Source organism: Nonomuraea composti, from assembly GCF_012034275.1.
Classification (GTDB): domain Bacteria; phylum Actinomycetota; class Actinomycetes; order Streptosporangiales; family Streptosporangiaceae; genus Nonomuraea; species Nonomuraea composti.
Window position 1 is genome coordinate 341284 of sequence record NZ_JAATEP010000003.1, and the last position, 55500, is coordinate 396783.

Annotated in this window: 60 protein-coding genes and 1 pseudogene (2 of these 61 cut by a window edge); 24 read left to right on the plus strand and 37 right to left on the minus strand. The window is 71.9% G+C overall.

The features are described 5' to 3' along the window. Positions 1-635: the 3' end of an ABC transporter ATP-binding protein gene (locus tag HCN51_RS06885; RefSeq protein WP_168007884.1), read on the plus strand. 1090 nt of this gene lie to the left of the window's left edge; 635 of the gene's 1725 nt are visible here — the last part of the coding sequence; its start codon lies off the left edge, out of view; it ends in the stop codon at positions 633-635. Then, a complete protein-coding gene (locus HCN51_RS06890; protein ID WP_168007886.1) occupies positions 632-2476 on the plus strand; it encodes an ABC transporter ATP-binding protein in 1845 nt (614 codons plus the stop codon). Before HCN51_RS06885 ends, HCN51_RS06890 begins: the two co-directional genes overlap by 4 nt. On the opposite strand, the gene HCN51_RS06895 is transcribed toward HCN51_RS06890, so the two are convergent. From HCN51_RS06895 to HCN51_RS06920, 6 genes are all read right to left on the minus strand, one after another. Then, complete coding sequence (locus HCN51_RS06895; protein WP_168007888.1) at positions 2473-2901, minus strand: hypothetical protein; 429 nt, start codon at positions 2899-2901, stop codon at positions 2473-2475. The genes HCN51_RS06890 and HCN51_RS06895 overlap by 4 nt on opposite strands. 126 nt (positions 2902-3027) lie before the next feature. Further along, positions 3028-3309: a hypothetical protein gene (locus tag HCN51_RS06900; protein WP_155126384.1), complete on the minus strand. Its 282-nt coding sequence runs from the start codon at positions 3307-3309 to the stop codon at positions 3028-3030. A gap of 80 nt (positions 3310-3389) precedes the next feature. Then, positions 3390-3725, minus strand: coding sequence for a DUF202 domain-containing protein (locus HCN51_RS06905; protein ID WP_168007890.1), 336 nt, complete (start codon positions 3723-3725; stop codon positions 3390-3392). Between the two features lie 4 nt (positions 3726-3729). Beyond that, on the minus strand, positions 3730-4056 hold the full coding sequence (locus tag HCN51_RS06910) for a YidH family protein (protein WP_080036488.1): 327 nt from the start codon (positions 4054-4056) through the stop codon (positions 3730-3732). 56 nt (positions 4057-4112) lie between these two features. Further along, positions 4113-4499 (minus strand): hypothetical protein, encoded by a 387-nt coding sequence (locus HCN51_RS06915; protein ID WP_168007892.1) that lies wholly within the window; start codon positions 4497-4499, stop codon positions 4113-4115. Between the two features lie 21 nt (positions 4500-4520). Further along, positions 4521-5474 (minus strand): alpha/beta fold hydrolase, encoded by a 954-nt coding sequence (locus tag HCN51_RS06920; RefSeq protein WP_168007894.1) that lies wholly within the window; start codon positions 5472-5474, stop codon positions 4521-4523. 245 nt (positions 5475-5719) lie between these two features. Between HCN51_RS06920 and bla the strand changes: the two genes are divergently transcribed. Both bla and HCN51_RS06930 read left to right on the plus strand, forming a co-directional pair. Next, entirely contained in the window at positions 5720-6652 is a 933-nt protein-coding gene (bla, locus tag HCN51_RS06925; protein WP_168007896.1) for a class A beta-lactamase, read from the plus strand. Continuing rightward, positions 6652-8841, plus strand: a complete 2190-nt coding sequence (locus HCN51_RS06930) for a transglycosylase domain-containing protein (RefSeq protein WP_168007898.1) — start codon at positions 6652-6654, stop codon at positions 8839-8841. Before bla ends, HCN51_RS06930 begins: the two co-directional genes overlap by 1 nt. A gap of 191 nt (positions 8842-9032) precedes the next feature. Here HCN51_RS06930 and HCN51_RS06935 read toward each other — a convergent pair whose 3' ends face one another. Beyond that, on the minus strand, positions 9033-9287 hold the full coding sequence (locus HCN51_RS06935) for a hypothetical protein (protein WP_168007425.1): 255 nt from the start codon (positions 9285-9287) through the stop codon (positions 9033-9035). A gap of 19 nt (positions 9288-9306) precedes the next feature. Between HCN51_RS06935 and HCN51_RS06940 the strand changes: the two genes are divergently transcribed. Continuing rightward, on the plus strand, positions 9307-9696 hold the full coding sequence (locus tag HCN51_RS06940) for a hypothetical protein (RefSeq protein ID WP_168007900.1): 390 nt from the start codon (positions 9307-9309) through the stop codon (positions 9694-9696). Between the two features lie 49 nt (positions 9697-9745). Continuing rightward, positions 9746-10561 (plus strand): endonuclease/exonuclease/phosphatase family protein, encoded by an 816-nt coding sequence (locus HCN51_RS06945; RefSeq protein WP_168007902.1) that lies wholly within the window; start codon positions 9746-9748, stop codon positions 10559-10561. 67 nt (positions 10562-10628) lie between these two features. Here the strand turns inward: HCN51_RS06945 and HCN51_RS06950 are convergent, their stop codons facing one another. The 3 genes from HCN51_RS06950 to HCN51_RS06960 all read right to left on the minus strand — a co-directional run bounded on the left by HCN51_RS06950 (position 10629) and on the right by HCN51_RS06960 (position 12507). Then, complete coding sequence (locus HCN51_RS06950) at positions 10629-11156, minus strand: DinB family protein (protein ID WP_168007904.1); 528 nt, start codon at positions 11154-11156, stop codon at positions 10629-10631. A 131-nt stretch (positions 11157-11287) separates the two neighbouring features. After that, positions 11288-12178: a VOC family protein gene (locus tag HCN51_RS06955; protein ID WP_168007906.1), complete on the minus strand. Its 891-nt coding sequence runs from the start codon at positions 12176-12178 to the stop codon at positions 11288-11290. Positions 12179-12255: 77 nt separating this feature from the next. Further along, the gene (locus HCN51_RS06960; protein ID WP_206066636.1) at positions 12256-12507 is read right to left on the minus strand and encodes a DoxX family protein; all 252 of its coding nucleotides are present in this window, start codon (positions 12505-12507) and stop codon (positions 12256-12258) included. Positions 12508-12666: 159 nt separating this feature from the next. Here HCN51_RS06960 and HCN51_RS62165 point away from each other — a divergent pair. Then, positions 12667-12783, plus strand: a pseudogene (locus HCN51_RS62165) (TetR/AcrR family transcriptional regulator); the annotation flags it as partial. An 18-nt stretch (positions 12784-12801) separates the two neighbouring features. Continuing rightward, the gene (locus HCN51_RS06965) at positions 12802-13182 is read left to right on the plus strand and encodes a TetR-like C-terminal domain-containing protein (protein ID WP_346433558.1); all 381 of its coding nucleotides are present in this window, start codon (positions 12802-12804) and stop codon (positions 13180-13182) included. A 99-nt stretch (positions 13183-13281) separates the two neighbouring features. On the opposite strand, the gene HCN51_RS06970 is transcribed toward HCN51_RS06965, so the two are convergent. The 7 genes from HCN51_RS06970 to HCN51_RS07000 all read right to left on the minus strand — a co-directional run bounded on the left by HCN51_RS06970 (position 13282) and on the right by HCN51_RS07000 (position 21187). After that, positions 13282-13920 (minus strand): GntR family transcriptional regulator, encoded by a 639-nt coding sequence (locus tag HCN51_RS06970; RefSeq protein WP_240972511.1) that lies wholly within the window; start codon positions 13918-13920, stop codon positions 13282-13284. Positions 13921-14479: 559 nt separating this feature from the next. Further along, positions 14480-15769 (minus strand): ABC transporter substrate-binding protein, encoded by a 1290-nt coding sequence (locus HCN51_RS06975; protein ID WP_168007908.1) that lies wholly within the window; start codon positions 15767-15769, stop codon positions 14480-14482. A 31-nt stretch (positions 15770-15800) separates the two neighbouring features. Further along, complete coding sequence (locus HCN51_RS06980; RefSeq protein WP_206066637.1) at positions 15801-16946, minus strand: branched-chain amino acid ABC transporter permease; 1146 nt, start codon at positions 16944-16946, stop codon at positions 15801-15803. Next, the gene (locus HCN51_RS06985) at positions 16943-17830 is read right to left on the minus strand and encodes an ABC transporter permease subunit (protein WP_168007910.1); all 888 of its coding nucleotides are present in this window, start codon (positions 17828-17830) and stop codon (positions 16943-16945) included. Before HCN51_RS06985 ends, HCN51_RS06980 begins: the two co-directional genes overlap by 4 nt. Continuing rightward, entirely contained in the window at positions 17827-19677 is a 1851-nt protein-coding gene (locus tag HCN51_RS06990) for an AMP-dependent synthetase/ligase (RefSeq protein WP_206066638.1), read from the minus strand. The genes HCN51_RS06985 and HCN51_RS06990 overlap by 4 nt, the downstream gene beginning before the upstream one ends. After that, entirely contained in the window at positions 19674-20438 is a 765-nt protein-coding gene (locus HCN51_RS06995) for an ABC transporter ATP-binding protein (RefSeq protein ID WP_080036472.1), read from the minus strand. Before HCN51_RS06995 ends, HCN51_RS06990 begins: the two co-directional genes overlap by 4 nt. After that, complete coding sequence (locus HCN51_RS07000; protein WP_168007912.1) at positions 20426-21187, minus strand: ATP-binding cassette domain-containing protein; 762 nt, start codon at positions 21185-21187, stop codon at positions 20426-20428. The genes HCN51_RS06995 and HCN51_RS07000 overlap by 13 nt, the downstream gene beginning before the upstream one ends. A 126-nt stretch (positions 21188-21313) precedes the next feature. On the opposite strand from HCN51_RS07000, the gene HCN51_RS07005 reads away from it, so the two are divergent. Continuing rightward, positions 21314-21571 carry a ubiquitin carboxyl-terminal hydrolase 14 gene (locus HCN51_RS07005; protein WP_168007914.1) on the plus strand — a complete coding sequence of 86 codons (258 nt, stop codon included), beginning with the start codon at positions 21314-21316 and terminating at the stop codon, positions 21569-21571. A 3-nt stretch (positions 21572-21574) separates the two neighbouring features. Here HCN51_RS07005 and HCN51_RS07010 read toward each other — a convergent pair whose 3' ends face one another. Continuing rightward, positions 21575-23137 (minus strand): Na+/H+ antiporter, encoded by a 1563-nt coding sequence (locus tag HCN51_RS07010; RefSeq protein ID WP_080036469.1) that lies wholly within the window; start codon positions 23135-23137, stop codon positions 21575-21577. A gap of 107 nt (positions 23138-23244) precedes the next feature. Next, on the minus strand, positions 23245-24444 hold the full coding sequence (locus tag HCN51_RS07015; RefSeq protein ID WP_168007916.1) for a hypothetical protein: 1200 nt from the start codon (positions 24442-24444) through the stop codon (positions 23245-23247). A 254-nt stretch (positions 24445-24698) separates the two neighbouring features. Between HCN51_RS07015 and HCN51_RS07020 the strand changes: the two genes are divergently transcribed. Next, on the plus strand, positions 24699-26693 hold the full coding sequence (locus HCN51_RS07020) for an ATP-dependent DNA helicase (RefSeq protein ID WP_168007918.1): 1995 nt from the start codon (positions 24699-24701) through the stop codon (positions 26691-26693). A gap of 734 nt (positions 26694-27427) precedes the next feature. On the opposite strand, the gene HCN51_RS07025 is transcribed toward HCN51_RS07020, so the two are convergent. The 11 genes from HCN51_RS07025 to bar all read right to left on the minus strand — a co-directional run bounded on the left by HCN51_RS07025 (position 27428) and on the right by bar (position 35117). Next, positions 27428-28180: an SGNH/GDSL hydrolase family protein gene (locus HCN51_RS07025; RefSeq protein WP_080036466.1), complete on the minus strand. Its 753-nt coding sequence runs from the start codon at positions 28178-28180 to the stop codon at positions 27428-27430. Next, complete coding sequence (aroQ, locus tag HCN51_RS07030; RefSeq protein ID WP_080036465.1) at positions 28177-28611, minus strand: type II 3-dehydroquinate dehydratase; 435 nt, start codon at positions 28609-28611, stop codon at positions 28177-28179. The genes HCN51_RS07025 and aroQ overlap by 4 nt, the downstream gene beginning before the upstream one ends. Then, the gene (gene aroB / locus HCN51_RS07035) at positions 28608-29696 is read right to left on the minus strand and encodes a 3-dehydroquinate synthase (RefSeq protein WP_168007920.1); all 1089 of its coding nucleotides are present in this window, start codon (positions 29694-29696) and stop codon (positions 28608-28610) included. Before aroB ends, aroQ begins: the two co-directional genes overlap by 4 nt. Beyond that, positions 29693-30196 (minus strand): shikimate kinase, encoded by a 504-nt coding sequence (locus HCN51_RS07040; RefSeq protein WP_168007922.1) that lies wholly within the window; start codon positions 30194-30196, stop codon positions 29693-29695. The genes aroB and HCN51_RS07040 overlap by 4 nt, the downstream gene beginning before the upstream one ends. After that, positions 30193-31374 (minus strand): chorismate synthase, encoded by a 1182-nt coding sequence (aroC, locus tag HCN51_RS07045; protein ID WP_168007924.1) that lies wholly within the window; start codon positions 31372-31374, stop codon positions 30193-30195. The genes HCN51_RS07040 and aroC overlap by 4 nt, the downstream gene beginning before the upstream one ends. 43 nt (positions 31375-31417) lie before the next feature. Next, positions 31418-31999 (minus strand): prepilin peptidase, encoded by a 582-nt coding sequence (locus HCN51_RS07050; protein WP_168007926.1) that lies wholly within the window; start codon positions 31997-31999, stop codon positions 31418-31420. Positions 32000-32064: 65 nt separating this feature from the next. Then, positions 32065-32601, minus strand: a complete 537-nt coding sequence (locus tag HCN51_RS07055; RefSeq protein ID WP_168007928.1) for an SseB family protein — start codon at positions 32599-32601, stop codon at positions 32065-32067. A 55-nt stretch (positions 32602-32656) separates the two neighbouring features. Further along, positions 32657-33529 (minus strand): HD domain-containing protein, encoded by an 873-nt coding sequence (locus HCN51_RS07060; RefSeq protein WP_240972571.1) that lies wholly within the window; start codon positions 33527-33529, stop codon positions 32657-32659. Then, positions 33463-33627, minus strand: coding sequence for a hypothetical protein (locus HCN51_RS59150; RefSeq protein ID WP_240972583.1), 165 nt, complete (start codon positions 33625-33627; stop codon positions 33463-33465). Before HCN51_RS59150 ends, HCN51_RS07060 begins: the two co-directional genes overlap by 67 nt. Further along, the gene (locus HCN51_RS07065; protein ID WP_240972512.1) at positions 33624-33953 is read right to left on the minus strand and encodes a PadR family transcriptional regulator; all 330 of its coding nucleotides are present in this window, start codon (positions 33951-33953) and stop codon (positions 33624-33626) included. The genes HCN51_RS59150 and HCN51_RS07065 overlap by 4 nt, the downstream gene beginning before the upstream one ends. A gap of 72 nt (positions 33954-34025) precedes the next feature. After that, positions 34026-35117: a barbiturase gene (gene bar, locus HCN51_RS07070; protein WP_168007932.1), complete on the minus strand. Its 1092-nt coding sequence runs from the start codon at positions 35115-35117 to the stop codon at positions 34026-34028. Positions 35118-35280: 163 nt separating this feature from the next. On the opposite strand from bar, the gene HCN51_RS07075 reads away from it, so the two are divergent. The 3 genes from HCN51_RS07075 (at position 35281) to HCN51_RS07085 (ending at position 37527) form a co-directional block, all read left to right on the plus strand. Further along, complete coding sequence (locus tag HCN51_RS07075; protein ID WP_346433559.1) at positions 35281-35955, plus strand: alpha/beta fold hydrolase; 675 nt, start codon at positions 35281-35283, stop codon at positions 35953-35955. 63 nt (positions 35956-36018) lie between these two features. Continuing rightward, the gene (locus HCN51_RS07080) at positions 36019-37119 is read left to right on the plus strand and encodes an FUSC family protein (RefSeq protein ID WP_168007934.1); all 1101 of its coding nucleotides are present in this window, start codon (positions 36019-36021) and stop codon (positions 37117-37119) included. Positions 37120-37230: 111 nt separating this feature from the next. After that, entirely contained in the window at positions 37231-37527 is a 297-nt protein-coding gene (locus HCN51_RS07085; protein WP_186404300.1) for an Atu4866 domain-containing protein, read from the plus strand. Here HCN51_RS07085 and HCN51_RS07090 read toward each other — a convergent pair whose 3' ends face one another. Further along, positions 37528-38547: an aldo/keto reductase gene (locus HCN51_RS07090; protein WP_168007936.1), complete on the minus strand. Its 1020-nt coding sequence runs from the start codon at positions 38545-38547 to the stop codon at positions 37528-37530. It lies immediately after the preceding gene. Positions 38548-38624: 77 nt separating this feature from the next. On the opposite strand from HCN51_RS07090, the gene HCN51_RS07095 reads away from it, so the two are divergent. Together HCN51_RS07095 and HCN51_RS07100 are read left to right on the plus strand one after the other, a co-directional pair. Further along, positions 38625-39191, plus strand: coding sequence for a TetR/AcrR family transcriptional regulator (locus HCN51_RS07095; protein ID WP_168007938.1), 567 nt, complete (start codon positions 38625-38627; stop codon positions 39189-39191). A 10-nt stretch (positions 39192-39201) separates the two neighbouring features. After that, complete coding sequence (locus HCN51_RS07100; RefSeq protein WP_168007940.1) at positions 39202-39702, plus strand: hypothetical protein; 501 nt, start codon at positions 39202-39204, stop codon at positions 39700-39702. Position 39703: 1 nt separating this feature from the next. On the opposite strand, the gene HCN51_RS07105 is transcribed toward HCN51_RS07100, so the two are convergent. After that, on the minus strand, positions 39704-40870 hold the full coding sequence (locus HCN51_RS07105; RefSeq protein WP_168007942.1) for a pyridoxal phosphate-dependent aminotransferase: 1167 nt from the start codon (positions 40868-40870) through the stop codon (positions 39704-39706). 25 nt (positions 40871-40895) lie between these two features. Here HCN51_RS07105 and HCN51_RS07110 point away from each other — a divergent pair, with 25 nt between their 5' ends. From HCN51_RS07110 to HCN51_RS07140, 7 genes are read left to right on the plus strand one after another with little or no spacing between them, the layout of a single operon-like run. Next, positions 40896-42605 (plus strand): alpha/beta fold hydrolase, encoded by a 1710-nt coding sequence (locus HCN51_RS07110; protein WP_168007944.1) that lies wholly within the window; start codon positions 40896-40898, stop codon positions 42603-42605. Beyond that, entirely contained in the window at positions 42581-43552 is a 972-nt protein-coding gene (locus tag HCN51_RS07115) for a DUF418 domain-containing protein (protein ID WP_080036450.1), read from the plus strand. The genes HCN51_RS07110 and HCN51_RS07115 overlap by 25 nt, the downstream gene beginning before the upstream one ends. Then, a complete protein-coding gene (locus HCN51_RS07120; protein WP_168007946.1) occupies positions 43512-44288 on the plus strand; it encodes a nitrilase-related carbon-nitrogen hydrolase in 777 nt (258 codons plus the stop codon). The genes HCN51_RS07115 and HCN51_RS07120 overlap by 41 nt, the downstream gene beginning before the upstream one ends. 46 nt (positions 44289-44334) lie before the next feature. Then, positions 44335-44781 (plus strand): hypothetical protein, encoded by a 447-nt coding sequence (locus tag HCN51_RS07125; protein WP_230465947.1) that lies wholly within the window; start codon positions 44335-44337, stop codon positions 44779-44781. Further along, on the plus strand, positions 44778-45173 hold the full coding sequence (locus HCN51_RS07130) for a hypothetical protein (RefSeq protein WP_080036447.1): 396 nt from the start codon (positions 44778-44780) through the stop codon (positions 45171-45173). Before HCN51_RS07125 ends, HCN51_RS07130 begins: the two co-directional genes overlap by 4 nt. Before the next feature lie 35 nt (positions 45174-45208). Beyond that, the gene (locus tag HCN51_RS07135; protein WP_230465946.1) at positions 45209-45706 is read left to right on the plus strand and encodes a sigma-70 family RNA polymerase sigma factor; all 498 of its coding nucleotides are present in this window, start codon (positions 45209-45211) and stop codon (positions 45704-45706) included. After that, positions 45703-47637, plus strand: coding sequence for a hypothetical protein (locus tag HCN51_RS07140; RefSeq protein ID WP_168007948.1), 1935 nt, complete (start codon positions 45703-45705; stop codon positions 47635-47637). Before HCN51_RS07135 ends, HCN51_RS07140 begins: the two co-directional genes overlap by 4 nt. On the opposite strand, the gene HCN51_RS07145 is transcribed toward HCN51_RS07140, so the two are convergent. Next, positions 47634-49118 carry a carboxyl transferase domain-containing protein gene (locus tag HCN51_RS07145; RefSeq protein WP_080036444.1) on the minus strand — a complete coding sequence of 495 codons (1485 nt, stop codon included), beginning with the start codon at positions 49116-49118 and terminating at the stop codon, positions 47634-47636. The two genes, HCN51_RS07140 and HCN51_RS07145, sit on opposite strands and share 4 nt — an antisense overlap. Before the next feature lie 209 nt (positions 49119-49327). On the opposite strand from HCN51_RS07145, the gene HCN51_RS07150 reads away from it, so the two are divergent. Continuing rightward, positions 49328-49858: an AAA family ATPase gene (locus tag HCN51_RS07150; RefSeq protein WP_168007950.1), complete on the plus strand. Its 531-nt coding sequence runs from the start codon at positions 49328-49330 to the stop codon at positions 49856-49858. 70 nt (positions 49859-49928) lie between these two features. Here the strand turns inward: HCN51_RS07150 and HCN51_RS07155 are convergent, their stop codons facing one another. Continuing rightward, positions 49929-50597 carry a histidine phosphatase family protein gene (locus HCN51_RS07155; RefSeq protein ID WP_168007952.1) on the minus strand — a complete coding sequence of 223 codons (669 nt, stop codon included), beginning with the start codon at positions 50595-50597 and terminating at the stop codon, positions 49929-49931. Between the two features lie 39 nt (positions 50598-50636). Here HCN51_RS07155 and HCN51_RS07160 point away from each other — a divergent pair, with 39 nt between their 5' ends. Beyond that, complete coding sequence (locus HCN51_RS07160; RefSeq protein ID WP_168007954.1) at positions 50637-51497, plus strand: NAD(P)-dependent oxidoreductase; 861 nt, start codon at positions 50637-50639, stop codon at positions 51495-51497. Positions 51498-51708: 211 nt separating this feature from the next. Here the strand turns inward: HCN51_RS07160 and HCN51_RS07165 are convergent, their stop codons facing one another. The 3 genes in view from HCN51_RS07165 to HCN51_RS07175 are tightly spaced (at most 45 nt apart) and all read right to left on the minus strand, a layout consistent with a single transcriptional unit that may run on beyond the window. Beyond that, complete coding sequence (locus HCN51_RS07165) at positions 51709-52278, minus strand: hypothetical protein (protein ID WP_080036440.1); 570 nt, start codon at positions 52276-52278, stop codon at positions 51709-51711. Positions 52279-52323: 45 nt separating this feature from the next. Further along, positions 52324-54132 (minus strand): hydantoinase B/oxoprolinase family protein, encoded by a 1809-nt coding sequence (locus HCN51_RS07170; protein WP_168007956.1) that lies wholly within the window; start codon positions 54130-54132, stop codon positions 52324-52326. Next, positions 54125-55500 carry the 3' portion of a hydantoinase/oxoprolinase family protein gene (locus tag HCN51_RS07175; RefSeq protein WP_168007958.1) on the minus strand. It continues 625 nt past the right edge of the window, so only the last 1376 of its 2001 coding nucleotides appear in the window; its start codon lies off the right edge, out of view; its stop codon occupies positions 54125-54127. Before HCN51_RS07175 ends, HCN51_RS07170 begins: the two co-directional genes overlap by 8 nt.

Consider the following 55500-nt stretch of genomic DNA (forward strand, 5'->3'; position numbering starts at 1 on the left):
GGGCGGGCAAGACCACGCTGACCGCGCTGGTGCCGCGCCTGCTCGACCCCACCGAGGGCCGCGTCACGATCGACGGGCACGACGTGCGCGACCTCGACCTGAAGACGCTGCGCTCGGTGGTCGCCACCGCGTTCGAGGAGCCCACGCTGTTCTCGATGAGCGTGCGCGAGAACCTCAAGCTCGGCCGCCCCGACGCCACCGACGAGGAGCTGGAGGAGGCGGTGCGCACCGCGCAGGCGATGTTCGTGCACGACCTGCCGTGGGGCCTCGACACCCGCATCGGCGAGCAGGGGCTGTCCCTGTCCGGCGGGCAGCGGCAGCGGCTCGCCCTGGCCAGGGCGGTGCTGAGCAGGCCGCGCGTGCTGGTGCTCGACGACACGCTGTCGGCGCTCGACGCCGAGACCGAGGCCCTGGTGGAGGAGGCGCTGCGGCACGTGCTGCGCGACGCGACCGGCATCGTGGTCGCCCACCGCGCCTCGACCGTGCTGCTGGCCGACAAGGTGGCGCTGCTGCGCGACGGCACGATCACGCACGTCGGGCAGCACCGCGAGCTGCTGGCCCGGGTTCCCGAGTACCGGGAGCTGCTGGCCCAGGACGCCGACCTCGACGACGCGGCGGAAGGAGCACTCCGATGACCACGACGGTTCAGGAGAAGAGCGACTCCTGGCGCGGCGTCGCCTCCGAGGACCAGGAGGAGCTGACGGACCGGGTGTCCGTGCTGCTGCGGGCGCGTTCGCGGCGGCTGCTGGGCGACCTGCTGCGGCCGTACAAGAAGAGGATCGCGCTGCTCGTCGCGATCATCGTGGTCTCCAACGCGGCCGGCCTGTCGATCCCCTACCTGGTCTCGGTGGGCATCGACGCGGGCATCCCGCCCATCACGAACGGCTCGGGGCCCGGGATCCTGGTCACCGTGGTCGCGGTGATCCTGGTGGCGGCGGTCACGCAGGCGCTGACCCGGCAGGCGTTCCTGCGGCTGATGGGCGCGGTCGGGCAGAGCATCCTGCTGACGCTGCGCAGGAGGGTGTTCGACCACTTCCAGCGGCTGTCGCTGAGCTTCCACGAGCAGTACACCTCGGGCCGGGTGATCTCCCGGCTGACCTCCGACATCGAGGCCATCGCCGAGCTGGTGCAGTCGGGCTTCGACGCGCTGGTCAAGGCGGTGCTGACGCTGGTGGGCACGGCGGTGCTGCTGCTGGTGCTGGACGTGCACCTCGGCCTGGTGGCGCTGATCCCGATCCCGCTGCTGCTGCTGTTCACCAAGTGGTTCCAGCGGCAGTCGGCCGTGGTCTACCGGCGGACCCGCGAGACGGTCGCCCTGGTGATCGTTCACTTCGTGGAGTCGATGATCGGCATCCGCGCGGTGCAGGCGTTCCGCAGGGAGCCGCGCAACCAGGAGATCTTCGAGCAGCTCAACGACGACTACCGCGACGCGAACGCGCGCAGCATGGTCCTCGGCGCGACGTTCATGACCGGCGTCAAGCTGATCGGCAACATGACGATCGGCGCCGTGCTGCTCTACGGCGGCTACCTGGCCCTGCGCGGCGAGGTGTCGCCCGGCGTGCTGGCCGGCTTCATGCTGTACCTGCGCTCGTTCTACGAGCCGATGCAGGAGATCAGCCAGTTCTACAACACGCTGCAGTCGGCCGGCGCGGCGCTGGAGAAGCTGTCGGGCGTGCTGGAGGAGGAGCCGGCCGTGCCCGAGCCGCGCGAGCCGCAGGCGCTGCCGCACGGCAGGGCGCGCGGCAAGGTGCGCTTCGACGGCGTCGAGTTCGCCTACGTCAAGGAGATGCCGATCCTGCCCCGGCTCGACCTGACGATCCCGGCGGGCCAGAGCGTGGCGCTGGTCGGCGCGACGGGCGCGGGCAAGACGACGCTGGCCAAACTCATCTCCCGCTTCTACGACCCGACCGAGGGGCGCGTGCTGCTCGACGGCGTCGACCTGCGCCGGCTCGACGAGCCGACGCTGCGCCAGGCCGTGGTCATGGTGACGCAGGAGAACTTCCTGTTCAACGGGACGGTCGCGGACAACATCAGGTTCGGCAAGCCCGACGCCACCGACCGCCAGGTCCGGGAGGCGGCCAAGGCCATCGGCGCCCACGAGTTCATCGCCGGCCTGCCCCAGGGCTACGACACCGAGGTGGGCAAGCACGGCGGCCGGATGTCGGCCGGGCAGCGGCAGCTCGTCGCGTTCGCGCGGGCGTTCCTCGCGGATCCGGCCGTGCTGATCCTCGACGAGGCCACCTCCAGCCTCGACGTGCCGAGCGAGCGGCTGGTGCAGCGGGCGCTGCGCACGATCCTCGCCGAGCGCACGGCGCTGATCATCGCGCACCGGCTCTCGACGGTGGAGATCGCCGACCGGGTGCTGGTGATGGATCGCGGCCGGATCGTCGAGGACGGGCCGCCGGCCCAGCTCATCGCCTCGGCGGGCCGCTTCGCCGGGCTGCACCGGGCGTGGCTGGAGAGCCTCAGCTCCTAAGGGTGCGGGCGCACCGAGGCCACGGCGTTGGCGAACAGCTCGTAACCGACGAACAGGGCCAGCGGCACGCCCAGCGCGACCAGGAGCCTGCCGGGCAGGTGCGTCCGCTCCGGAACGGGAGCGGGCGCCCTGACCGGCACCGGCTCGGGCATGGTCTCGGGCTCGTCGTGTTCGGGCTCATGCTCGGGCTCTGGGACGCGGATCGGGTGTCCGGAGGGGAACCAGGTCACCCGGTATCCGCCGCAGGCCGGGCAGCAGGCGTCCGACCAGGGCGGCGGCACCGGGACCCCCGAGCTGAGCCAGATGTCGCCCCCGTTGCCGTAGGCGTCGGAGAGGTGTCTGACGACGAAGTCCTCTTCCCAGACGTGCAGGCAGCGCAGGCATTCGAAGGGCCACGTCTGTCGGGTCTCGAAATCCTCGGGCACGGGGAGCACCTTCCGGCCGGTTGATCGCCTTGTCACTCCGAGTGTCCGTCCGGTTACGATTCTCCTTCAAGACGGGCTTATGACACCGATGGCCAGGAAACACTTACCGCCTGTCAGAGCGCCGGGTCAGTAGAGCGGCCTGGGCACCGGGCTGAGCAGCGGCGTCGCGTCGGGCCCCCGCGGCTCGGCCGGCGGGATCAGCTCCGGATGGCGGCGCAGGTAGCCGTCCGGGAACGTGGTCGCCTGCTGGCAGCCGCACTGCGGGCAGATGGCGCCCGACGACGGCGGCGGGACGCGCAGGCCGGCCCGCAGCCAGACGTCCGCCTCGTTACCGTGATCATCTTCGGTGTGCCTGACGACGTAGTCCTCCTGCCAGACGTGCCAGCAGCCGCGGCACTCGAAAGGCACGTTCCTGAGTTCCTCTTCCACTGTGAGGTCACCCCCTGATTCCGAGTGTCCGCCCCCTCACCGGAATCCCGCAACCAGCCTTACCTCATGGTGAAGACAAAGGTCACGGCGCCCGCGACCACGCTCAGCGTCCCGAGCCAGGCGAACACCACGTCCACCCCCGCGTCGAGCGGCCGGCCGGCGTGCAGGGCGGCCTGGACGCGGCGGTAGCGCAGCCGCGTCCTGATCAGCAGCACGCCGCCGCAGAGCGCGGCCATCGCGAAGCCCGCGACGGCGATCGCGGGCAGGCCGTGCCGGACGGCGAGCCCGGCCGCGCCGAGCCCGCCGGTGGACAGGGCCACGGCGGTGCGCACCCACGCCATCCGGGTGCGCTCGCTCTGCAGCCCCCTGTCCCAGATCTCCTCTTCAGCGGTCATACGGTCACGCGGACAGGATGATCAGGACGAGGGCGACGACGGCCACAGCCGCGACGCCGTACCCGAAGACGGCCGCCAGCGCGGGCGGCGGCAGCGGCGCCTGCTGCCGCAGCGCGCGCTGGATGTTGCGCCAGCGCGGGTAGGCCATGCCCGCCGCCAGCGCGGAGAGCGTGACCAGCACGATGGCCAGCGCGGTACGGATCCACGGCACGAACACGTCGGACGGCACCGCCGCCATGGCCACCCCACCCGCGCTGAGCGCCAGCGCCGTGCTCAGCCAGGTGAGGAAGGTGCGTTCGTTGGCCAAGGTGAAACGCGGGTCGGGTTCCATGGGAAATACGCTAATTCGTACCCATTTCCCCTAGAGAAGCCGGGATTAGCGGCGGCTCAGCTGCAGGCCTGGGCCACCTTCTCCACGTAGGCCGCGCTCTCGGAGGTGACCTTCTGCAGCGCGTCGACAGCGTCGTTGGCGTCTTGGACGGTGATGCTCGTCAAGGTCTTCGCCATGCTGTCGGTGGCCTCCTTGAGCGTGGTGTTGGCGGCCTGGTCGGCCACGTCGTTCAGCTTGCCGGCGGCGTCGTCGATGGCTTTGTCCATGGCCTGCGGGTCGTTGGTGAGCTTGCTGATCTCCGCGCCCAGGTCGGTGATGATCTTCGGTGCCTCCAGGCACGCCTGGGCCTTGTCGATGGTGTTGTTGACCTCACTGCAGCCCGCTGCCAGGACGCAGGCGGCGAAGAGGGCCAGGGGCAAGAACCGGCTCTTGAGTCGAGGCATGTCTCGACCCTACCCAAGGGTTCACGCCCCTGCGGTGACCGCACGTAGCCAGTCGATGAGCAGCGCGTTGACCTCGTCCGGGCGTTCCTGCTGGACCCAGTGCCCGCAGCCGTCCAGCAGGTGCGCGCCGGACAGGCCCGGCATCGTCCGGGGGAACGCCTCGATGGCGCCGGCCATCCACGTGGTGCTGGCGTCCAGCGTCCCGCCGACGAACAGCGCGGGCTGCGTGATCGGCGCGCCGTCCCAGGCGGCCAGGTCCTCCCAGTCGCGGTCCACGTTGCGGTAGCGGTTCAGGGCGCCGGTCAGGCCGGTGCGCTCGAACTCGCCCGCGTACACGTCGAGATCGGCCTCCGTCAGCCAGGACGGCAGCGCGTCCTTCACGAAGCGGTCGCGCAGCCGGCCGCCGCTCGGCACGAAGTACGCCCCCCGCCCCTCCGCCGACAGCGCCTGGTAGAAGCCGGCCAGCCAGCCGCGCACGTCCGGCTCGATCTCGGCCTCGGCCCGCCCCTGCGCCTGGAAGTAGCTCACGTAGAACTCCTCGTCCCCGCCCACCGCGGCGAAGCCGTCCGTGGGCCGGTGCGGGCCGCGCGGCGCGTACGGGACGCTCATCAAGCCGACCGCCCGGAACAGGTCCGGCCTGAGCAGGGCGCTGTTCGCGGCGATCGACGACCCCCAGTCGTGGCCGACCACCACGGCGCCGCGCTCGCCGAGCGCGCGCACCACGGCCGCGTTGTCGGCGACGTGGGCCAGCATCCGGTAGTCCTCGACGCGCGCGGGCGCGGAGGAGCGGCCGTAGCCGCGCAGGTCGATCGCCGCCGCGCGGAACCCGGCCGCGGCCAGGGCGGGCAACTGGTGGCGCCAGGAGTACCACGACTCGGGAAAACCATGCACCAGCAGCACCAGCGGCCCGCTGCCCTGCTCCACCACGTGGATCCGGCCGCCCGGCACCTCGACCAGGCGATGGGTCTGTGTCATGTACGCCCTCCATCTCGCGATATCCGTGCCAACTCTCCGCCGTGGAGGGGGCGGCGGGCGAATCCTGTTGCCGGTCCGGCAAATCCTGGCCGGCGGTTTCCCCGAGCCGCTGACCTGCGCTCATATAGTGTCAGATATCGCTCGTTTCGCGATATCGCTATTAGACATCACGTGATCGCATCTGCTTTGCTCCTCACCTCCGAACCCATCGATCCTTTGATCACACGACAGCGAGGACACAAGGCATGCGACACCTCCGCTCCCGGGCCGCGCTCCAGGCGGCGGCCCTGACCCTCTCCCTCGCCGCGGGCGGCGCGCTCACCACGGGCACCGCCCCGGCCACCGCCGCCGCGGTCGTGGCGCCCCAGACCGGGCAGGCCCAGGTCACGAAGGAGCTGCGCGCACTGGAGGCGTCCTTCAAGGGCCGCATCGGCGCGTACGCCATCGACACCGCCACCGGCAAGACGGTCGGCTACCGGCCGGGCGAGCGTTTCCCGCTGCTGTCCACGTTCAAGGCGCCGCTGTGTGCGGCCGCCCTGCACCGCGCCCGCACCACCGAGCCCGGCCTGATGGAGAAGGTCGTCAAGTGGACGGCCGACGACCTCAAGCCCAACTCCCCCACGACGGAGAAGCACGTCGAGGACGGCCTGAGCGTCGCCAAGCTGTGCGAGGCGACCATCACCGAGAGCGACAACACCGCGGCCAACATGGTGCTCAAGCAGATCGGCGGCCCGGCCGGGCTGACCACGTACTTCCGCTCCATCAAGGACCCCATCTCCCGGCTCGACCGCTACGAGACCGAGCTGAACGACTGGACCCCCAAGGAGAAGCGCGACACCACCACGCCCGCTGCCATCGCGCGTGACCTGCGCGCGCTCACGACCGGCGACGCCCTGAACGCCAAGGACCGCGAGCAGCTCAACGCCTGGCTGATCGCGAACAAGACCGGCGACGCCCGCATCCGCGCCGGCCTGCCCAAGACGTGGAAGATCGGCGACAAGACCGGCACGAACGGCGAGATCGGCGGCGCCAACGACATCGCCGTCGCCTGGCCGAACGGCACGTCCGGCGCCCCGATCATCCTGGCCGTCTACACCCACCGCACGGTCGCGGCCACCGACGACTCCGTGGTGGCCAAGACCGCCACGATCCTGGCCCGCGGGCTCGGCAGGCTCTGATGTCGCGTCGGGGGACGAACATCCTGCGCCTGGCCACCGCCGGCACGGCCGCGGGCCTGGTGGTGGCCGCGCTCGCGGTCCCGGCGGTCGGGGGCGCCGGGCTCGGCTTCGTGACGGCGGCCGGCGAGGTCAACCTCAAGCCGCTCGACCTGGCCGAGCCGCCGCCGGCGGAGGTCACGATCGTGCGCGACGCCAAGGGCGGCGAGATCGCCCGCTTCTACGAGGAGTACCGCGAGGTCGTCGGGTTCGACGAGATCGCCGACACGATGAAGACGGCGATCGTCGCGATCGAGGACTTCCGCTTCTACGAGCACGGGGCGATCGACATCGAGGGCACCCTGCGCGCCCTCGCCACGAACCTGCAGTCGGGCAAGGTGAGCCAGGGCGGCTCCAGCATCACCCAGCAGTACGTCAAGCAGGTGCTGCTCAACTCGGCCGGCACCGAGGCGGAGCGGAACGCGGCCGTCGAGGCCAGCTACGCGCGCAAGCTCAACGAGCTGCGCTACGCGATGGGCATCGAGAAGAAGTACACCAAGGACCAGATCCTCGCCAAATACCTGAACATCGCCTACTTCGGCGCCAGCGCGTACGGGGTGGAGGCGGCGGCCCGGCGCTTCTTCGGCGTCTCCGCCGCCGACCTCACCCTCCCGCAGGCCGCCACGCTCGCCGGCGCCGTCCAGGACCCCAACGCCACCGACCCGAACCTGGGCCGGCAGCAGCGCGAACGCCTCCTCAACCGCCGCAACGTCGTCCTGGACCGGATGGCCGAACTGGGCAGGATCACCCCGGCGGAGGCCGCCAAGGCCAAGGCCACCAAGCTCGGCTACAAGGGCACCCGCATCCCCGGCGGCTGCGAGAGCAGCAAGTACCCGTACTTCTGCCTCTACGTCCGCCACGAGATCCTCGGCAACCCCGACTTCGGCCGCACGTCCAAGGCCAGGCTCGCGATGCTCAACCGCGGCGGCCTGACCATCACGACCACCCTCGACCCCGCCATGCAGGCGGCGGCCGACCGGGCGATCAAGCGGTACGTGCACCCGTCGGACGCCCCCGTCGCCGCCCAGGCCCTCGTCAAACCCGGCACGGGCGCGATCAAGGCCATGGCGGCCAGCCGACGCTACGGGACGAACGCCGCCAAGAACGAGATCTCCTACAACGTCGTCGCGAACACCGCCCACGGAGGCGGCATCGGCTTCCAGCCCGGCTCCACGTTCAAGACGTTCACCCTGATCACGGCCCTGCAGCAGGGCATGAAGCTGGACGACGGCATCGCCGCGGGCGCCGGCTACCGGGCGCCGGCGTACTCGACGTTCAAGACCTGCAAGGGCCAGAACGTCGGCGACCCGTCCCACACCGTCACCAACGACGAGGGCTCCCCCGGCTGGAAGACCCTCAGGACCGGCACCTGGAACTCGGTCAACACGTTCTTCATGGAACTGGAGGAACGGGTCGGCCTCTGCGAGACCGTCAAGACGGCCAAGGCCCTCGGGATCCGGCGCGCGGACGGCAAGAAGCTGCAGGAGTACGAGACGTTCACGCTCGGCATCAACGAGTCCGACCCCGTGACCGTCGCCACCGCCTACGCCGCCATCGCCGCCCGCGGCAGGTACTGCGCCCCGCTCGCGATCACCCAGATCACCGACCGCGACGGCCGGACGACCCGCTACCGCCCCAAATGCCGCCAGGCCCTGGACCCGGCCATCGCCGACGCGACCGCCGAGGTCCTGTCGGGCGTCTTCACCAAGGGCACCATGAGCGGCGTCGGCGGCCTCGACCGCGACGCCGCCGGCAAGACCGGCACCACCGACGACTACGCCTCGGCCTGGTTCGCCGGCTTCACCCCCGACCTGGCCTCCGCCGTCAGCCTCGGCGACCCCCGCGGCTCCCAGCAGCACAAGCTGACCGGCGTCACCATCGGCGGCCGCTCCTACGGCTCCGTCCAGGGAGCCAGCATCCCCGGCCCCATCTGGCGCGACACCATGCTGTCGGCGCTCCGCGACGTCCCCGCCACCCCGTTCACCCCGATCGACCGCGACCGCTTCGAGGGCTGCTCCTCCGGCTGCCGCCCGGAGAAGAACCCGGAGGACCCGCTCGGGGAGGACCCGCTGGGGGAGGACGCGGCGGGTGAGAATCAGGCAGGGGACGCCTCCCCGGAGGTGACCCTCTCCCCGGAGAACTACCTGGACTGACCCGCCCACGGACGGCCCGCCCTCTCAACGAGACGGCGGGCCGTCCCATGGCCGCAAGGGGTACTCTTCCCCCCGGCGACACCGCCCGCCCGCCATTCAACCGGTGCGCAGGGCGGCGACGGACTCCACCAGGCTGTCCCTGACCGCGGCGTTCATCAGACCGCCCATGGATCAAAGACCCAGCTCTTGCCCTAGTGCCGCGAGCTCGTCAGCGGCGGCCGGCTCCTGGTGGTCAGCTCGGCGTTCGACGGTATGACCGTCGCACCGCGCCCCCGCGCCGCCTGCGCGAGGATGAAGAGCATCGCGCGCCCGGCCACCTCAGCATCGATGGTCCCGGGGTCGAGACGCTTCGCCTGGACTTCCGTCATCGCCGCCTCTCGCACATCTGAGCCGGCGCATCCGTCGAGCTTCCTCCGTCCTTCCCGGGCCTTCTCGCGGTCCGCCACCGCCGGACAGAATGATCGGGTGACGACCCAGGACACCCGCGTCGATCAGGTACCGCCCACCGCGCTGATCGCCCGATACATCCTGACCTTCCAGGCGGCCTGCGGCGTCGTGGGCACCGCGCTCGCCGCCTACCTCCTCCTCAGCTCCGGCCTGGCCACCGTGTTCCTGCTGCTCCTGCTCGCCTCCGCCGCCTTCGCCGCGCTCTCATGGCTGCTGGCGGCCCGCTGGACGTCCCGGAGAAGGATGGTGCGGTGGGGAGCCGTGGCCGTCGAGGTGGCTGTTTGCGGCGTGGCGCTGGCCGCGGCCGGGTCCGGCGGGGGCGTCGGCCCGCTCGCCTGGAGCGTGCTGCCCGTGGCGGCCGTCGTCCTGCTCCTCACGCCTTCCGCGGGTCGCTGGTTCGACCGGTGATCTGCCGGCGGCCCGTTCGGGTCGCCATTGATCGGGTAGCGCCGGGGGCATGCGCGTCGCCACACTGAACCTCTGGGCCCGCCACGGCTCCTGGAGCAGGCGCAGGCAGGTGCTGATCGACGGCTTCCGCGAGCTGGACCCCGACCTCGTCGCCCTCCAGGAGTCCGTCGTGACGGACGACTACGACCAGGTCATCGACCTGCTGGGCCCCGGCTACCACGTCATCCACCAGGAGGGCGGGGAGGCCGACGGCACGCGCGCCTCGATCGCGAGCCGCCGGCCGCTGCGAGGGGTGCGGCAGCTGCGGCTGGACGTCACCGGCCGCGTGGATCCGTCGGAGTTCGCGGGATGGGCCGGGCTCGCCGAGGTGGAGGCCCCGGAGCTACGGCGGGGGCGCCTGCTGTTCGTCAACCACAAGCCGTCCTTCCGGCTCGGCCACGAACGCGAGCGCGAGCTGCAGGCCGTCCGGACGGCGCGACTGATCGAGGAGGTCGCGGGCGGCCCGGACAGCGACGTGCACGTGGTGGTGGCGGGCGACTTCGACGCGCCGCCCGACGCCGCCAGCCTCCGGTTCTGGTCCGGGCTGCAGTCTCTGGAGGGGATGAGCGTGGCCTACCGCGACGTGTGGGCGTGGGCGCGCCCGCACGAGGCCGGGCACACGTTCACACCCCAAAACCCGCTGGTGCGGGGCGGCAACTGGCCGCTGGAGACGGGCCGGCGCATCGACTACATGTTCGTACGGTGCCACGGCAACGGGCCGACGCTGCGGCTGGTGGACTGCCGGCAGATCTTCGACCGTCCGGTGGACGGCGTCTGGGCCAGCGACCACTTCGGCCTGGTGGCGGATCTCGTGCCGATGCCGTGACGTCACCGAGCGCCGGGCCGCAACCGTGACTTGTCGTGACCCTGGCATCCGGCCGATGCCGTGCACGTTATTGAGCGCCGGCGGCGCGCAACAGGCGTAGCTGGCCGATCTCGGTGACGTTCTTCATCAGCTCGGCGTTCACCCACGCCACCATGTGCGCGACCGTGAGCCCCGACCCCTCCGGCCACGGGAACGGCGCGGCGGCCTCCAGGTCGGCCTCGGTGAGCCCGCCCAGCACCGCCAGCCACTCCTCGCGCAGCCCGCGCAGCCACGCGACCGCGCTCTCCCCGTCGCCCGGCCACGTCACCTCGGACCTGTCACGCGGCGCCCGCCCCCGGGCGTGGTCGAGAGCCACGCTCCACCACCAGCCGATGTGCCAGCTCACCCAGGCGATCGTGGGCACCGGCACGGGGTCCGGCTCCGTCTCCGCCCAGTCCGGCCGCCACACCCCGCCGTCGTCGCGGCGCACGGTCCAGCAGTGCGGGCCGGGCTCCCACAGGAAGTCCTCCGGCTTCAGCCGCTCCAGGTGGTACTCGAACAGGGACCAGGTGAACTCGAACTGCCAGCGGAGCAGCTCACATCGGCTTCCGGACACCGGCCGATGCTCGCACACCCGGGCCCGTCCCGTGAATCGCTTTTATCCGTCGTGCCGCGTCCTCATGGTGGCGCAGAGGTGGAACACCTCGGGATCGTCGCCGTCGGGGACGTGGACCGTTGGCCCTCTCGTCACTCCGTCGTGAAGGCGAGCGGCACGCCGCAGGCGTCCTGCGCCGCGACGTAGAAGCCGCCGCCCGGGGTGGTGCGGGTCGGGATCTCGTTGCCCTCGATCAGCTCGCGTGCGGCGCTCAGGTCCCGGACGGCAACGGTGTGGGCGGCCAGCAGGGGCACGGCGGGCGGTACGTGCCCGGGCAGGAGGTCGTCGAGCGCGGAACGGGCGACGATCTCCACCTGGCCTTGCCGCAGCGGCAGTACCCGCTTGGCGCCGTCGATCCACACGTCGGCGTCCAGGAGGCGGGCGTAACGCTCCTCGTGCTCGTCCACCTCGCCGTCGGGCACGACCAGCAGCACGCCGTGCAGGCCGACCGCGCCGTTGGGGTGGCCCAGGTAGTGGGGCTGGTGCACGTACTGCGGGGTGTGGTGCTGGGTGGCCTGGAGCGCGCCCTCGGGAGTGTGCGCGGCGTCGACGCGGACGCTGTCGGCGCGCACGGTGCGCGGCCCGTCCGGGGTGGTGACCTCGCGTTCCAGCCCGCGGATCCCCGCGGACGCCAGCCCGGCCGCCCGCAGCCGCTCGGCGGTGACCTTGACGTCGCGCGAGCCGAGGGTCATCAGCAGCCCCCGGTACGTCCGCCGCAGCTCGTGCACGCCCCACGGGTCGGGCGCGGCCGGATCGACGATGCCGAGCAGCTCGATGAACGACTGGCCGAAGTAGGCGCACCGGTTGGCCGTGCAGGTGGGCAGGAGCGGCCCGCCGGGGCGTTCGGCGAGGAGGTGGGGCGAGACGGGGCTGAGCGTGAAGCCGAGGCGTTCGTAGCGGGCGGACGCGGCGGCGAGGTCGGTCGTGATGAGCACGGTGTGGTCGATGGAGTCGATGTCGGCGCTGCGGCCGGGCGTTCCCATGTGGTTGGTCCTTGTTCGTTGTTCGTCGGGGAGGGCACGGCTGGGGCCGATGGGGATGGGGTTGGCCGGGACGCGGCTCAGACGGCCGCCGCGATGGCCGCCCCGACGAAGAGCACCTGCAAGGCCGTCCGGATGGGCAGGGCGGTGACCGGTTTGCCGGCCAGGGTCAGACCTCGGCGGGCCGCCAAGACGTTCGCGGGGAACATGGCGATCATGAGCTGGGCCAGCCCGGCCGCCGCGTACGGCGCCACCGGGGGCACGAGCAGCCCGGCCGCGCCGGCCAGCTCCAGGACGACGAAGCCGCCGGTGAGGGCGATGAACGGAACCATCCGTCCTCCAATCTTGTCACCGGCAAGATTGGAGGGTGCACCTGCATCTTGTCAACGTCAAGATAGGATGCGGGGGCAGAACGGTGAGGCATTTTGAGCATGGAGGTGGGGTAGATCAGCCAGCAGGCCTACCATCACGGCAACCTGCGGCGCGTCATCATCGACGCCGCCCTTCAGGCCATCAGCGAATCCGGCCCGGCCGGATGGAGCCTGCGCGAGCTGGCCCGCCGCGCCGGCGTCTCGCATGCCGCCCCCGCCCACCACTTCGGCGACAAGCAAGGGCTGCTGACGGTCGTGGCCGCCGAGGGTTTCGAGATGTTCGCCGAGACCCTTGAACGGGCGGCCGCCGACGTGTGGGAGGTCGGCGTCGCCTACGTCCGCTTCGCCATCGATCACCGGCCCTACGTCGAGGTGATGTTCCGGCCGGAGCTGTACCGGGTCGACGATCCGAGCGTGCAGTCCGCGCACCAGCGGGCCGCCCAGGTGCTCGTCACCAGCGCCAGTTCATTGTCGCCGAGGCCGGCGGACGACCGGCTGACCACCATCGCCGCCTGGTCACTGGCCCACGGCTTCACCAGCCTTTGGTTGAGTGGCGCGCTGCCGGAGAGTGCGGACGGCGATCCTGAGGCTCTCGCCCGCTCGATGATCCGGCTCATGTTCGGCGCCCTGCGCTGAAGACCCGCCCGGCCCCGCGCGCCTTCAGCGCAAGGCAAGCCCGCATGCGGCCTGAGCTCGACCCACGCCAGGGGGCCTGACGGCGCGGTGCGCGCAGGCTCAGAACTCGTCGTGACCCGCGACCTGCGTGATGGTGAAGACGTGCCGGCTCGCCGCACAGATCGTTTCGAGGACGTGCACGGGGGTGTCTTCGCTGGAGTAGCTGGCCCTGAGCACCTGCACGACCCACTCCCCCGGATCGAGCTCCAGCGTCTCACGCTCGAACGCCGTCGGCGGCCGGGCGATCAGGCTCTCCTCGGCGTGACCGAACGCGTGGCCGAGGGCGACGATGGCGGACTGGAGCGACGGCCGTACGAACTCGGGCTCTGCCAGCCGGGTGCCGCCGAACAGGTCGGCGCGGAAGTGGCTCGTCGCGATGCGCACGGGGACGTCGTTCGCGGTCATCATCTTGCGCCGCGCCACGACATCCATGCCCGGCTCGATCCGCAGGCAGGCCGCCACCTGCTCACCGGCCGGTTCCAGCCCGACGTACAACATCCGCCGCCCCGCCTTGAGGCCCTGACGCTGCGCCTCCGCCAGGAACAGTGAGGCGGAGGCCCGGACGGCGGGCTCCGTCGGCAACGCCCGCCGTACGAGAACGCGCGGCGCCGCCTGCCCCTCCCGGACCCGTCCCTTACGAGCGCGTTCTGCGGGATCGCTGTCCTGGTCGCCTTCCCACCTCGACGTCTTGTCACCCAAGCGGATGTCGCCTCCTCCTGAATCCGGCACGCGGAGGCACTCTAGTGCCTGGCACAACGCCGCTGGACGGCTGCGCAGTGATGCTGCTTACGTCGCGGTGGCTTTGCCTGACGAGGGCCTCCGCGAGGTGTCAGGCCGTGACCTCTGCTTGCTCCAGGCGCTTCACTTGGGTGTGGCAGGTGCGCCTCAAAGCGGGCCCGGAGACGGTCAAAGCCCACCAGTCGTCACTTCTGCCGGCGGTGACGGTGTACGTGTCGCGCTTGCTCACTGCTCCTGCTCTTCCGCGCCGGCCACTCGGCTCGGTCAACAGTGTGACGCCTTCCCGCTGGCCAGCGCAGCAGATCGGCCGGTGACCCGGATCCGTAGCCTCTGTGGTGAAAATCATGGCCGGAGCGTTGGTGGCCGCCAGATCGCCTGACCGGTGGTCACCTCCGGTCAGGACGGCGACCGGGACGACGCCGCGGTCACGCCGATGATCGGCCGCGAATCCCCGGGGCGCACCGCTTTTCAGGGTGGGCTCCCAACGGCCAACCCGGTAAAGGGGATTGGGGTGGGCGGCCTAGAGCTTGGAGAAGCAGGGGCCGTCGAAGGTGTGGGCCTTGGCCGTGGGCCCTGTGAAGAAGTCTTTCACGGTGGTGACGCCTGTCGGTGCCTTCTCGTCCACCTTGTTGATGAGTGTCTGTCTGAACACGGCCGTCTGGTCCGCGTAGTTTCCCGCCTCCGGCGGCAGCATGCCTTCGTAGTCCACGCTCTTGAGCGTCTTCACCGCTTCCAGCAGCCCTTTCCTGCTCACGTTCCCGCTGGCCACCATCGCGTCCAGGGCCGCTTTCATGGGATACGCCCACGCCCATCCAGAGGTGTAGCCGTCGTTGGGGGTGACGCCGGGCAGCGCGGCCCGCATCGCCTTGTGACCAGGCGTGTCGGCGTCCCAGGGCTTCCCGGGGGCCGACTGTTCGTACAGGGCTTTGAGGGCGGGGGCGGCGGGGGATTTGAGGAGGGCGGGGTTCCAGGTGGGGCCGGTGCCGATGAAGCGGCCTTTGTAGCCGCCGGCGGCGGCCTGGCCGATGATGGTGGCGGCGTCGGCGGGGCCGGTGGTGAGGATGACGAGGTCGGGTTTGTTCTTGGTGATCTCGGTGATGGCGCGGCCTTGTTCGGTGGCGCCGCTGGGGGTTTCGACGTTGGTGAAGGTCAGGCCGTCGCGGGCGGCGGCGAATTTGGCGCCGGCGGCGGCGTCGGCGCCGTAGTCGCCTGCGAGGTGGACGGCCATGACGGTTTTGACCTTGTACGTGTCCACGGCGTAGTCGACGGAGTTCATGGCTTCGACGCAGTAGTTGGAGCCGGTTTCGATGATGACGTCCTCGAATTCCCAGGCGGAGGTCCAGGAGGCGGGGGCGGCGACGATGTCGTTGGCTTTGAGGTCGCCGAGGATGGCGGCGGTGGTGGGTGAGCCGAGTGTCTGGGCGAGGCCGAGTACGTGGTCTTTGATCTCGTTGTAGACCTGGCGGTGCACTTCGGGGTTGTACTTGTTGTCCTTGACGTATTTGGTGACGTCGACTTCGTACTTGCCGCCGATGCCGCCGGCTTTGTTGACGCGGGCCCAGAAGGCTTTCTGGGCGTCGGTGATGGGGACGGCGAGTGCGGCGAAGGGGCCGGAGGTGAGGTCGGAGATGGTGCCGAGGTAGATGCAGCCCTTCTTGTTGTCCACCGCGGACGGGCAGGGCTCGCTGGTGACACCGGGAGCCTGGGCGGCGGCGCCGCCCGTACTGCCTTGGTCGTCCCCCCGGAAGACGCCGCACGCGGACAGAAGGGCCGCTATGGCGACGTAGGTGACTGCACAGCGACTCTTCATGGAGGTCCCTCCTATACAGGGCTATACAGGGCTAGTACGAGAAAGGCCACGCCTTCCAGTAGTTCCGCACCCGGATCCACAAGCCGTACAGGCCCCGAGGCTCGAAGATCAGGAAGAGCACGATCAGCAGCCCGTAGAGAACGGTCTCGACCTGGAAGACGTTGGGCGTCCTGGTGGTGTCGGCGCTGATGAACGGCACCAGCGCGGGCAACGACCTGGTGACGGGCTGCAGCAGGGAGATGAACAGCGCCCCGGCGATGGATCCGGACACGGTGGCCACCCCGCCGATCAGCACCATGGCGATGAACTGCACCGACAGCAGGAGGTTGAACGACCCGGGCTCGACGTACCCGGAGATGGTGTAGAGCAGCCCGCCCGCGCATCCCGCGTAGAAGGAGGAGATGCCGAAGGCGAGCACCTTGTAGCGGGTCAGGGGCACGCCGATGACGGCGGCGGCGATGTCGCGGTCGCGGATGGCGGCGAAGGCGCGGCCGACGCGGGAGCGGGCGAGGTTGCGGGCGGCGACGGCGAAGACGATGAGCAGGGTGAGCATGAGGGTGTAGAGGAGCTGTTCCTTGGTGCCGAGCGGCCCGTCCTGGTCGAGCCGTACGCCGAGGAGCTGCGGCACGGCCGCTTCCCTGCCGACTCCGGGCCCGCCGGTCAGCTCGTCCCATTCCTTGAAGACGTGCTCGCCGAGGAAGACCAGCCCGAGGGTGACGACGGCGAGGTAGAGGCCGCGCAGCCGGGTGGCGAGCGGCGCGACGAGCACGCCGGCCGCGGCGGCGGCGAGGCCGGCGGCGGGCAGCCAGATCCACAGCTCGGCCAGGCCGTAGCCGAGGGTGTCGCCGCCGGGCGGGCCGGACAGGGCGGCGGCCGTGTACGCGCCGATCGCGACGAAGAAGGCGTGCCCGAGGGAGACCTGCCCGGCGTACCCCGTGACGAGGTTGAGCCCGATGGCCCCGATGGCCAGCGCGTACGCCCCGGCGAGCACTTCGAGCGACCGGTCCTGCAGCAGCACGGCCAGCGCGAAGGCCAGCAGCACGAGCACCGCCGTCCCCGCCTTCTTGGCGGGGGTGTCGAGCAGCGCCATGTCCTGCGTGTAGGAGGTGTAGAGCAGGGGCCGGCCGCGCACCCTGCGGGACCGTCCGGCCGGTATGTCGGGCGCGGCCCTGGTCATACCCGCTCGACCTCCCGCGTCCCGAACAGCCCGTACGGCCGGACCAGCAGCACGACCAGCATGACGACGTACGGCGACACGACCGCGAAGTTCTGCCCCAGCCAGGGCGCGTACTCCCCCTGGTACGACTGGAACAGCGACTCCACCACGCCGACGACGAGCCCGCCGGCCACGGCGCCGCCGAGCGAGTCGAGCCCGCCCACGATGATCGCCGGCAGCGCCTTCAGCGCGACGACCCACGTCATCTGCTCGATGCCCTGCCCGGTGCCGACGAACATCCCGGCGACCGCGGCGAGGAACCCGGCCAGCCCCCACGACAGCGCGAACACCGCCCCCACGGACACGCCTTGAGCGAGCGCGGTCTCCTGGTCGAAGGCCGCCGCCCGCATGGCCAGCCCGTAGCGGGTGTGGCGGAAGAACGCGAACAGCAACCCCACCAGCACGGCGGTGGCCGCCATCATGGCCAGCCAGCGCGTCTGCACGACGAGCGGCCCGATCGACACCTGCGTGAACCCCCACGGGTCGCCGACCTGCCGCACGTCCCTGCCGATGAAGGCGTTGACGACCACCCGGACCACGACGTCGATCCCGAGCGTGATGATCGCCACGACGAAGACGGGGCGGCCCACCATCGGCCTGATCGCCACCCGTTCGACCGCGAGCGCCACGCCCGCGATGAGCAGCGCCGACAGCAGCACGGCGGGGTAGAACCCGGTCACGCCGGTCAGGTGGCTGACCGCGACGCCGCCGGCGAGCATGAGGGCGGGCTGGGCGAAGCTGATCACCCGCGTCGCCTTGTAGATGATCACGAAGCCGAGCGCGAGCAGCGCGTACACCGAGCCGTTGCCCAGCCCCCTGATGAGGGTCTCCAGCAGCCCCTTCACCGGGCGTACATCCCTTCGACCAGGTCCTCGAAGAGCTTGGCGACGGCGGAGCGCTTGACCTTCTGGGTGGCGGTCAGCTCGCCGTCCTCGTGGTCGAGCTCCTTGGGCAGGAACGCGAACCGCTTGACCTGCTCCACGGACGCGAACCGCTCGTTCACGCCGTTCACGATCTCCTGGACCAGCTCCCGCACCTGCGGCTTTTCCGACAAATCCCGATAAGTGGTGTACGGCAGGCCGCGCCGCCGCGCCCACTCCCCCACCGTGTCCGGCTCGATCCCGATCAACGCCACGAGGTACGGCCGCTGGTCCCCGACGACCACGGCCTCCTTGACGTACGGGGAAGCCTTGAGCGCGTTCTCGATCTCGCTGGGCGCGATGTTCTTGCCGCCGGCCGTGATGATGATGTCCTTCATCCGGTCGGTGATCCGCACGTGCGTGCCCTCGACCCACTCGCCGACGTCGCCGGTGTGCAGCCAGCCGTCCTCGTCGAGCACGTCGGCGGTGGCGCGCGGGTTGCGCCAGTAGCCGGCGAAGTTGCCCGGGTGCCGGGTCAGGATCTCGCCGGTGGCCTCGTCGATCTTCAGCTCGATGCCGGGGTGCGGCTCGCCGACCGTGCCCAGGCGCACCCGTCCGGGGCGGTTGGCGGTGGCGACGGCGGTGTTCTCGCTCATGCCGTACACCTCGTGCATGGGCACGCCGATCCCCATGTAGAACTTGAGCACGTCCGGCGCGATCGGCGCGGCGCCGGAGGCGGCGTAACGCACCCGCCGCATGCCGAGCCGCTCGCGCAGCGCGCGGTAGCAGAGCACCCAGCCCATCGCGTACGCCGCCCGCGTCCCGAGCGTGTGCCGGCCGCCGGTGCGTACGAGCGTGTCGCCGATGCGGTCGGCCACCCGCAGCCAGAGCCTGGTCAGCGCCCGCTTCACCGGCGAGGCCGACTCCACCCTGATGTCCACCTGCGCGAGCACCTTCTCCCAGATGCGCGGCACCCCGAACAGGATCGTCGGCTGCACCTCGCGCAGGTTGGCGGGGACGGTGTCGATGGACTCGGCGAAGTTCACCTGCACGCCGGCCGCCGCGTTGAACCACACGGTGAACGCCCGCTCGGCCACGTGGCACAGCGGCAGGTACGACAGCGCGAGATCGCGCTCCGAGGGCGGCGGCGCGGTGAAGCCACCGCCCTCGACCAGCGTGCGCACGGCGAACTCGACGTTCGCGACGGTGAGCATCACCCCTTTGGGCGGCCCGGTCGTGCCGGAGGTGTAGATGAGCGTCATCACGTCGTCCGGCTCCGCCTCCGCCATCCGGCGTTCCACCGCCCCGGGATGCTCGGTGCGGTGCGCGGCCCCGAGCGCGAGCAGCTCCGGCCAGGACATCAGCACGTCGTCGTCGTAGCGCCCGCGGATGCCGCGCGGCTCCAGGTAGACGATGCGCCGCAGGTCAGGGCAGTCGCCGAGCACGGACAGCGCCTTGTCCACCTGCTCCTGGTCCTCGGCGACGAGCAGCTTGGCGCCCGAGTCGGCCAGCAGGTAGGCGACCTCGGCGGGCGGGTTCGTCGGGTAGAGGCCGACCGTGATGCCGCGGACGGCGACGGTGCCGAGGTCGGCGTAGAGCCATTCCGGGCGGTTCTCGGAGTGCACGGCCACCCGGTCGCCCGGCTCGACGCCGAGCGCGAGCAGGGCGTGGGCGACCAGCTCGACCTGCGTCCAGTACGCGGCCCAGGTCACCTCCTGCCAGATGCCGAGGTCCTTGTGCCGCAGGGCGACGGCCCCGGGAGCGCTCCTGGCCCGCTCGCGCACCCGGGTCACGATGGTGGCGGTCGTCCTGGACATGGTGCCGGTGGTCATGCCGTCCCTCCCAGGTACGCCTCGATGACCGCGGGATCCCGCTGCACCTCGGCCGGGCTGCCGAGCGCGACCGGGCGGCCGAAGTCGAGCACGAGCACCCGGTCGGCCAGGTCCATGACCAGGCCCATGTCGTGGTCCACGAGCACGACGGGAATGCCCAGCTCGTCCCGGATGTCCAGCACGAACCTGGCCGTGTCCTCGGTCTCCTCCAGGTTCATGCCGGCCACGGGCTCGTCCAGCAGGAGCAGCCGGGGCTCCATGGCCAGCGCCCGCCCCAGCTCCACCCGCTTCTGGATCCCGTACGGCAGCAGCCGCACCGGATGGCGGCGCCACGCCTCCAGCTCCAGGAAGTCGATGATCTCCTCCACCTTCGCGCGCGCGGCCAGCTCGGCCCGCCGGGCCCGGCCGTACCAGACGAGCGCGGACAGCGCGCCGTAGCGGAAGTGGTGGTGGCGGCCGAGCATGAGGTTGTCGAGGACGGTCAGGTTGTGGAAGAGCTCCACGTTCTGGAACGTGCGCGCCAGCCCCATGGCCGCGATCTCGTACGGGCGGCGGGCCAGCAGGTCCTCGCCGAGGAAGGTGACCCGCCCGCGCTGCGGCCGGTAGACGCCCGACAGGACGTTGAAGATCGAGGTCTTGCCGGCGCCGTTCGGCCCGATGACGGCCAGCAGCTCCGCCTGCCGCACCTCGAAGGAGACCCCGTCGACGGCCTTGACCCCGGCGAAGCTCAGGTGCACGTCCTCGAACGTCAGGAGAGCCATCTTTTTCTCCGCTTGTAGTGCTTGACCTCGCGGAAGGAGCGGACGGCCCCCAGGTAGAACTCCTTGATGTCCTCATCGGCGAGCAGGTCGCGCGACGGCTTGTCCATCACGATCTTCCCGGTCTCCATGACGTAGCCGTGCGCGGCGATGGACAGGGCCATCGTGGCGTTCTGCTCGACCAGCAGGACCGTGGTGCCCTGGCGGTTGATCTCCACGATGAGGTCGCGCACCTGCCCGACCAGCGACGGCGCCAGGCCCAGGCTGGGCTCGTCCAGCAGCAGGTACTTCGGGCCCGCCATGAGGGCGCGGCCGACGGCCAGCAACTGCTGCTCGCCGCCCGACAGGTAGCCCGACACGCTCCTGCGCCGCTCGCGCAGCACCGGGAACAACCCGTAGACGCGGTCGAGGTGGGAGCGGGCGGCGGTGTGGCCGCCGACCTTGAGGTTCTCCTCGACGGTCAGCTCGGCCAGGATGCGGCGGCCCTCCATCACCTGGCTGACGCCGCGCCGGACGATCTGGGCGGGCCGCAGGCGGTGGATCGGCTCGCCCTCCAGCGTGACCTCGCCCTTGGTGATCTCGCCGTCGTGCACGCCGAGCAACCCGGAGACGGCCCGCAGCAGCGTGGTCTTGCCGGCGCCGTTCGCGCCGAGCAGCGCCACGATGGAGCCGGGCGGCACGCGCAGGCTCACGCCGCGCAGCACGAGCATCACGTCGTCGTAGACGACCTCGAGGTTGCGGACCTCCAGCACGCTCGGCTCCCCGCCTCGGTGTGGCCTGTGTCACTCCCCCGCTGAGGCCAATGTCCACGCTTGCTCAGCGACCGACAAGAGGCCCGGCCGGATTTCGCACGGCAGGGTGCGCCTAGGATTCCTGGTATGGCAATTTGTGAGCATCTTTCCAAGGCCGACGACCCCGCCGCCAAGACGCCGGAGGGCTGCGAGGAGTGCCTGGCCTCCGGTGGCCGCTGGGTGCACCTGCGGCGCTGCCTGGAGTGCGGCCACATCGGGTGCTGCGACTCCTCCCCGTCCAAGCACGCCACGGGGCACTTCCACGAGACGGGTCACCCCGTCATGCAGTCGTTCGAGCCCGGCGAGAGCTGGCGCTGGTGCTTCGTCGACAGCCAGATGGGCTGACCGTCACCGTTCGAGGATCGCCTCCTCGAAGTCGAGCTGCGCCATCACCTCGCGCAGCACCTCGTCGTCGAGGCGGCGCTCGTCACGCAGCCGCACGAACACCTGCCGCTCGGCCTGCAGCATGTCGCGCCGCAGGCGGCGGTAGAGAGCGCTGGGCGTCTCGGCCCCGCCCGCGCCCGTGCCGCCGCCCAGGCGCTCCCACGCCGTCAGCGAGCGGCGCCACGACTTCTCCCTGAGCTGGTCGATGACCTGCCGCTGGATCTCGTCGGGCTCGCCGTCGAGCTCGCCGACCAGCCGCTCCAGCTCCGCCAGGCCCGACTCCAGCGCCGCCTGCTGCGCGGCCGCCTCGGCCAGCCGGTCTTCGTACTGCTCCTGCTCGCTCGACACGCCCAGCCGCCTGATCAGCATGGGGAACGTGGTGCCCTGGATGAGCAGCGTGCCGATCACGGTCGTGAACGTCAGGAACAGCAGCAGCGCCCGGTCGCGCTCGGCCACCCCCGAGATCGAGAACGCCGCCGCCAGCGACACCACGCCCCGCATGCCCGCCCAGCCGAGGATCACGGTCTCCCCCGCCGACGGCCCGGTGCCCTTGTGCAACACTTTGATCACCGACGTGACCGTGAACACCCACACGAACCTGCTGACGATCGTCACCGCCAGCACCGCCGCCGCGTAACCCGCCACCGCCCACGCGCTGTAGCCGGTGATGCCCTCGATCACGGTGACGAGCTGCAGCCCGATGAGCGCGAACACGATCGCCTCGAGGAAGAAGTCGGTCACCTTCCACACCGCGTCGGACACCAGCCGCGTGCCGAACCCGCGCAGATGCATGCGGTTGCCCAGATAGAGGCCCACGATCACGACCGCGATCACGCCCGACGCGTGCACGCTCTCCGCCGCCAGGTAGGCCGCGAACGGGATCAGCAGCATCAGCGTGTTCTCGACCAGCGAGTCACGGGTGTGCTGGAAGATCCAGGCGAAGACGAACGCCAGCGCCAGCCCGATCGCCACGCCCACCGCGGCGGCGAACAGGAACTCCCCCAGCCCCTCCCACAGGTCGACGGCCCCGCCCACGGCCGCCCCGATGGCCACCCGGTAGAGCGTCAGCGCGGTGGCGTCGTTGAACAGGCTCTCGCCGATGAGGATGGTCAGCGACCGGCGCGGCAGGCCCAGCCGCCGCCCGACCGCGACGGCCGCCACCGCGTCGGGCGGCGCGATGATGGCACCCAGCGCGAACGCCAGCGCCAGCGGCAGGCCCGGCAGCAGGAGGTGGACGACCAGCCCGACCACGGCCGTGGTGAACAGCACCAGCCCCACCGACAGCAGGCCCACGGCCCGCTTGACGTCACGCAGGCGCAGGTAGGAGCTGTCGAGCGCGGCCGAGTAGAGCAGCGGGGGCAGGAACACGTAGAGGACGAGCTGCGGCTGCAACGGCACCGCCGGCACCATCGGCGAGACCAGCAGCCCGGCCGCCACCAGCAACAGCGGCGCCGGCCAGCCCTTGCGGCGCGCGACCGCCGCGACCGCCACCGCACCTCCGGCCAGCAGCAGCAACTGCAAACCCATGCTCGGATCCACCGGCGCCCCTCCAGCCCCCAGCCGGGCGATCGCGAGCCGACCGCCTCAGCTCCATCGTCCCGCCGGAAGCGTACCCGGCGTGCCGGGGTGCGGGATCACCACTCCCTGCGGTCGCTTCTTTCGTGGTAGTCGGGCTGCTCGGGGCGCAGGCGCTCGCCCGTGGAGAACATGGGGTCCCCGACGTACGGGCGCGACATGCCCGCGTCGGGCTGCTGGCCGTACTGATCCTGAGAACCGTACTGATCCTGGTGGCCGTACTGGTCCTGTGGCGGGTACTGCTCCTGGCGGCCCAGCGCCAGCAGCGGGTCCACCGGGTTCGGCTGCTGGCTCTGCTGGTACGAGCCGTAGTCCGGAGCGGGCGGCTGCTGTGGAGCGGAGCGGCGGCGGCCCGCCCCCGGGATGCCGTGCATGGGCGTGCCCAGCCCCGCCGCGCTCGGCGTGGGCTGGGGCTGCTGGTAGGTGTCCTGATAGGTGTCGGGGCGCCGGCTCCCGTACGGGTCCGAGGGGTACGGGTCCTGCTGGTACGGCTGCTGCGGGGCCGCCTGGTACGGCTCGGCCGCCTGCGAGGGGAAGCCGAGCGGGTCGGTGCTGAGCGGCGACGGCCTGCGCTGGTCGCCCCCCGGCAGCTGGTAGACCGGTTCGCTGCCGTCGACGTACTGCGGCCCCGTGAACGGATCGGCCTGGGCGGCGGGCTGCTGCGTGTAGTGGGGGCCGCTCAGCGGGTCGGAGGTGTACTGCGGGCCGCTGAAGGGGTCGCCGGTGTACTTCTGCTGCGGGCCCGTGCTGTCCACGTACTGGGGGCCGGTGAAGGGCGCGCGGGGCTCCCCGTACGCGGGCGTGGTGTCACGCGCCGTGTCCCTGGGGGCCGTGGTCTCGCCGTAGGAGGCCACCAGCTTGTCCTGCGGCGCCGGGCCCCTGGCCACGAGGACGTCGTTGGGCGACAGGGCGGCCGTGGGCCGCTCGTCGAGCGGCGGCGCCGGCGGCGGCTGCGTGTGCTGCTGTGCGTGTTGCTGGGGCCGGTGGTAAGTGCCGGTGCCCGGCATGACCTCCGTGCCGGGGTCGTGCGCGGGCACGGCGGGCTGCTCGCCCGTCGCCTCCGCGAACCCCTCGTCGAGGGTGTCGAGCAGCCGGCCGACATCCTCCATCGGCATGCGGAAGCTCGCTGTGCACATCTCGCCCCGCCACAGGCTGAGGACCAGCGTGCCCTCATGCCACGTGACACGCAGGCACCGCTCCTGACCTCGTGCATCGAAGAAGACTTCGCCGAACGACGGCAACGGGACAACTTCCGACATGGCAGACATACTGCTTTAACCAGCCTTTATTCGTCCACTCAACCCCGGAAAACCCAGAGGAACCGGCCTTCCCATCTACACCCGGACTCCCACCGGTCACACCCTGTGAGGATCGTCGGCGACCAGTTGGAGTCCCGATCGCCCAGTGTGCCACGCGACGCGCCGGGAGTATCCGGGAACGCCGGGATGCGTCTGGCCGATCACACCGTGTTCGGCCCGACGTCCGGCCCAGGGGTCGGCACGGCGGCCCCGGAATGCGGGTAGCGTTTACTGCCGTGCCGGACTCCCATCTCCCACCAGTGGACGAACTGCTCAGCATCGCGGTCAGCGCTCTCGGCGGGAGCGAACGGCAGGGCCAGCTCACCATGGTCCGCGCCGTACAGAAGGCCATCGACGACGAGGAGCACCTGGCCGTCCAGGCCGGCACGGGCACCGGGAAATCCCTCGCCTACCTCGTGCCCTCCATCCGGCACGCCATGGACAGCGAGCGCCCCGTCGTCATCTCCACCGCCACCATCGCGCTGCAGCGCCAGCTCGTCGACCGCGACCTGCCCCGGCTGTCCGAGGCGCTGGCCAAGGAGCTGCCGCACGAGCCGACGTTCGCCATCCTGAAGGGCCGCCGCAACTACCTGTGCCGCTACAAGGCGACCGCCGGCTGGCCCGAGGAGGACGAGCAGGACCAGCTCTTCGACCCGCGCGAGGTCAGCGCCACCGGCCGCATGGTGCAGCGCATCCAGGAGTGGGCCGAGGAGACCGAGACCGGCGACCGCGACGAGCTGGTGCCGGGCGTCAGCGAGCAGGCGTGGCGGCAGTTCTCCGTCAGCGCCCAGGAATGCCTGGGCGCCAACCGCTGCCCCAGCGGCGCCGAATGCTTCGCCGAGCTGGCCAGGGCACGAGCCGGCGAGGTCGACGTCGTCGTCACCAACCACGCGCTGCTCGCCATCGACGCCATGGGCGACCTGCCCGTGCTGCCCGAGCACGAGGTGGTCGTCGTCGACGAGGCCCACGAGCTGGTCGACCGCGTCACCTCCGTCGTCACCGGCGAGCTGTCCGAAGCCTCGGTCATGCTCGCCGTACGCCGGGTCGGCCGCCTCATCGACCAGCCCGTCGCCGACCAGCTCATGGAGGCCGGCGAAGACCTCAAGGCGCTGCTGGCCGCCGCCCCGCCCGGCCGCATCGACGAGCTGCCCCAGGTGCTCGGGCTGACCCTCCAGCTCATCCGCGACACCGCCTGGCGCTGCATCACCGCCATGGGCCCGCGCAACGCCGACAAGGACGACCCCGACAAGGCCGGCCAGCGCAAGGCCGCCTTCACCGCGCTCGACGAGGTCCACGACACCGCGGTGCGCATGCTCGACGCCTACGGGCACGCCTCCGAGGCCGACCGCGCCGAAGTGGTCTGGCTCGACGCCGGCACCGACCGCCGCCCGCCCTGCCTGCGGGTCGCGCCGCTCACCGTCAGCGGCATGCTGCGCGACAAGCTGTTCGGCGAACGCACGGTCGTGCTCACCTCCGCCACGCTCGCGCTCGGCGGCACCTTCGACGCGCTGGCCGCGCAATGGGGCCTCGCCGACGGCACATGGCAGGGCATCGACGTCGGCTCCCCGTTCGACCACCCCCGCGCCGGCATCCTGTACGTCGCCAAACACCTCCCCCAGCCCGGCCGCGACGGGCTCCCCCAGCAGTACCTCGACGAGATCGCCGAGCTCATCGAAGCCGCCGGCGGCCGCACCCTCGGCCTGTTCTCCTCCATGCGCGCCGCCAAGGCCGCCACCGAGGCGCTGCGCGACCGCCTCGACGTCCCGCTCCTATGTCAGGGCGACGACTCCACGATGCTCCTGGTCAAGCAGTTCGCCGAGGACGAGCCCACCTGCCTGTTCGGCACCCTGTCCCTCTGGCAGGGCGTCGACGTCCCCGGCCCCTCGCTCCGCCTCGTCATCATCGACCGCGTCCCCTTCCCCCGCCCCGACGACCCCCTCACCTCCGCCCGCCAGCGCCACGTGGCCGCCAGAGGCGGCAACGGCTTCATGGCCGTGGCCGCCAACCACGCCGCCCTCCTCCTCGCCCAGGGCGCCGGCCGCCTCCTGCGCTCCCAGAACGACAAGGGCGTCATCGCCGTCCTCGACCCCCGCCTCGCCACGGCCCGCTACAGCGGCTTCCTGCTGAACTCGCTCCCCCCGTTCTGGCGCACCATGGACCCGGCCATTCCCCGAGCCGCCCTGAAACGCCTCGCCGCCGACCCCTCCTGACCCGCGCCGGGTTGGGTGGGCGGGCACCCGCAAGCGCTTCCCCTCCGCCACAACGACCTTGTCGCCACTCGCCGCCCACTTTGCGCCGAACCGCGCCGCACACCGCCCCACCGCACCGGCGCTCGAAAGGCACGTGCCCTGAAGGCACGACTCGACGCCCAGCTCGGCAGGACACGGCTCGGTGGGCTACAGCCCGACGCGGCTCGGAGCAGTGCACGGCACGGCGCACGGCACGGCCCGAGGCAGGCTCACGGCTTGACGAGCCAGGGCAGGGCAGGGCTTGGTGAGGCACGGCTCGACGCAATTCGGGGCAGAGCACGACACGGCGCAAGACCGCTCTCAACGCGCGTCGGACCACCGGCCCCTTCAAGCGCCGGTACGGCGAGCAGCCCAATGGCGCGACTCGGCGCAACGCGCACGGCGAGCAACCCGACGATCCGGCCCAGCGCGCCCGGCAGGTAGTGGAGGGAACGGCAGCCGCACCACCGCGCCGCCGAACCAGCCCGCCGCACCGCCGCCCCATGCGGGCGCCGGTGCGGCGAGGAGTCCTACGGGCCGGGCCGGCGCAACGGGTGCGGCGAGCACCCGGGAGGGGTATGACCACGGAACTCGGTCAAGGATGCGCCGTTACGGCGGCCGGCCACGTGCGGGTCTAGAAGCGTCCCCCTGGAGGCGCTCAGCCACGTGCGCAGGGTGGCGCCCACCGGGCCTTGCCGTAAAAAAGGAAGAAAAAATCACCAAGGGGCGAGATCGGGCCGCTTGGGAGAGACCCCGTCGCCGGAGGAGACGCCGCGCAGGCGGCGGGCCACCCACGGCACGAGGTGCTCGCGCAGCCACTGCGCGTCCTCGCGCCGCCGCGCCCGCGGATCCACTTCCCGCTGCGGCCACTCCTTGCGCCAGTCCTCGAACGGCACCCCGAGCACGTCGAGGACGCGTGCGGCCACGAGCCGGTGCCCGTCCTCGTTCATGTGGAGGCGGTCGGGGCTCCAGGCGCGCCAGTCGCGCAGGCCCTGCATGGACCACTGGTCGACGAGCCGGCAGCCGTACAGGTCGGCGATGGAGCGGATGTGCAGGTAGTAGATGGCGAAGCGGCCCCGCAGGCGGCGCATGATGGGCGTGTCGCGCGGGTCGACGCCGGTGAACAGCAGCACGTCGGCCCCGCCGCGCCGCAGGTCGCGGACGGCGGCGGCGAGTTTCTTGGCCATCACGTCGGGGTCGCTGCCGGGCCGGAGCAGATCGTTGCCGCCGGCGCAGAAGCTGACCAGGTCGGGGGCCATCTCGACGGCCAGCGGCACCTGCTCGGCCACGATCTGGTCGAGCAGTTTGCCGCGCACGGCCAGGTTGGCGTAGCGGAAGGAGGGGTCGTCGGCGGCGAGCCGCTCGGCCACCCGGTCGGCCCAGCCACGGTAGTGCCCGTCCGGTCCGGGATCGTTCAGTCCTTCTGTGAAGCTGTCACCGAGGGCGACGAAGGACTTGTAGTGCCTCATGAGGTGGTGTTCATCTCCGAAATAGCATGCAGCGCAAGGACGTACGACTGTAGTCCGAAGCCCGCGATGGTGCCCGTCGCCACCCCGGCCACGACGGAGGTATGGCGAAACTCTTCCCTGGCGGCGGGGTTGGAGATGTGCACTTCGATGAGCGGGGCGGTGCGCTGGGCGATGGCGTCGCGCAGCGCGTAGGAGTAGTGGGTGAAGGCGGCGGGGTTGAGCACGACGGGGATGGCGCCGTCGCAGGCTTCGTGGATCCAGCCGATCAGCTCGGCCTCGGAGTCGGTCTGGCGCACGTCGACGTCGTGGCCGAGCTTGCCGGCGGTCTCGCGGCAGAGGTTGACGAGGTCCTCGTAGGTGTCGGCGCCGTAGATGGAGGGCTCGCGCTTGCCGAGCCGGCCCAGGTTGGGCCCGTTGAGTACGAGGATCATGCGGAGATCTCCTTGTAGGCGGCTTCGAGCAGCTCTTCCGCGGGGCCTTCGAGGCGGCCGGGTCTGGCGAGGTCGTCGAGGACGACGAAGCGCTGCTTGGCGCCGCGGTTCTTCTTGTCGAGGCGCATGTGGTCGCGCAGCCGGGGCCAGGCGTCGGCGCGGTGGCTGATGGGCAGGCCGACGCTGGTGAGGATGGCGCGGGTGCGGGCGACGACGTCGGCGCGGCCGGACAGCCTGGACAGCTCGGCGGCGTAGACCATGCCGATGGCGACGGCCTCGCCGTGGCGGATGGCGTAGTGCTCGTCGCGTTCGATGGCGTGGGCGAGCGTGTGGCCGTAGTTGAGGATCTCGCGCAGGCCGGCCTCGCGCAGGTCGGCGCCGACGACGTCGGCCTTGACCTGGATCTTGCGTTCGATCAGCTCGCGCGTGTGGGGGCCGTCGGGGCGGGTGGCGGCCTCCGGGTCTGCCTCGATGAGGCGCAGGATCTCGGGGTCGGCGATGAAGCCGCCCTTGATGATCTCGGCCAGGCCGGCGACGTAGTCGGCCTTCGGCATGCTGGCCAGCGTGGACAGCTCGCACAGGACGCCGGCGGGCGGCAGGAAGGTGCCGACGAGGTTCTTGCCTTCGGGCGTGTCGATGCCGTTCTTGCCGCCGACCGCGGCGTCGACCATGGCCAGCAGCGTCGTCGGGACGAGCACGACCTGCACGCCGCGCAGCCACGTCGCCGCCACGAACCCGGCCAGGTCCGTCGTCGCGCCCCCGCCCACGCCGATCACGGCGTCGGAGCGGGTGACGCCGTGGCGGCCCAGCTCGGACCAGAGGCGCGCGGCCACCTCGACGGTCTTGGCCTGCTCGCCGTCGGGCACGGGCAGCTCGACGACCTCGTAGCCGCTCTCCGCCAGCGCGGCGGCGACCGGGCGGGTCAGCTCGGGCAGCGTCTCGGGGCCGATCACGGCGACGGTGCGCACGCCGGGCTTGAGCAGCGTGGTCAGCTCGGCCAGCACGCCGGTGCCGACCACCACGTCGTACGGGCTGTCGCCGCGCACGTGGATCCTCGTCGCGGCACTCTCACTGGGGGCCGTCATGCGGGCAGCCCCCTCACGATCTCGTCGGCGAGCTCCTCCGGCTCACGCTTGTCGGTCACCACCGTCACCGCGGCCAGCCGCTCGTAGACCGGCCGCCGCTCCTCCATGAGCTTCTTGAGCTGGCTGCGCGGGTTGAGCACCAGCAGCGGCCTGGCCGCGGCGAGCCCGACCCGCTGCACCGCGTCGGACAGCCCGACCTGGAGGTAGACGACGTGGTGGCCGGCGAGCAGCGCCTGCGTCTCCTCGTGCAGGACGGCGCCGCCGCCGAGGGACAGGATGCCGTCGTGCTCGGCCAGGGCGCGGCGCACCGCCTCGTGCTCCAGCTCACGGAAGCGGGCCTCGCCGTCCTCGACGAAGATGTCGGCGACGGGCTTGCCCGCCACTGCCTCGACGTCGGCGTCGGTGTCGCGGAACTCGACGCCGAGCCGCTCGGCGAGCAGCCGCCCGAGCGTGGTCTTGCCGGACCCGGGAGGCCCGATCAGCACAGCCTTGGCCGTCATTTGATCACCATGGATGAGAGGTAGCCGGACAGGTTGCGGGCGACTTCCTCCACGGAGTCGCCGCCGAACTTCTCGATCGCCGCGTCGGCCAGCACCAGCGCGACCATCGCCTCGGCCACGATGCCCGCCGCCGGGACCGCGCACACGTCGGAGCGCTCGTGGTGGGCCTTGGCGGCCTCGCCGGTCTTGACGTCGATCGTGGCCAGCGCCCTGGGAACGGTGGAGATCGGCTTCATCGCGGCGCTGACCCGCAGGATCTCGCCGTTGGTCATGCCGCCCTCGAGGCCGCCCGCGCGGTTGGTGACGCGGCGCACGCCGTCGGCGGTGGTGTACTCGATCTCGTCGTGGGCGCGGGAGCCGGGCCTGCGCGCGGTCTCGAAGCCGTCGCCGACCGCGACGCCCTTGATCGCCTGGATGCCCATGAGGGCCCCGGCGAGCCTGGAGTCGAGCCGCCGGTCCCAGTGCGTGTAGCTGCCCAGGCCGGGCGGCAGGTTGTAGGCGAGAACCTCGACGACGCCGCCGAGCGTGTCGCCGTCTTTGTGCGCCTTGTCGATCACGGCGACCATCGCGGCGCTGCCCTCGGGGTCGGCGCAGCGGACCGGGTCGGCGTCGATCCTGGCCAGGTCGCCCGGGCCGGGCAGCGTCTCGGCCGGGGTGCGCGCGCCGCCGATCTCGGTGACGTGGCTGACGATGTCGACGCCGAGCGCCTGCTTCAGGAACCGCCGGGCGACCTCGCCCAGCGCCACCCGCGCCGCCGTCTCGCGGGCGCTGGCCCGGTCGAGGACGTTACGGGCGTCGTCGAAGCCGTACTTCTGCATGCCCGCGAGGTCGGCGTGCCCGGGACGGGGGCGGGACCTGGGGGCGTTGCGGGCCAGGCCCTCCAGCTCGGCCGGGTCGACCGGGTCGGCCGCCATGACCTTCTCCCACTTGGGCCACTCCGTGTTGCCGACCCTGATCGCGACCGGGCTGCCCATCGTGCGCCCGTGCCGGACACCGCCGGCGATCGTCACCTCGTCCTGCTCGAACTTCATCCGAGCGCCGCGCCCATAACCGAGCCTGCGGCGGCGCAGTGCCTCGTCGATGGCGCCCGTGGTCACCCCTACCCCGGCCGGCAGGCCTTCGAGGATGGCGACGAGTTCGGGCCCGTGGGACTCTCCGGCGGTCAACCAGCGCAACATGCGTACAAGTCTTCCATGTACGGCCCAGTGAGATGTCCCTCGATCACCATCCGAGACAGAGTGTCGGGAGCGTGCCGAGCAGCATGAAGGTGCCGAAGGGGAACTCGGTGTGCCGGGTGGCCCGGCCGGTGGCCAGCAAGCAGAGCGCGTAGACCGCGCCGAGCAGCTGCCCGCAGAAGGCCGCCACGACCAGGGCCTGCCAGCTCAGCGCGGCGGTCGCCATGCCGATCAGCCCGGCGATCTTGACGTCGCCGAGCCCCATCGCCTCCGGTCTGACGAGCCACAGTAGCGCGTACACCGCCGTCAGCGCCGCCCCGCCGGCCAGCGCCCTGGGCAGCTCCCCTGTGGGGAGCAGCGCCACCGCCATGATCGGGTACGCCGGTAGCGTGATCGCGTCGGGCAGCGTGCTGGTCCGCCAGTCGATGACGGCCAGCGCCACGGCGATCACGGCGAAGCACACGTACGGCGGCCCGGCCCGCCACCCCGCCAGCGCGGCCACGGCGGCGCTGACCAGCTCCAGCGCCGGCCAGGGGCGGGCGAGAGCGGGCTCGCCGGAGTAGGAGGCGGCCAGCGCCCTGATGCGGTCTCCGCAGACGAGGCCGGCCAGCGCCATGAGTGCCACCACCCGGCCGACGCTAACCGCGCCCGCGGGCCGCCCGCGCCCGGCCATGCACAGTGGGTATGGGACGGTCAGCGCTTCCTGGAGAACCAGCGGCGCTTGCGCGGCGGGGCCTCCTCCACCTTGGCCACGGTCACGCCGGCCAGCTCGCTCACTGTCCCCGACTCGACCGCGGCCAGCGCCGCCAGCACCTCGCCCTCGATCACGAACTGCACCGGCCCCGCCACGTCCACCACGACCGCCGCCGCCCGCTCCTGCACGGCCGCCTGGCAGACCTGCAGCGTGGTCGCCTGGATCGGGCGCGCGTCGGGCCGCCATTTGGTGAGCGCCTGCGTGCCGGTGAACGCGAGCACCGCCTGCCTGCCGTCCTGCCCGACGAGCTTCGGCAGGGCCATCTCGCTCTCCTTCTCCTGCCGCAGCCCGTGCTCCCCCACCTCGGACTCGGTCAGCAACGCGACCACGGGCACCAGCAGGCGGGCGCCGCTGAGCGCGTTCAGCACCTCGGCGGGGCCGGCCGTGCCCTCCTGGTAGGCGGCCAGGGCGGCGGCGACGGCGGGGGCGGCGCCGCCGTCGTCGTTCGGGTCGAGGGGTCGCGGGATGCTCGGCACAACGTCCGAGACTACCGGCGCCCGCCACCGCCCCCGATCCCGGCCGCGTTCCTGGTCACTCGCGTTCGTCCCCGTCCCCGTCCCCGAGCCTGGCCCGGACCGTGTGGATCGCCGCCGTCAGCACGGGCGGCACGGTGATGGCGATGACGACGGCGTCGGCGAGCCGGTCGGCCGCCGCGTCCAGCACGAGCCAGCCGAGCAGCGGCGCGAGCAGGGCCCACGCCCGCAGATCCGACCGCACGACCCAGCGCAGAAGGCGCACCGCCGCGGGTTCGCCGCGCGGGAGGGCGGCGTGCCGGCGCAGCGTCAGCGCCATGCGCGGCATGCCGGCCAGCAGCCGGAACGCGAACCGCAACCGGGCTCTGCCGCCGGGCAGCGCGAGCAGCTCGCCCAGCCATTCCTCCACCCACCTGGTCCGCGCCACCGGCGGAAGCAGGATCGCGCCCGCGGCGACGACCCCGAAGGAGACGTGCGCGCCGCCGAGCCCGGACAGGTTCGCCAGGGCCAGCCGCCGCAGCTCCTCCTCGACCTGCGGCAACCCCAGGCGGGCCGCGACGGGCGCGACGACCTCCAGGTTCTCCCGCGAGTTCACCCGCTGCCTGGCCTCGGGCAGGCCGCCGATCGTGCGCTGGTTGTGCAGCCGATCCGCGAGCTTCAGCGTGAGCAAGCGCTTGTCCATGGAGACAGGCCACTCGGGTGGCGTGCGCCGGGCGAAGCCGCATCGCATGGCGCGCAGCAGGCCGATGATCACCGGGCCGAACTCGGCGGCCAGTTCCTCTTCGGGGCAGGCCGTCGCCTCCAGCACCTCGTGGAGCAGCGCCGCGCAGAGCAGCTCGTGGTCCATGCGCAGCTCGGCCAGGATCACCGCGACGGCGACCGGATGGGTGATGTACGGGCTCCCGTCGCGGCGAACCGCCCGTCGTGCCAGCGGGCGGCCACCTCGTACGCCCTGAGCACCAGCCGCAGCTGCTCCTCGGCCAGCGCATCCCCGACGACCCGCAGCAGAGGCTGGAGATGATCGCTCACGACAACCCCACCACCCATCCCGGCACCCGCTGCCGCCGCGACCGGTAAGCCTTGGCGATCGCCTCGCGCGCCTGCTCGGCACCGTCCGTGGTGATCCGGTAGTAGCGGCGCCGCGGGCGCCCCTCCGTGACGTGCGTCTCCGGCTCCTCCCACCGGCTCTCCACCCACCCGGCCTGCTCCAGCCGCGCCAGGATCGGGTAGAGCGTGCCGCTGGGCAGCCCGGCGAGCTCGCACAGCTCCAGCCCGTAGCGCTCGCGTTCGGGGGCGGCGAGCAGGGCGCGCAGCACCGCCTGCGTGGGCATCGTCATCCTCAGGCGGTCCTGCATGTGTCGAACTCTACATAGGTAGATGTACGCGCACCGTCACCAAAGGGTGCGAGCCGTGTGCCCCGCGCTCCCTCACCCCAGGTCGGCGATCGCGGCCACCGGCCCGCCGCCGGACGGCCCCTGGTGCACGGCCGCCACCGACACGAACACCGCCGGATCCCCCGTGACCGACGCGGCCACCCCGCCCACGGCCGCCTTGATCTGGCGGTGCCAGTGCACGTCGGAGTCGTCCAGCATGATGTTGCGCCGGCCGCGCACCCGTCCGGACGGGTCGGCCTCGCACTTCATGAAGACGTTCACCAGCCGCCCGCCGAGGTCCGAAGGATGGGGGCGGTCGGGCAGCGGGAGGCCGGCGTCGCGGATGGCCTCCCAGATGCCGTCGGCGTCGAGGGCGTCCTTCATGACGCTGTGACCGATGCGGTAGCGCCCGCCGATGCCCCGGACGTTGCCCACGAGCACGATCTGCGCGCGGTCCAGCTCGACCCCGGACGAGCAGGAGGCGACCGACGAGTACAGCGACAGGTCCTTGTGGATCTGGCCGGCGGCCGGCATCTCGATCTCGCCGAGAGCGACGGCGATGCCGAGGGCCGTGGTGGAGTTGGACAGGTCCATGGAGGGGCCGGTCTCCTCGATGGCGGTGTCCCGGCCGCGGCTCTTGGCGTCGGTGATGGTGGCCAGGGTGAGCAGCGGCGTCTTGGTCTGGACGTAGTGCACGTCGCGCGGGTCGTCGATGCCGGCGATCTTCATGGCTTCGCGGACGCCGGCGGCGACCTTCTCGACCATGGCGGGCCGGCCGATGTCCTCGGGGAGGATGACCTCGCTCATGGCGACGCCGACGGACAGGCGGGGCTCCTCGGAGGCGGGCGCGTCGGCCGTGGTGGCGAAGATGGTGGCGTGCGGGCTGAGGATGCCGTCGGTGCCGCCGGACCAGACGAGCGGCACGCTGTCGGGCGAGGGGTGCCCGTGCTCGGCCAGGACCTCGCGGAAGGCGCGGTCGGCGAGGATGCGGGTGTAGTCGTTGACGCCGCCGTTGCCCTCGGTCTTGCCGATGACGGCCAGCACCCGCTCCGCCTCGATGACGCCGTCGGCGATGAGCCTGGACAGGCCGGAGGCGTCGGTGACGCTCTCGATCGGCACCTTGCGCACTTCGATCGGGTCCGGCATGCCTTGCCCTTTCTGCTGGTGGCGGGTCCCCACGCTACCGAGCGGGTCGGCGGGGTTCATGGTCAATGTGTGCCCATGAAGCCCGGCGGTGATGTCAAGGTGCGCTCAGCGCCCTCATAAGGTCGGGGCTCTCATGAGGTCGGGGCTCTCATAGGGTCGGGCTGTGATTCGCGAAGCACACGTCAACGGGATCAGGCTCGTGTACCGGGAGGAAGGCGACCCCGCCGCTCCTGCGCTGGTACTGCTCCACGGGCGCACCGCCGACCACAACGACTGGAACGGCATCACCCAGCACTTCGCGGCCCGCCATCACGTGCTCGCGCCGGACCTGCGGGGCCACGGGGCCAGCGACCGTCCGGGCTCGTACCCGCTGCCGGAGATGGCGGCGGACGTGGTCGCGCTGCTCGGCCACCTGGGCGTGGAACGGGTCCGGCTGGTCGGGCACTCGCTCGGCGCCGTGGTCGCCGCGCACGTGGCGATGGGCCGTCCGGACCTGATCGAGCGGCTCGTCCTGGAGGACCCGCCGCCCGCGTACCCGATCACGGGGCGCCCGCCGATCGTGGAGGACGGGCCGGCCGCCTTCGACTGGCGGATGATGCACGACACCGAGCGGCAGCTCATCGACCCCGACCCCGCCTACGTCGAGGGGCTCGCCAGGATCACGGCGCCGACGCTGGTGCTGTCGGGCACGCGCAGCCCGTTCGAGCCGGACCTGGCGGAGCGCATCCCGGGCGCGGAGCTGGTGCGGGTCGAGGCGGGGCACCTGGTGCACATGGACGCCCGCAAGGAGTTCCTGCGCGTGGTGGACGCGTTCCTCGCGCGGGCGCCCCGCACCTGACGAAAAGGACTTAGCCGGGGCAAACGTGACCTTAACGTCATAAAGATCAGCGAAGGTGGAGGGGTGCTTACCAGGCTCAGCGATCTTGTGAAGGAACGGCTGGGCACGTTCGGCCTGACGGCCCCGTCGATCGCGCAGTGCGCGGTGGGCTCCGCCCTGGCCTGGACCGCCGCCATCGAGCTGCTCGGCCACCCCCGCCCGTTCTTCGCCCCCATCTCCGTGCTGATCTGCGTCGGCGTCGGCCTGGGGCAGCGGCTGCGGCGGGTCGTCGAACTGGTCGTCGGGGTCAGCCTCGGCGTCGGCGTCGGCGACCTGCTGGTGTCGTGGATCGGCTCGGGCGCCTGGCAGCTCGCCCTGGTGGTCGCGCTGGCCATGACGGTGGCCGTGCTGCTCAACAGCGGGGCCCTGTTCGTGGCGCAGGCGGGCTCGTCGGCCGTGCTGGTGGCGACCCTGGTTCCGGGCGACGGGGCCGGCGGCCTCGACCGCATGGCCGACGCGCTCACCGGCGGCGTCATCGGGATCGCGGCGGTGGCGCTGCTGCCGGCCAGCCCGTTCACGATCGCCGCCAAACACCTGTCGGGGGTGCTCGACGCGCTGTCCACCGTGCTGGAGCGGGCGGCCGAGGCCATCGAGAAACGCGACGCGGACCTGGCCGCCGAGGCGCTGGAGGAGGCGCGTACGACGCAGGCGGCGGTGGAGGAGTTCGAGGCGGCGCTGGAGACCAGCAAGGAGATCACGATGATCTCGCCGCTGCACTGGCACCGGCGCGCCCGCCTGGCCCGCTACGAGACCGCCGCCGTGCCGGTGGACCTGGCGCTGCGCAACGCCAGGGTGCTGTGCAGGCGCACTCTGGCCTCTCTGGGCGAGTCGAGCCCGCCGCCGGCCGCGCTGGCGGAGGCGATGCGCGAGGTGTCGGAGGCGGCGCTGCTGCTGCAACTGGAGCTCGGCGCCGGCCGGGAGCCGGCCCTGGCCCGTCAGGCGCTGCTGGCGGTGGCCGCCAGGGAACGGCCGGACGGGCTGGGCTTCTCGGCCCACGTGATCATCGCGCAGCTCCGTTCCGTGGTGGTGGACCTGCTGCAGGCGACGGGGATGGAGCACGAGGAGGCCACGGCGGCGCTGACGCCACTGGACGAGGCGGGCGTGAGCGAGCGGCCCGCGCGCTGAGCCCGGCCGCCAGCCTGGGTGCGTTCCTCCTAGGAGTTCCTCACCTCTCCCTCGGCCGCGCCGGCCTGGGCAGACTCGTCTCGACCAGCACCCGGGACGACGGAGGTTCCCATGATCGGCAGAATGCTGCTCACCCTCGGCCTGCTCACCACGACGACCGGCTCGGGCGGCGCCCCGCACCCGTACGTCGGCATGTGGGTCACCGCCGACGGCCGGATCCGGCAGGAGCTGCTGCCCGACGGCCGGTACGAGGAGGCGCGCGACGGCCGGGAGCGCGCCTACACCGGCCGGTACACCGTCACCGGCTCCCACCTCGACTACTTCGACGACGCCGGCTTCACCGCCACGGGGGACGTCCGTGACGGCGTGCTCTACCACGAGCACCTGGTGCTCTACCGGGAGCGGTGATCAGCGGCGCGGGACGAGGTGGAAGAAGGAGCCGTCCATGGGGCCCAGGTCGGCGCGGGAGATCTCGTCCAGCCGGGCCTGCGCGGGCGCGGGCAGGTCGAGGTCGAACGCCTCCAGGTTCTCGCGCAGTTGCTCGACCGTACGGGGGCCGAGCAGCACGGACGTCACCCCGGGCCGGCCCGCGACCCAGGCCAGCGCGACCTTGGACGGTGTGGTGCCGAGCTCGGCCGCGACCTGGGTGACGGCCTCGGCGATCTCCAGGTTGCGCTCGGTGAGCAGGGACTCGGCCCACCGGTTCGCGCCGGGCATGGAGTGGCCGAGGAGCCGGCCCATGCGGCTGCCGGCGTCGGGGGCCTGGCCGCGCCGGTAGCGGCCGGCCAGCACGCCGCCCCCGAGCGTCCCGTACGCGACGACGCCGAGGCCGTGCCGCTCGCACGCCGGCAGGATCTCGGCCTCGATGACCCTCTGGACCAGGGAGTACTGGGGCTGGAGGCTGACGAGCGGAGTGCCACCGACGCGGGCGGCGGCCCATTGCGCCTCGACGATCTGGGTGGCGGTGAAGTTGGAGCAGCCGAGGTAGCGCACCTTGCCCGCCTTGACGAAGCCGTCGAGCGTGGCCATGGTCTCCTCGACGGGCGTCGAAGGGTCCCACTGGTGGCACTGGTAGAGGTCGATGTAGTCGGTGCCGAGCCGGCGCAGGCTGGCGTCGAGGGCCCGGGTGAGGTGGCGGCGCGACAGGCCGCGTCCTTCGGTGCCGACCGGCATGGCGCCCTTGGTGGCCAGCACGATCCACTCGCGCCGGCCTTTCAGCGCGCGGCCGACTATCTCCTCGGTCTCGCCGCGGTGGTACAGGTCGGCGGTGTCGATGAAGTTCCCGCCCGCCTCGGCGAACGCGTCGATGATCCGTCCGGCCTCGGCCTCGTCGCTGGCGGCCAGGCCGTGCTCGGTGCCGAAGTTCATGGTGCCCAGGCAGGCGCGGGAGACGCGCAGGCCGGAGTGTCCCAGGTTCAGGTAGTCCATGAGGGATCCCCTAGAATCGGAATGCTTGTTCCGGATGGACGATACGGAACACTCGTTCCGGATGTCAATGAGGAGTGATGGCGATGATGCGCGCCGACGCGCAACGCAACCGTGCCCGCGTGCTGGACGCCGCCGAGACGGTGCTGGCCAGGGACGGCCTGGCCGCGTCGATGCGCGAGATCGCCGAGGTGGCCGGGGTCGGGGTCGGCACGATCTACCGGCAGTTCCCCACCAAGGAGGCGCTGTACCAGGCCATCGTGGAGGACCGGATGCGGCGGCTGGCCGACCGGGCCGGCGAGCTGGCCACCGCCGAGGATCCGGGGGCGGCGTTCTTCGAGTACTTCACCACGATCGTGGCGGACTCGACGATGAAGAAGGTGCTGGTGGATGCGCTGGCGGCGGCCGGCATCGACGCCAAGGCGGGCTCCCCCGACATCAAGGGGGCGATCGAGACGCTGCTGACGCGGGCGCAGCGGGCCGGGGCGGTGCGCGGCGACGTGGGCATGGAGGAGCTGCTGGCGCTGCTGAGCGCCACGTGCCTGGCCGCGCAGCACCACCATTGGGACGAGGGCCTGCGCACGCGCACGCTGGCGGTCGTCTTCGACGGCCTCCGCCCGGCGCGGGGAGAGGCTGCGCGCGTCTAGAGTGCGCCGGGTGGGAGATCTGTACGAGCTGACGCTGTGCCTCGACCTCACCGCCGCCATCACCGACGACGAGCTGGCCGAGCTGCGCTGGCACCTCGGCCAGGGCCCGCTGCCCGAGCGGCTGCCGATCGGCAGCGACCAGTACGCGGTGACCTACCCGCTCGGCGACCCCGACGACCCCGCCTGCGAGTGGATCACCGACGACCCGGAGCCCCTGTTCGCCCGGCGCGGCCCCGCCTGGCAGGTGGGCGGGGCCCTCGTGGCCGAGCTGGTCCGCCGGGAGCCGGCCGGCTGGGCGCTGACGGTCCGCCACACCGTCCATCCCGACCAGTTCTACTGGGTGAGAACCCTGCTCGGCTGGCTCGGCCGCCACTCGGCGGGCCCCGGCCCGTTCGTCGGCTACCTGCGCTTCAGCGAGAGCACGCGGATCGACCCGCTCCTCGTGGAGGACGGGCGGCTCCGGATGCCGGCGGACGTCGTGGCGCACACCCCGTACTGGCAGGGTGACTGAGTCAGGAGGACAGCCGCTTCAGCCGCGCCACCGCCTCGTCGATGACCTCCTCCTTCTTGCAGAAGGCGAACCGGACGAAGTGCCGCCCCCGCTCGGCGTGGTCGTAGAACACCTGCGTGGGAATGGCCACCACCCCGGCCAGCTCGGGCAGCCGCCGCGTCAGCTCCAGCCCGTCGGTGAAGCCGAGCGGCCGGATGTCGGTCTGGACGAAGTACGTGCCCGCGGGCCGCAGCACCGAGAACCCTGCCGCCGACAGCCCCTCCATCAGCCGGTCGCGTTTGTCCTGCAGCCCGGCCCCGAGCGCGGCCACCCACTCCATCTCGTGCCGCAACCCGTAGGCGACGGCGAGCTGCCAGGGCGCGCTCGCCGTGAACGTGAGGAACTGCTTGACCGTCTGCACCGCCGTGACCAGCGCGGGCGGCGCGCACACCCAGCCGGTCTTCCACCCGGTGACGGAGAACGTCTTGCCCGCCGACGAGATCATCACCGTGCGCTCGCGCATGCCGGGCAGCGTGGCCATCGGCACGTGCTCGACCCCGTCGAAGGTGAGGTGCTCGTACACCTCGTCGGTGATCGCGATCAGCCCGCGCTCCTGGCACAGCTCGGCGATGACGGTCAGCTCGTCGCGGGTGAAGACCGTGCCGGTGGGGTTGTGCGGGGAGTTGACGAGGATGGCGCGGGTGCGCGGGGTGACGGCGGCGCGCAGCTCGTCGGGGTCGAAGGTGAAGCGGCCCTCGACGGGCCTGAGCGTGACCGCCACCAGTTTGGCCTGCGCCAGGGCGATCGAGGCGGCGTAGGAGTCGTAGTAGGGCTCGAAGGCGATCACCTCGTCACCCGGCTCGCACAGCGCGAGCACGCTCGCCGCCACGGCCTCGGTGGCGCCGACGGTGACCAGGACCTCGCCCACCGGGTCGTAGGTGAGCCCGTAGTGCGCCGCGCGGTGCTCCGACACCGCCTGCCGCAGCTCCAGCACGCCGGGCCCCGGCGGGTACTGGTTGGCGCCGGCGCCGATGGCCTGGACGGCGCGGTCGAGCATCGCGGCCGGCCCGTCGGTGTCGGGGAAGCCCTGGCCGAGGTTGATCGCTCCGGTCTGGACGGCGAGCGCGCTCATCTCCGCGAAAATGGTCGTGCCGAAGGCACGCATCCTGCTGACAAGTGGTTCGGTCACGGCCCCACACTATTAGTCTCGTCCCGTGATCATTCGGGTCGTGCTCGCCCTCGCCCTGTCCGCGCCTCCCGTCCTGTCCCCCGCGAACGCCCCGGGGGTCCCCTGCCCTGTCCCCGTGCCCGATCACACGACCTGCGGTTTCCTGGAGGTTCCCGAGCGTCGGGACGCCCCCGAGCGCAAGATCAAGGTCGGGTACGCCGTGCACCTCTCGACGGCCCCCGGCCGCAGGCCCGATCCCGTGGTCTACATGAGCGGCGGCCCCGGGTCGGCGTCGATGCAGCTCACGGGGTTCCTGAGCCAGATGTTCCCCGATCGTGACGTGGTCACCGTGGAGCAGCGCGGCAGCAAGTACTCCCAGCCCGTGCTCGCCTGCCCGGAGACGGCGCAGGCGCTGCTCGGCCGCCTGCGTCAGCCGCCGGCCGACGTGGGCGCCGCCGCCGTGCGCTGCCGCGACCGGCTCGCCGAGCAGGGGATCGACCTGCGCGGGTACACCACGAAGGAGATCGCGGCCGACGTCGTCGCGTTACGGGAGCGGCTCGGCTACAAGTCGTGGAACCTGTTCGGCGTCAGCTACTCCACCCGCGTGATGGCGGACGTGGCCGCGGCCGACCCCGAGGGGGTGCGGTCGGTGCTGCTCGATTCGTACCTGCCCGCCGGCGTCGCCTGGTACGACGACGCCGCCAGGAACCTGGGCGACACGATGGCGCTGCTGGGCGTGCGCGACCGGTTCGAGGAGATGCGGGCGCGGCTCAACCGCTCGCCCGCCCGGGTGCCGACGATGGACCCGCTGGCCGGCAGGGAGTTCACGGCCCGGATGAGCGGCGACGACGTGGCGGCGATCCTGGCGGAGGCGCTGCACGAGGCGGAGGTGGCCGCGGTGGCGCCGGCCATGGTGACCGCGCTGGCGCGGGGGCACGACGAGGTGCTGCGGCCGCTGGCGGACGCCGTGGGCGGGGGGCTGGTCTCGCACGAGTTCGGGCTGTACCACGCGGTGCAGTGCCAGGACGAGGTCCCGTTCAACACCTTCGCCACCGACTCCCGGCTCTTCACGATCAATGCGGACAAGGCGGTGTGCGACGCCTGGAAACTGCCCAAGGCCGCCCCGGCGAACCCGCCCGCCGTGAAGGCGCCCGTCTACGTCGCCGGCGGCCGGTACGACCCCACGACACCCCCGAGGACCGCGAAGCCCGCCGCCGAGGCGCTGCCGAACGCCCGCTTCCAGGAGTTCCCCCGCCAGTCCCACGCCCTCTTCCTGTCGAGCCCCTGCGCCCGCCGGCAGATGGCCGCGTTCGTCGCCGACCCCGCCCGCCCGTCCGGCTCCCCCTGCCAGGACCCGGACCACTCCATCAAGGCGGACGACCTGCACCCGACCGGCGCCCCGTACCAGATCTCCGGCACGCCGTGGCTGGCCGCGCCGCTCGCCCTGTTCGCGCTCGCCAGCCTGATCCAGCTCGTCGCGGGCGCGCTCAAGGGCAGGGCACTGGCCGCGTTCGGCGGGCTGGCCGGCGTGGCGTTCACCGGCCTCGTCGTCCAGTCCGTCCTGTCGATGATGAGCGTGAACGAGACGGCGCCGGCCGTCGGCCTGCCCGCCCTGGCCGTGCCCTACTCGGCGCTGGCCGTGGCATCGGCCGTGCTCACGGGCGCCGTGCTGATCCGCCACCGGCGGTGGCCGCAGCTCGCGGCGGCCGTCGTCAGCGCCGCTTTCCTCGTATGGTGGTTCTTCTGGGCACTGTAAGGACGGGCACCGTAAGAACACGCATCCACGAACTCGACGCCCTGCGCGGCTTCGCGGTGGGCGGCATCATGCTGGTCAACACCTGGCAGCACGTCGAAATCAAGAAGACGCACCCGGTGGGGCTCGACTGGCTCATCGAAGGGCTGTTCCAGAGCCGGTTCTATCCGATCTTCTCGCTGCTGTTCGGCATCAGCTTCCTGCTGTTCCTGCGCGGCAACAGCCGCTGGGCGCTGCTGAGCAGGCTCTTCTGGCTGTTCTGCTTCGGGATGATCCAGCACCAGTTCTACGAGGGCGAGGTGCTGACCGACTACGCCTTCTACGGCGCGCTGGTGCTGCTGCCCGCCTCGTTCCTGCCGCCCGGCCTGCCCGTGCTGCTGCTGGGCCTGGTGGGGGTCGGGTGGGCGGTGCATCCCGCCGTGGGCGGCGGGCCGTTGCTGATCCCCGGGCTGTTCCTGGTCGGCATGGGCCTGTGGCAGCTGCGGCCGCCCCGGTCGCTGCTGCTGCCCGGGTTCGCGGCCGCCGCGCTGGCCACGCTCCTGCTGACGGCGGCCTGGACGAGCACGCACGACTGGACGGTCTACAGTGTGGCCGCCCTGGCGGGCGCGGCGGCGTACGCGCTGGGCCTGCTGCTGATCCTGCGGCCGAAGCTGTCAGCGGTGCTGGAGCCGCTGGGCAGGATGGCGCTGACGAACTACGTGTCGGGCACGGCGATCATCGCCCTGGCCCTGCCGCTGCTGGAGGCCGACCGCACCCGCTGGTCGGTCGTGGGGCTGACGGTCGTCACGCTGGTCGCGCAGGCCCTGTTCAGCAGGTGGTGGCTGTCGGCCTTCAGGTACGGGCCGCTCGAATGGATATGGCGCTGCCTGACCTGGTTTCGAGTGGTGCCCAACCGGTTAAAGTCGGGCCGTGACGAGAATCGCCCTCTGCCAGATCCCGGTCTCCCCTGACCCCGCCGCCAATCTGAAGAGGGTCAGGGAGGCGCTCGCGTCCGCCGAGGGCGCCGACCTGGCGATCTTCCCCGAGGCCACGCTCACCCGCTACGGCCGGCGCATCACCACGCTGGCCGAGCCGCTCGACGGGCCGTTCGTGTCCGGGCTGGCCGACGCGGCCCGCGAGCACGGGCTGGCGGTGATCGCGGGCGTGTTCGAGCCCGGCGACGACCGGGTGCACAACACCGCCGTCGCGATCGACGCCCGGGGCGAGCTGAAGGCGGCGTACCGGAAGATCCACCTGTTCGACTCGTTCGGCGCGAAGGAGTCCGACCTCGTCGCGCCGGGCGCCGAGCCCGCCGTGGTGGAGCTGGCGGGCCTCAAGGTGGGCCTGATCACCTGCTACGACGTGCGCTTCCCCGAGCTGGCCAGGGCGCTGGTCGACAAGGGCGCCGAGCTGTTCGCGGTGATCGCCGCGTGGGGGTCGGGGCCGCTCAAGGAGGACCACTGGGTGACCCTGGTCCGGGCGCGAGCCCTGGAGAACACCATGTGGACCGCCGCCGTCGGCCAGGCGCCCAACCCGGCGGAGTCGTCCGACGGGTTCGGGGTAGGCCGCAGCATGCTGGTCGACCCGCTCGGCGTCGTCCGCTCCGACCTGGGCACCGGCCCCGGCGTGCGGGTCGTCGAGGTCGACCAGGAGTGGACGGCCACCGCCAGGGCGATGCTCCCCTGCCTCGAACACCGCGTGCTGTGACCCCCACGCGGTCCACGCCGGGGTCAAGCGATCGTAAAGTAGGACTGTGAGCGGAACGCAGATGCAGAAGGTGGTCCCGCCGCGTCTGCTCGTGCCATACCTGTCGGGCAAGCGCACGGTCATCTCGGGCTACGTCTACCGAGTGCAGGATTGCGTCAGGCTGACCACCCCTGAGGCCCTCTACTACGGGCTCGACCTGTCCTTCGACGGCTCCGAGCTGTTCGCCGAGGTGCCCGAGCTCTATGTCATGCGCTGGTTCGCCCGCGACGTCGACACCTACGCGGTGCCGTACGGGCCGCACATGGGCGGCGACTGGAGCGACGCGCCGCCGTTCGCCGGAAACGGGTTCACCACCTCCTCCGAGCACGTGGTGCCGCAGTTCCACACCGTCCCCATGCCGATCCCGGCGGGGGCGGAGATCGTGCACCTCACGGGCGAGGGCGAGCGGCCCTTCGCCGCGTACGACGGGCTGACCTGGCGGCCCGCCGCATGAGCGACGACATCGCACCGGTCGCCTCCGGCTTCGTGGCCCGCTACGGCGAGCGCACGCTCCCCGCCGCGCTCGGCCCCGACAACGACCAGGTGGTGCTGTTCAGCGAGACGGAGCTGGAGGGCTTCGAGGCCGTCTCCGGCTACTGGCGGCGCGTGGTGCCCAGGTCGCAGGTCGAGTGGCTGGTGCTCATCCGCACCGTGGGCGCGTTCGGCGGCGAGCCGTGCATCGTCCTCGACGAGGACGACGACGGCCTGCACATCGCCTACACCGGGCACAGCGGCATGAAGGCCGAGGCGCTGGGCTACTGGATGGTCGACCACGGCGCCTACGAGGTCGTGGTGCCGCGCGAGGAGGTCTTCTCCATCCGCGTCGAAAGGATCCCGGTCCCCTAGGTCAACGATCGGCGCGTCCGCGTGTCTTTAGGGATGTGACCGAAACAGCGACCATGGCGCAGCCGTCGTTCGCCGAGCTGTTCGCGGCCCAGTACCACTCCCTGGTACGCCTGGCCGGGCTGCTCGGCGCGGACGATCCTGAGGACATCGCCCAGGAGGCGTTCGCCCGGCTGCACTCGCGGCGGTTGCGCGACGACGGGGCCGCGATGGCCTACCTCCGCGCGACCGTCTGCAACCTGACCCGTAACCGCCTGCGGCACCTGCGCCTCGTCCGGCTGCGCCGCCCCGACCCTCCCGAGCCCGTCCGCAGCAGCGAGCACACCGTGCTCGTCTCCGAGGAGCACCGCGAGCTGCTCGCGGCCGTGGACCGGCTGCCGCGCCGCCAGCGCGAGGCGCTCGTCCTGCGGTACTGGCTGGACCTGTCGGAGCGCGAGATCGCCGACGCCATGGGCGTCTCGCCCGGATCGGTGAAGACCCACGCCAGCAGGGGCCTGGCGGCCCTGGGCCGGGCGCTGAAGGAGGAGGAGCGGTGAACGACCTGGAAGAGCGCCTGCGGGCGGCGTTCGACGCCCGTGCCCAGACCTACGACACCAGCCCCGACGCGTGGCTGCGGGTGCGTGAGCGCCGGCCGCGCCGCCACCGCGCGCTGCGGCTGGCGGCGGCCGCGTTGCCGGTGGCGCTGCTGGCCGTGTTCGTTCCCGTCCTGCTCAACGGGGGCCTGGGCAGGAACACCGCGGCCGACGCCGACGCCCTCTACCAGCGGCTGATGCAGGACAGGACCCCGGCCGGGGAGCAGCTCACCGTGGACAACCCGTCGGAGGGCAAGCCGCTGCGGCTCTGGTTCGCCACGGCCAGGCAGGGCCATCCGGAGCTGTGCTACGTGCTGGAGCGGGCCGCCGCGGAGCCGTACGGGAGCTGCTCCGCCGTCGCGGAGGAGGCCGACGCGGAGGCGTGGTTCGCCGGCAGCACGCTGCGCGACGGGGCGCGGGACGCGCTGGACTGGGGCGTGGCGCTCCAGGACGTCGGCGGGATCACCGGGGTGGCCGAGGACGGGCGGCGGGTGCCCGGCACGGTGCTGCGGCCGGCGGGGGCCCCGTACGCGATCTGGACCGTGACCTATCCCGCCCGGCAGGCCATGTCGGGGATCGAGGTCTCGGACGGCGCCGGCCGGGCGATCGGGACGACCTCCCGCGCGCTGATGGAGGGCCAGGAGCCGGGTGAGCTCCTGGGCGCGCCCCTCGACCTGCCCGCCGGGGTCACCGTGGACGCGTGGCGGACGCCGCAGGAGACCACGATCAGGTGGACGCGGCACGGCACCCACCTGTTCTCCTCGACCCCCAGGCTCGACGAGCCGGTGTTCGCGACGCAGAGCGAGAACCTGATCACGGGCCTGGCCCGCGGGAACGTCGCCAGGGTCGCGTTCGTCTTCGCCGGCGGGACGACGGCCGAGGCCGAGACCCGGCCGGACCCGTGGGGCCTGGGCGTCACGCTGTTCGCCGTGGACGACCCGACGCGGGATCCGGCCGACCGCTTCGCCACCGTCGCCTACGACGCGTCGGGCGCGCAGCTCTGGCGCGAGGAGCCCGAGAGCACCGACCCGCTGAACGACTTCCCGCCGGTCGGCGAGGTGATGACCATCCCGGGCGCCGGGGACGCGGACAACCCGGTGCGCGCCTGGTTCGCGAGCGTCACCATGAAGGGCGGCCGCGACAACATGGTCACGCTGTGCAAGTCGGGCGGCCTGTCCGCCTGGGGCGGGACGGGCCCGAGCTGCTCCGGCGGCGCCCTGACGAACCCGTTCACCGCCCACAAGCTGATCACCTACCTGCCGGAGCCGGGCACGGTCACCTACCTCGGGGTGGCGAACGAGAAGTGGGAGTCGGTGACGGCGGTGCTCTCCGACGGGCGCCACGTCCGCGCCGCCTTCCTGCGCGGCGCGGGCACCCCGGCGGCGATCTGGCACGTCACGATCCCGAACGGCGACGTGGTCGTCTCCGGCTTCACCATGAAGCCGAAGGACGGGCCGCTGGAGCGGCACCCGGAGCCGGACAGGACCTGCGGGCGCCGGGCCGTGAGCGCCGAGGCGGGCCGCCAGCCGCTCGCGGCGGGCCTGAGCGCCGTCGTGGCCGAGCCGGCCTGCGTGGCCTTCTTCGAGGGCGGCCAGGTGGACACCTCGCTGCCCGGCCCCCTGCCCGGCGAGAAGCTGAGCGACCTGCTCGACGCCCGTCAGCCGGTGCAGTGGCGGCGCGGCACGGCCACCTGGTACGGCTACGCCCTGCCCGGCACGGCCCGCGTCGAGCTCGTCACCTCCAACGGCCGCACCAGCACCGTCGAGGCCGTGCCCGACCGGTTCGGGCAGGGCGTGACGCTGTTCGGCGGGCCGGTCCCCGAGGGCGGCGAGTTCAACGCCGGCACGGTGATCAGGGGGTTCGACGCCGACGGCAAGCAGCTCTGGCGTAGCTAGCCGAGGTTGCGGTACCGGGCCTGGCGGGCCGCGAAGCGGTCGGCCGGGCCCACCCGCAGCAACTGCGCGATCTCGTGCTCCAGCGCCCGCCCTACCCGCTCGCAGAACTGCCGGGGCTCGTAGGCGGCGTCGGGCAGCTCGGGGATCACCCGGTCGACGATGCCGTCGCGGCGCAGGTCGGTGGCGCGGATGTGCTGCGCCTGGGCGATCTCGGGGGCGAAGTCGACCGAGCGGTAGAGGATGGCGGAGGCGCCCTCGGGCGGCAGCGGCGCCAGCCAGGCGTGCTGCGCGCACAGCACCCGGTCGGCGGGCAGCAGCGCCAGCGCCGCGCCGCCCGCGCCCTCGCCGAGCAGCAGGCAGACGGTCGGCGCTTCGAGCATGACCAGCTCGGCCAGGCAGCGGGAGATCTCGGCGGCCAGCCCGCCCTCCTCCGCCGCCTTCGACAGCTCGGAGCCCGCCGAGTCGATCACCGTGACCAGGGGCAGGCCCAGCTCGGCGGCCAGCCGCATGCCGCGCCTGGCCACCCGCAGCCCGGCCGGGCCGAGCGGCGAGCCGGCGCGCTGCAGCCGCCGGTCCTGGCCGAGCACCACGGCCGGCGCGGTGCCGAATCTGGCCAGCGCCAGCAGCAGCCCCGGCTCGTTCTTGCCCTCCCCGGTGCCGCTGAGCCGCGTCACGTCGGTGGCGGCGAGCTTGAGCAGCGTACGCAGGCCGGGCCGGTCGTCGCGGCGGGACCGGGTGATCGCCTCCCACGCCTCCACCGGCCGCAGGTCCTCCTCGGGCGGCTGCCCGGCCTCGATGGCGTCGCGGTCGGCGGCGAGCACGGCCAGCGCCCTGACGGCCGCCTCCCGCGCCTCCTCGGCCGAGACGACCGCGTCGAGCAGCCCCTTGGCGTGCAGGTTCTCCGACACCTGCACGCCCTCGGGGAACGGGTAACCGTGCAGCGACTCGAACACGCGCGGCCCGAGGAACCCGATCAGCGCCCCCGGCTCCGCCACCGTGACGTGCCCGAGCGACCCCCACGACGCGAACACCCCGCCCGTCGTCGGATGCCGCAGGTAGACGAGATACGGCAGGCCCACCGCCCGGTACGCCTGGATCGCCGCGGTGATCTTCACCATCTGGACGAACCCGAGCGCGCCCTCCTGCATGCGCGTGCCGCCCGAAGCGGGCAGGGCCAGCAGCGGCAGCCGCTCGCGGGCCGCCCGCTCGGCCGCGCTCACGAACCGCTCGGCCGCCACCACCCCGATGGAGCCCGCCATGAACGAGAACTCGCACGCCACGACGGCCACCCTGCGCCCGTCGAGCAGCCCCTCGCCGGTGATCACGGCCTCGTCGTAGCCGGACTTGACGCGGGCCGCGGCCAGCTCGTCGGCGTAGGAGGAGCCGGGCTCCGCCGGATCGGCGGGCGGCGCGTCCCACGACTTCCACGACCCCCGGTCGAGGATCGTTTCGATCAGTGTGCGCGCGTCCGGACGGCTCACTATCGCTCCCTAGATGTCAGCCAACGATGCAATGTTGACGCATGAGCGCCCCGGCTGGTGCCATCCGCCGGCGATCATCGTTCGCGCTCTTCCGGCCGGGCGAGCACGGCGTCGTCACCGAGGGGTCCGGGCAAGATCCAACCTCCTCGCGTTCGTGGTGAAAGAACATTCTCTCAGGAGCCCGCCCCCCGTCACCTACCCTGGGTCCGGTGAAAGACCTGGCCTCCCGCATTTCCCGCCTGCGCCCGTCGTGCGGCCCCGTCCGGCTGGTCGCCGTCGACGGGCCCGCCGGGTCCGGCAAGACGACGCTCGCCGGGCGGCTCGCGGCCGAGCTGGGCTGCCAGGTCATCCACAGCGACGACTTCCCCGTCCCCTGGGAGGAGGGGCCCGGCGGCTGGTTCCACGCGCTCGATGCGCAGGTGCTGCGGCCGCTCCAGCAGGGCCTCCCCGGCGGTTTCCGCAGGTACGACTGGGTGCGCGGGCACTACGCCGAGCAGGTGGAGGTGCCCGTCGCGCCTGTCCTCGTCATCGAGGGCGTCGGGACGGCCCGCGCCTCGGCATCGGGCCTGCTGGCGTACACGATCTGGGTGGAGGCCGCCGAGCCGGTGCGGCTGCGGCGGGTGCTGGCGCGCGACGGCGCCGCGCTGGAGCCGCGGTGGCGCGAGTGGTTCGCGGCGGAACGGACGTGGTTCGCCGCGGACCGCACCCGCGAGCGAGCCGACCTGGTGATCACGACATGAGGTACGCGGCGCCGCTCAAGGTCTTTGGGATCAGGACGTGAGGCGGGCGGCGCCGTTCAAGGTCTTGTGATCACGACGTGAGATGGGCGACGTCGTTGAACACGACCAGCTCGCCACCCGCCCGCCAGACCGACACCGAGGCGTTCAGCACCGGCGCGAACTCCAGCACCGCCGCCAGCTCCGCGTCCGGCCGCCCGTCGAGGACGTGGCGCAGCGCCAGCACCACCGAGTCGTGGGCGACGATCAGCACGCGCCGCCCCGCCGCCCGCCGGTCGAGGTCGCCGACGAAGCCGCGCAGCCGCACCACCACGTCGCCCAGCGACTCGCCGCCCGGCGGCCGGTAGGCGTAGGCGCCCTCGGCCTCGCGCCGGGCCAGCTCCTCCGGGTGCCGCTCCCTGATCGCCGCCAGGTTCAGCGGCGCGAACGCGCCCGCCTCCTGGTCCCGCAGCCGCTCGTCCACCGTGACGGGCAGCGGCCCGGCCCCCCACACCTCCTGCGCGATCTTCCACGTGTCGAGGGCGCGCAGGTACGGCGAGCACCACACCAGCTCCGGCGCCTCGCTCGCCGGCAGCGCCGCCAGCAGCCGGCCCAGGGCCGCCGCCTGCGCCCTGCCCAGCTCCGTCACCGTCACCTCGTCGTCGCCGCGCTCGTAGACCAGCGGCGTCTCCCCGGCCCGCCGGTGCGCGAGGTTCGCCTCGCTCTCGCCGTGACGCACCGCCATGATCCGTTCAGGGCCCATGTCCCCATCCTCACACGGCGGTGATCGTACGGTGGAGGCATGACTTCTGTCGCACTTCTCGGAACAGGGCTCATGGGGCTGCCCATGGGCCGCAACCTCGCCAGGGCCGGCCTGCGCGTGCGCGCGTGGAACCGTACCAGGGACAAGGCCCTGCCCCTTGAGGCCGACGGCGCGGTGGTCGCGCACTCCCCCGCCGAGGCCGTCGAGGGCGCCGACGTGATCCTCACGATGCTCAGCGACGGCGACGCCGTGCACGAGGCCGTCACCGCCGCCGCCCCCGCCCTCCGGGCCGGGCAGGTGTGGGCCCAGATGAGCACCGTCGGCCTGGCCGCCACGGACCGGCTCGCCGCCCTCGCGGACCGGCACGGGCTGACGTACGTGGACGCGCCCGTGCAGGGCACCCGGCAGCCTGCCGAGCAGGGCAAGCTCGTCATACTCGCCTCCGGCCCCGACACGGCCCAGGAGGCGCTGGAGCCCGTCTTCGGGGCGCTCGGGCAGCGCACGCTCTGGCTCGGCCCGGCCGGGGCCGGCACGCGGCTCAAGATGGCCACCGTCAGCTACGGCATCTCCCTCACCGCCGTCGTCGCCGAATCGCTCTCGCTCGCCCAAGGCCTCGGGCTCGACCCCGACCTGGTCCGCCAGGTCGTCACGGGCGGCCCCATGGACTCCGCCTACTTCCAGGCCAAGGCGAAGGCCATCCTGGAGGGCGACTTCACCCCCAGCTTCACCGTCCGCAACGCCGAGAAGGACACCCGGCTCATCCACGAGGCCGGCGCGGCCGTGGGGGTCCGGCTCGACGTGGTGGCCGCCGCCGGCGAACGGTTCCGGCGAGCGGAGGCGCAGGGGCACGGGGAGGAGGACATGGCGGCCACATATTTCGCCAGCTTCGACAAGCCGTAACCGCTAGGGTTTCCGACAGGCCGCCTTCCTGCGGGGAGGCTGGAAGTGGGCCCGGGTGTACTGCCGGAATTGACAGGAGCCCGGGCTTCGCGCTTTCCAGGTGACTATTCGTGTGCGACCGGGTACAGTGAGAGCAGGCCGCCCTCCTACGGGGGGGATGGAAGTGGGCCCGGGTGACCCGCCGGACGACGGGAGCCCGGGCTTCGCGCTTTCACTGGATCTCTTGTTCCCGCACCAGCATGCCGGCTTCCAACTGGCTCCAGAATCTTGGATCACCACGCTCCGCGAGGACCTTCGCTCCGGCGATGATGTCCGGCAACCACAGCAAGGGTTCCAACACCGGATCGCTCCACGACAGACGCAACCGTGGCGGCATCGCGTGGCGACCTTGCAACGCGACGATCAACTTGCGATCCCGACCGTCGAGCAGACTGTCACGACGCTCGAAGAGCACGTCAACCACATGATGGTCGCCCAACTCCCACAACAGACATTCCATACACTTCCGACGCGCTCGTTCCTGGCGCTTCGGATCGAGACCGGTGCCGAGAATGATGATGCCAGTCGGCTGGAGCCCCGCCACCGCCTCGATGAGCTGCGTTCGGCGCTTGTCGTTCTCATCGTGCCAGTGCAGGCGCAGCTGCCGGTGCAGCAACAGCCCGCGCAACTCGGCGCGGTAGTGGTCGGCCTGGTGCGGAGCAACGAGCACGGCCGCCATCAGGTACACGCTTCGCGCGAGCACCATGGACTCATCGACATACGCCGAGAACGGGAGGATCACGAGGGATCATGCTAGCCCTCGCAAACACGAAGCGTGATTAAGTCCTCACAATTCGTCCACCTCCGCATAAGCCCTCCCTCCCGAGAGCTTCGCGTAGCCGGGCCCCCGGTCGAAGAAGCGGTCGGCGGGGGGCCGGAGGCGGGCGCGGAGTTCGGCGGTGCCCTGCTCGTCGATGCGGTCCCCGTCCAAAACCACGCCGTAGTCGCCCAGCGCGCCGGCGATCGACACCTTGCCGTCGCGGACGTCGGCGGCCACGGCGCGCGGGTCCCGGTCGTAGGGGGAGCCCCAGCCGCCGCCTCCGGTGGTGCGGATCCTGATGAGGTCGCCGGCCTGCACGGGGTGGTCGTCGACCAGGCCTTCCATCTCCTTGCCGGCGATCTCGACGCGGAAGGGCCGGCCGGCGAGGCCGCCGTTGACGCCCCAGCAGGACAGGATGGAGCGGTCGGCGATCGACATGTACGAGGCGTCGCGCAGCATGCGGATGTGCTTGTCGTAGCCGAGCCCGCCCCTGAACATGCCGGGCCCGCCGGAGTCGCAGGCCAGGGCGAGGCGTTCGACGCGGAAGGGCCAGCGGGCCTCGGCGAACTCGACGGGGATGTTGCGGGAGTCGGGGACGACGTGGATGGTGTCCTCGCCGTCGGCGTACCAGCGGCCGCCAGAGCCGCCGCCGAGGACTTCGCGCATGAGGTACGGCTGCCCGTCGGCGTCGATGCCGTGGACGCCGGTGTAGCGGATGGTCTCCTGGTCGGCGGGCATGCGGCCGCCGGTGGCCTTGGCCAGGACGCCGGCGAGGACGCCGAGCAGGCGCAGGATGACGAACGTTCGGGCGTTGGTGGGAGCGGGGAAGACGGGGGTGAGGAGGGTGCCCTTCTCGGGGAAGATCATTTTGATGAGGGGCACCACTCCCTCGTTCACGTCCAGCTCGGCCATGCGTTCGGGGGTGTCGGCGAGGTTGCGCAGCACCGGGGCGAGCCACTTCTTGAGGAAGACACCGCCCGCGTAGTCGCCGGCGTGGTTGATGGGGCCCTTGGCCTGGGGTGAGGTGCCGGTGAAGTCGATGGTGAGCGGGGCGTCGGCGGCGTGGTCGACGGTGAGGGTGATGCGCTGGGCGTGCAGGCGGGGCTCGTCCACGCCGTCGTGCTCGGCGTAGTCCTCCCACACGTACGTGCCTTCGGGGATCTTGGCGAGCAGTTCCCTGCGGAAGGTCTCGGTGGTCTTGGCGATGATCGCGTCGAAGCACTCTTCGACGGCCTGCTTGCCGTACCGCTCGAACAGCTCGCCGAGCCGCCGGGCGCCCATCAGGCAGGCGGAGCATTCGGCGTCGAGGTCGCCGGCGAGGGAGTCGGGCATGCGGGAGTTGCGGGTCATGATGCGCAGCGCGGCCTCGTTGGGCACGCCCTGGTCCCACAGCTTGATCGGCGGGACCATCAGGCCCTCTTCGTAGACGGAGCGGGCGTGCGAGGGCATGGAGCCGGGCACGGAGCCGCCGATGTCGTCGTGGTGGCCGAACGCCTGCACGAAGGCGACGACCTCGCCGTCGTGGAAGACGGGGACGGTGACGCACAGGTCGGGCAGGTGGCCGATGCCGCCTTCTGAGAGGTAGACGTCGTTGTGGAAGTAGACGTCGCCGGGCTTCATGGTCTCGATGGGGAAGTCGCGCACGATCGGCTGCACGAGCGCGCTGTAGGAGCGGCCGGTGAGCTTGCGCAGCCGGGCGTCGTGGATGCCGGCGCGGAAGTCGTGGGCGTCGCGGATCATCGGCGAGCGGGCGGTGCGGGCGATGGCGGTCTCGACCTCCTTCTCGACGGAGGCGAGCGTCCCTTCGACGATCTCCACCAGGATGGGATCAGTCACGACTTATCTCCACATTTCCGTATTCGTCGAGCTTGGCGGTGAAACCGGGGTGGATCGGGATCGTCGAGCCGTACTCCTCGATCACGGCGGGCCCGTGCACGGTCGCGCCGGGGCCGAGGGCGGCGCGCTGGTGGATCGGGGTGTCGCGGGTCTCGTCGAAGTGCACGGGACGCACCGACGTGGCGCCCTCGCCGGCCTTCTCCAGGCGGCGGATGACCGGGCGGGTGATGGGGCCGATGCCGGAGACGCGCAGGTTCACCCATTCGACGCCGTGGCGCGGGTCGTCGCGGTAGGCGTAGCCGTACAGCTTCTCGTGGGCGTCGTGGAAGCGGGAGAGCACCTCGGCGTGCCAGTCCTCGTCGATCTCGCCCGCCGGGGCGGGCACCCGCACCTCGTACGCCTGGCCGTAGTACCGCAGGTCGGCGCTGCGCTGGTAGACGGGGTCGTCGAAGCCCTCGCGGTCGAGCGCCTCGCCCGCCTGATGCTCCAGGTCGTGGAAGATCTCGACGGCCTTGCCGAGCGAGAGGTCGCGGGTGACGTACGTCCGGACGTAGTCGTTCTTGACGTCCACCGTGAGCAGCCCGAACGCCGAGACGTTGCCGGGGTCGCGCGGGATGAGCACCGACGGCAGGCCGAGGATGTCGATCAGCCGGCACGCCAGCAGCGGCCCCGACCCGCCGAACGTCACCAGCGGGAAGTCGCGCACGTCGAGCCCGCGCTTGACGGTGAGCTGCCGGATCGCGTTGCTCTGGTTGAACGCGCTGATCTCCAGGATGCCGGTCGCCGTGCGCTCGGGGGTGAGGCCGAGCTTGTCGGCAAGGGCCTGGATGCCGGTACGGGCGGCGTCCACGTCGAGCGGAATCTCCCCGCCGAGCAGGTGCGGCGGGATGCGGCCGAGGAACACGTGCGCGTCCGTCACCGTCACCTCGGTCCCGCCCTTGCCGTAGCAGAGGGGGCCGGGGTCGGCGCCCGCCGAGCGCGGCCCGACCTTGAGCGTGCCCTCGGGAGAGATCCACGCGACCGAGCCGCCGCCCGCGCCGACCGTGATGATGTCGATCATCGGGATCTTGCACGGGTAGCGGCCGACGGAGCCCTCGGTGGTGATGGAGGGCTCGCCATCGATCACCACGGCCACGTCGGTGGAGGTGCCGCCGCCGTCCAGCGTGATCACCTGCCGGTGGCCGGCGGTGGCGGCGATCAGGGCCGCGCCCAGCGCGCCGGCCGCCGGGCCGGACAGGACGGTGGTGATGGGCTGGTTGACGACCTCGCGGGCCGACAGGACGCCGCCGTTCGACTTCATCACGGAGAACGGCATGCCGAGCCGGTTCGACAGGGTCGCGATGTAGCTGCGCATGGCCGGCTTGACGG

What these genes read in the sequence shown, in the direction of transcription:
- HCN51_RS06890 (WP_168007886.1), top strand. Translation starts at nt 632, where the DNA reads ATGACCACGACGGTTCAGGAGAAGAGCGACTCCTGGCGCGGCGTCGCC.
- HCN51_RS06905 (WP_168007890.1), bottom strand. Translation starts at nt 3,725, where the DNA reads ATGACCGCTGAAGAGGAGATCTGGGACAGGGGGCTGCAGAGCGAGCGC.
- HCN51_RS06910 (WP_080036488.1), bottom strand. Translation starts at nt 4,056, where the DNA reads ATGGAACCCGACCCGCGTTTCACCTTGGCCAACGAACGCACCTTCCTC.
- HCN51_RS06915 (WP_168007892.1), bottom strand. Translation starts at nt 4,499, where the DNA reads ATGCCTCGACTCAAGAGCCGGTTCTTGCCCCTGGCCCTCTTCGCCGCC.
- HCN51_RS06920 (WP_168007894.1), bottom strand. Translation starts at nt 5,474, where the DNA reads ATGACACAGACCCATCGCCTGGTCGAGGTGCCGGGCGGCCGGATCCAC.
- bla (WP_168007896.1), top strand. Translation starts at nt 5,720, where the DNA reads ATGCGACACCTCCGCTCCCGGGCCGCGCTCCAGGCGGCGGCCCTGACC.
- HCN51_RS06930 (WP_168007898.1), top strand. Translation starts at nt 6,652, where the DNA reads ATGTCGCGTCGGGGGACGAACATCCTGCGCCTGGCCACCGCCGGCACG.
- HCN51_RS06945 (WP_168007902.1), top strand. Translation starts at nt 9,746, where the DNA reads ATGCGCGTCGCCACACTGAACCTCTGGGCCCGCCACGGCTCCTGGAGC.
- HCN51_RS06955 (WP_168007906.1), bottom strand. Translation starts at nt 12,178, where the DNA reads ATGGGAACGCCCGGCCGCAGCGCCGACATCGACTCCATCGACCACACC.
- HCN51_RS06960 (WP_206066636.1), bottom strand. Translation starts at nt 12,507, where the DNA reads ATGGTTCCGTTCATCGCCCTCACCGGCGGCTTCGTCGTCCTGGAGCTG.
- HCN51_RS06975 (WP_168007908.1), bottom strand. Translation starts at nt 15,769, where the DNA reads ATGAAGAGTCGCTGTGCAGTCACCTACGTCGCCATAGCGGCCCTTCTG.
- HCN51_RS06980 (WP_206066637.1), bottom strand. Translation starts at nt 16,946, where the DNA reads ATGACCAGGGCCGCGCCCGACATACCGGCCGGACGGTCCCGCAGGGTG.
- HCN51_RS06990 (WP_206066638.1), bottom strand. Translation starts at nt 19,677, where the DNA reads ATGACCACCGGCACCATGTCCAGGACGACCGCCACCATCGTGACCCGG.
- HCN51_RS06995 (WP_080036472.1), bottom strand. Translation starts at nt 20,438, where the DNA reads ATGGCTCTCCTGACGTTCGAGGACGTGCACCTGAGCTTCGCCGGGGTC.
- HCN51_RS07005 (WP_168007914.1), top strand. Translation starts at nt 21,314, where the DNA reads ATGGCAATTTGTGAGCATCTTTCCAAGGCCGACGACCCCGCCGCCAAG.
- HCN51_RS07010 (WP_080036469.1), bottom strand. Translation starts at nt 23,137, where the DNA reads ATGGGTTTGCAGTTGCTGCTGCTGGCCGGAGGTGCGGTGGCGGTCGCG.
- HCN51_RS07015 (WP_168007916.1), bottom strand. Translation starts at nt 24,444, where the DNA reads ATGTCGGAAGTTGTCCCGTTGCCGTCGTTCGGCGAAGTCTTCTTCGAT.
- HCN51_RS07020 (WP_168007918.1), top strand. Translation starts at nt 24,699, where the DNA reads ATGCGGGTAGCGTTTACTGCCGTGCCGGACTCCCATCTCCCACCAGTG.
- HCN51_RS07025 (WP_080036466.1), bottom strand. Translation starts at nt 28,180, where the DNA reads ATGAGGCACTACAAGTCCTTCGTCGCCCTCGGTGACAGCTTCACAGAA.
- aroQ (WP_080036465.1), bottom strand. Translation starts at nt 28,611, where the DNA reads ATGATCCTCGTACTCAACGGGCCCAACCTGGGCCGGCTCGGCAAGCGC.
- aroB (WP_168007920.1), bottom strand. Translation starts at nt 29,696, where the DNA reads ATGACGGCCCCCAGTGAGAGTGCCGCGACGAGGATCCACGTGCGCGGC.
- HCN51_RS07040 (WP_168007922.1), bottom strand. Translation starts at nt 30,196, where the DNA reads ATGACGGCCAAGGCTGTGCTGATCGGGCCTCCCGGGTCCGGCAAGACC.
- aroC (WP_168007924.1), bottom strand. Translation starts at nt 31,374, where the DNA reads ATGTTGCGCTGGTTGACCGCCGGAGAGTCCCACGGGCCCGAACTCGTC.
- HCN51_RS07065 (WP_240972512.1), bottom strand. Translation starts at nt 33,953, where the DNA reads ATGCAGGACCGCCTGAGGATGACGATGCCCACGCAGGCGGTGCTGCGC.
- bar (WP_168007932.1), bottom strand. Translation starts at nt 35,117, where the DNA reads ATGCCGGACCCGATCGAAGTGCGCAAGGTGCCGATCGAGAGCGTCACC.
- HCN51_RS07085 (WP_186404300.1), top strand. Translation starts at nt 37,231, where the DNA reads ATGATCGGCAGAATGCTGCTCACCCTCGGCCTGCTCACCACGACGACC.
- HCN51_RS07090 (WP_168007936.1), bottom strand. Translation starts at nt 38,547, where the DNA reads ATGGACTACCTGAACCTGGGACACTCCGGCCTGCGCGTCTCCCGCGCC.
- HCN51_RS07095 (WP_168007938.1), top strand. Translation starts at nt 38,625, where the DNA reads ATGGCGATGATGCGCGCCGACGCGCAACGCAACCGTGCCCGCGTGCTG.
- HCN51_RS07115 (WP_080036450.1), top strand. Translation starts at nt 42,581, where the DNA reads ATGGTGGTTCTTCTGGGCACTGTAAGGACGGGCACCGTAAGAACACGC.
- HCN51_RS07130 (WP_080036447.1), top strand. Translation starts at nt 44,778, where the DNA reads ATGAGCGACGACATCGCACCGGTCGCCTCCGGCTTCGTGGCCCGCTAC.
- HCN51_RS07155 (WP_168007952.1), bottom strand. Translation starts at nt 50,597, where the DNA reads ATGGGCCCTGAACGGATCATGGCGGTGCGTCACGGCGAGAGCGAGGCG.
- HCN51_RS07160 (WP_168007954.1), top strand. Translation starts at nt 50,637, where the DNA reads ATGACTTCTGTCGCACTTCTCGGAACAGGGCTCATGGGGCTGCCCATG.